We start from the raw sequence: 57033 nt of genomic DNA on the forward strand, positions 1-57033 counted from the left end.
GTGAGCCGCAGCCTTCGACGCGGCGTCCTCGCCGCCACCGTCCTTTCGCTCTCGATCGCCACGCTGTCCGCGTGCGGGGCCGGGAACGACGCCCAGACGCTGGAGGTCAAGCCGGACAACGCCGCGACCTCCGTCGGCGACATCAAGATCCAGAACGCGACCGTCATCACGCAGCCGGACGTGAACGCCAAGGGTCCGGCCGCGATTTCCGCGACGGTGTTCAACACCGGTGCCAAGGACCAGAAGCTGACCGCGATCTCCGTCGACGGCACCGGCCAGTCGGCCAAGCTCACGCCGGGTTCCGGCAAGGGCCCGGTCACCGTGCCCGCCGGCGGCTCCATCGTGCTCGGCGGCAAGGGCGACGCCTCGGCCGTCCTGGCCAGCGGCCGGGAGGCCGTCAAGGACGGGAACGCCCAGCCGCTGACGTTCACCCTGAGCACCACCGGCAAGGTCAAGATCAACGCCTATGTGGTCCCGGCGAAGAGCTACTTCGCGGGCTACGGGCCCTCCCAGCTGCCGCAGCCGTCCGGTTCGCCGTCCCCGTCGGGCTCCGGCAAGCCCTCGGCGTCGGGCAAGCCGTCGGGTGCGCCCGGCGCGTCCGGCAAGCCCTCGCAGTCCGCGGGCAGCGGTCACTGACACCGGCTCGCACGAACCACGCCAGGGGCGCCTCTCCGGTCCGGAGAGGCGCCCCTGGCGCGTACGGCGGCCCGCACGCCGGGCGGGCGGCGGTGCGGGCCTCTCAGGCCGTCTCTACGGCTCGAACTTGTAGCCCAGGCCGCGGACCGTGACGAGGTAGCGCGGTGCGCCCGGGTCGGGCTCGATCTTGGCGCGCAGCCGCTTGACGTGCACGTCCAGGGTCTTGGTGTCGCCCACGTAGTCGGCGCCCCAGACCCGGTCGATGAGCTGCATGCGGGTCAGCACCCGGCCGGCGTTGCGCAGCAGCATCTCCAGGAGGTCGAACTCCTTGAGGGGCAGGTCAACCTTGCCGCCGGAGACCGTGACGACATGGCGGTCCACGTCCATCCGGACCGGACCGGCCTCCAGCGCCTGCGGGGTGACCTCCTCCGGCTCCCCGCGGCGGCGCAGCACGGCGCGGATGCGGGCGACGAGTTCGCGGGAGGAGAAGGGCTTGGTGACGTAGTCGTCGGCCCCTATCTCCAGACCGACGACCTTGTCGATCTCGCTGTCCTTGGCGGTCACCATGATGACCGGGACGTTGGAGCGGCCGCGCAGCTGGCGGCACACCTCGGTGCCGGGCAGGCCGGGCAGCATCAGGTCGAGGAGGACGAGGTCGGCGCCGTTGCGCTCGAATTCGTCCAGTCCGTCGGGGCCCGTGGCCGCGATGGCGACCTCGAAGCCCTCCTTGCGGAGCATGTAGGACAGTGCGTCGCTGAACGATTCCTCGTCCTCGACGACAAGCACTCGGGTCACGGAAGGACCTCCGGGGCTGGGTGAGCAGGGAGTGGATCGTTGAAGGTCTCGTACGGGCGGTCCTCGTCGTCGAGGCCCTCCGCGGAGAGGTCGGCGGGGCGTTCGCGGTCGCGTCCGGCCCCGGCTTCCGGGAGACGGAGGGTGAAGGTCGAGCCTTGTCCCTCAGCGCTCCACACCGTGACCTCCCCGCCGTGCGAGGCGGCCACATGCTTGACGATGGCGAGACCGAGGCCGGTGCCGCCGGTGGCGCGCGAGCGCGCCGGGTCCACACGGTAGAACCGCTCGAAGATGCGGTCCCGGTCCCTCTCGGATATCCCGATGCCCTGGTCGGTCACCGCGATCTCGATCAGGTCGCCGCCGGGGGCGGAGACCCGCCGGCCGGCGATCCCGACGCGGGTGCGCGCCGGGGAGTAGTTGACGGCGTTCTCGACGAGGTTGCCGAGGGCCGCCGCGAGCTGGCCGCGGTTGCCCCAGATGCTCAGGTCGGCGGGGCCGCCCCCGGGCCGTGCGCCGCCGGTGCGGGCGGCGGATCCGTCGGGGCCGCCGATCGACGTGGCCATGGTGATCTGCTTCGCGCCGGCCTGCTGGCGGCAGCGGTCGATCGCCTCGGCGACCAGTTCGTCGACCCGGACCGGCTCGGCGTCCTCCAGCGGGTCGTCGTTCTGCACCCGGGAGAGGTCGATGAGCTCCTGGACGAGGTTGGTCAGGCGGGTGGCCTCGTTCTGCATCCGGCCGGCGAAGCGCTCGACGGCCTCGGGGTCGTCGCTGGCGTCCATCACGGCCTCGGAGAGCAGCGAGAGCGCGCCGACGGGCGTCTTGAGCTCATGGCTGACGTTGGCGACGAAGTCGCGGCGGACCGCTTCTATCCGGCGGGCCTCCGTGAGGTCCTCGACCAGCAGCAGGACCAGCCGGGAGCCGAGCGGGGCGACTCTGGCGGAGACCGCGAGCGCCTCGCCGCGGCCGGTGCCGCGGCGCGGCAGATCCAGCTCGACCTGGCGTATCTCGCCGTCCCTGCGGGTGTCACGGGCCATCTGCATCATCGGCTCGACGGCGAGCTTGCCGCCGCGGACCAGCCCGAGGGCGTAGGCGGCGGAGCTGGCCTTGACGACGGCGTCGGCCTCGTCGAGCACCACCGCGGAGGAGCGGAGCACCGACAGCACGGTGTCGACCCCGGGCGGCAGCACGGCGTCCGTGTGCAGCGAGGTGCGGGTGGGTTTGGCCTGGTCGCGTTCGCTCCAGCGGAACGCCAGCATGGCGAAGACGCCGGTACACAGGCCGGCGATCGCTGCCACTGCGGCAACGGCCGCGTCCACGTTCATGACTCCAGGTTATGCGCCGGGTCGGACACTTCCCCAGGGGTGCGGGACGGTGCCCGGACACACGTCGCCCAGAGTTCACCGTGGCGTCCGCGCTGGTTCACTCCGGGGGCCGGGGGCGGGCGGGCGGCTGCCGGCCGGGTGTCCCTTGGGGATACGGCACGCGAGCCCCGCCCCGACGGAGTGTGGCCAGGTGAACCGGGCGGCCGGCCCGGTGGCGGGGGATGCGTCGCCCAGAATTCACCTTCACGTCGGTGCCGGTTCACTCCCGGTGGGACCGCAGGTCGCGCGGTGCCCGCAGGGTGAGGGTGCGGGTGCCGGATCCCTTCCGCACCGCCGCGCGCCCGGACACCCGGAGTGACCGCCCTGCGACGGCCTCCCGGCCGCACGGGTTCCGCGGAGTGGTTGCTCCGTGGACCATCGCCTTTCTGGGGATGCGGCTCGCGCGGGCACAGACCGTGAGAGCGTGGGCAGAGGTTCAGCTGTACCCGTCCACCTCCCACACCACCACTCGATCCGAGAGAAGGTCACAGATGCGGGACGCGTACCACGAGGAGCTTGATTCGATCGGCGAGGGCCTGGTCGAGATGGCCCGGCTCGTCGGCTCCGCGATCGGGCGCGCCACCACGGCGATTCTCGACGCGGACCTCAAGCTGGCCGAGAACGTCATCGCCGCCGATGAGAAGGTCGACGACCTCCAGCGGGATCTGGAGGCGCGGGCGATCGCCCTGCTGGCGCGGCAGCAGCCGGTCGCCACCGACCTGCGGATCGTCGTCACCTCGCTGCGGATGAGCGCCGACCTGGAGCGCTCGGGCGACCTGGCCCAGCACGTGGCCAAGCTGGCCCGGCTGCGCTTCCCGGAGACGGCCGTTCCGCAGGATCTGCACGCCACCATCCTGGAGATGGGGCAGCTGGCGCAGCGCCTGATGGCCAAGGCCGCCGAGGTCATCATCACCAAGGACGTCGACCTCGCGCTGCAGCTGGAGCAGGACGACGACGCGATGGACATGCTGCACCGCACCCTCTTCCAGCACCTGATGGACGACCGCTGGAAGCACGGCATCGAGACGGCCGTGGACGTGACCCTGCTGGGCCGCTACTACGAGCGCTTCGCCGACCACGCGGTCTCGGTCGCCAAGCGGGTCGTCTACCTGGTGACCGGCGAGCACGCCGACGAGATCGCCTCGTCTGCGGCGGCGGTGGAGGGCGCCTGACCGCGGCGGCGGGCGAGGGGGACGAGCCGCCGGGCGAAGTGAGCGGGTCCGCTTCCCGCGCCCGGCGTGCGCGGTGGACGTGTGCCTCCACGCGCCGTTGACGCGCCTGGTCACCCGGGCATGCAATGGGCACCAGGTGACCCCTAGGAGGCAATGCATGGCACCCATGGCGGACTCCCGAAACCCCGTGCCCCACGGCGCCCCGGCGGCCGTCGAGCGCCCGCGGCTCCCGCTGCTCGGCGCCTGCGGCTGCGGCCCCGGCTGCAGCTGCGGCTGCCAGTCGGGCGGGCCGTGCCAGTGCGGCGGCAGCTGCTAGCGACCCGACGGCACAGCGCGACGGCGGCCCCGACCGGTTGATCCTCCGGTCGGGGCCGCCGCTTTTGCCGCCGTGGTGACGCCGCCCGGGGGGGTCGGCTCACCGGTCGCGGCGGTAGGTCCGCGTCACAGGCTGAGCGGCACCTGATGGATCTCGTCGGCCTTGTGGCCGGCGCGCTCGTGGACGCGCTGGACGGCGTCCGCCGAGGGCCCCTCCGACAGGCAGAAGACGTCGCCGGAGTCGGGGTCGGCCCAGGCGTGCTCGAAGTGCACGCCCTCCTGGGACTCGATGGCGAGGTCGGCCTGGTGCGCCGCGTTCAGCTGCTCGGCCGTGAGGCCCTCCATACCGCGGTGGATGTCCATGAACTTGGGCATCTGTCTCATCCTCCAGATTGCGGACATGTGCCCCTCTTCCATGCTGCCCCCACCCGCCGGGTCGCGCTGTCGCGAGGGTGGATCAGCACCCGGCGGCCACCCGAGCCCGACCGGCAGCGAGCCTTCCACCTGCGGGGGTGCCGCCGGCGGGGCAAAGTGCCCCATGTTTGGTGCTGACTTCGTCCTCCGCTCTTGGCAGTCTGAGACTCAAGGCGCCAAGTCGCAGCAGGAGATCGGGAAATGTACCCCGCGTGGTACGGACTTCCCGTCTGCCGGCGGGCAGCCTGGTACCGGGCACCCGCCCGGATAGGGGCCTCTGCTCCCAGGGAAGCCCTGGTGGCCGACTCGAGGAGGCAGCTCTATGAGGTGGCTGGCCGTAGGGTCTGGATCTGTCGTTGTCGCACTGTTCGTGCTGCGCATGGTCCTCCACCAGGTGCAGGCCTTTTGTGAGGATGCAGCTGTGGCTGTCCGTGCGTGGCGTGAGCTTGTACGTGTGGTGAGCGAACGTCGCCCCTGACCTCAGCCGATGACGGCCCGCTACGTCCACGCCCGCATGTGCGGCGGATGCTTGAGCCATTCATGGCCCAGAAGCGGCCCAGCTACAGCAAAAGGCCCCCGTCCCGCAAAGAAGTTGCAGGTCGGGGGCCTTCTGGGGCGTGCTACTTCTTCTTTCCCTGGTTCTTCACTGCCTCGATGGCGGCCTTGGCGGCCTCCGGGTCGAGGTAGGTGCCGCCGGGGGTGACCGGACGGAAGTCGGCGTCCAGCTCGTAGGCGAGCGGGATGCCGGTGGGGATGTTCAGGCCGGCGATGTCCTCGTCGGAGATGCCGTCGAGGTGCTTGACCAGGGCGCGCAGGCTGTTGCCGTGGGCGGCGACCAGGACCGTCTTGCCGGCGCGGAGGTCCGGGACGATGCCGTCGAACCAGTACGGGAGCATCCGGACGACGACGTCCTTGAGGCACTCCGTCCGCGGGCGCAGCTCGGGCGGGAGGCCGGCGTAGCGCGGGTCGGAGAACTGGGAGTACTCGGCGTCGCGGTCGAGCGCCGGCGGCGGGGTGTCGTACGAGCGGCGCCAGAGCATGAACTGCTCCTCGCCGAACTCGGCCAGGGTCTGCGCCTTGTCCTTGCCCTGGAGCGCGCCGTAGTGGCGCTCGTTCAGGCGCCAGCTGCGGTGGACCGGGATCCAGTGGCGGTCGGCCGCCTCCAGGGACAGCTGCGCGGTGCGGATGGCGCGCTTCTGGAGCGAGGTGTGCACCACGTCGGGGAGCAGGCCGGCGTCCTTGAGCAGCTCTCCGCCGCGGACTGCCTCCTTCTCGCCCTTCTCGTTGAGATTGACGTCCACCCAGCCGGTGAACAGGTTCTTCGCATTCCACTCGCTCTCGCCGTGGCGGAGGAGGATCAGCTTGTACGGTGCGTCGGCCATGGCGTCGAGCGTAATCGAATCCCCGTCGGGGCCATGCGGGGGTCCAGGACCTGGGCTTTTGCGGCGACAGAACGCCGCCGGGACCCTGTCACGGGCCCCGGCGGCGTACCGCGCGGCTCAGCGCCTCAGTCGGTCACGAGGCGGCGGGAGTCGGTTCAGCGGAAGGAGTGCGCCATCGCTCCGCCGCCGGTGTGGATGCCACCGATCGGACGGTAGTGACGGTGGTGGTGACGACGGTGGTGGTGGTGCCTGCACTTGTGGTGGTGGCGACCCCAGCGGTGGTCGTCATCGCCTCTCCGGTGCTCGTCGTGACGGTAGCTCGACGCCGAGTACCCACCGTCCGTCTCACGGCCCTCGGCCGCGGACGAGGCGAGTGCGGTGGGAGCGGTGACCGCGAACACCGCGGTGATCACGGCTGAGGCGAACAAGGTACGGGCAGTGCGCATAGGAGAGTTCCTTTCTGCCTACTGCGAAGGGAGACACAGCGTGGGCCATCTGCATCACAGTAGTGATATGACCCACAGTCAGCCTTTATGTCACGTTTCCTCCGGCGGATGCTTACCCCACGAGCGAAGGGCTGGGCTTTCCGGGTGGACTGGGGGCGTATTTGACCCATCAGGCCCAACGGCGCGCCGGGTTGGGGTTTGAGGCGGGTGTGGGGCATGCGTGGTGGCGGGGCGGTAGACCGGCCGGGCCGAGGGTGGCCGGGCGGTGGGCGGACGGGCGGTGGGCGGTGGGCGGCCGGGCAGCGAGCGTCGGACTGTGGGCGTCCTGATGTGGCGTCGGCCCGTGGCCTCCCTGACGGCCCCTCATATGCGGTCGGCGCCCACTCGCTCCCTTGCACCCCCTTCAGAATTCCTTCAGGAATTCAGGACCTCTTCAGGAATTCAGAAATCCTTCAGATAAAGGGCCTTGGGGGTGCCGGATCCGGCTAGGAGGGGGGCGATAAATAACCCGCCGCATTCAGCGTGTTACCGAAAGAAACACTTGCGAGTAATTGACGGATCTTGCTTCAAATGGGCGATATTCCGGTGTTACGGTTCTGGCGAACTCCTGGCCGAGGTGCACATCGGCCGTTCAGACGTGGCGTACCCCGGAGGCGCCCCGGTGCGTATGGCGGTGCCTGGACGGAGGACAGGGGTTTTTCCGGGGATGGGGCACACGGCTCGATCCCTGCACAGAAAGGAACGCGGACATGGACTGGGTCAACTCCCTCGTCTCCACCATCGGCCCGATCATTTCCAGCCTGGTGACGCACTTCCTGGGCTAGGAATTTAAAGGCCGGGAGCCTGGAGGGTTTCCCGGTAGCAGGAGTGTGGGGCGGGATATCCCGCCCCACACTTCTCGTTTTCAGCCCTCCGGCTGTGTGCGGCCCCGGGTCAGGTGCGTGAAGGCGTCCAGATTGCGGGTGGATTCGCCGCGGGAGACGCGCCAGTCGTATTCCTTGCGGATGGCGGTGGCGAAGCCCATTTCGAGCAGGGTGTTGAAGCTGCCGTCGGCGTTCTCCAGGACCGTGCCCAGGAGGCGGTCGAGTTCGTCGGGGGTGACCGCGGCGAGCGGGAGTTTGCCGACGAGGTAGATGTCGCCGAGCTTGTCGATGGCGTAACTGACGCCGTACAGGCGGGTGTTGCGCTCCAGCAGCCAGCGGTGCACGGCCGCGTGGTTCTCGTCGGGGTGGCGTACGACGAAGGCGTTGAGGGAGAGGGAGTGCTTGCCGACGATGAGCGAGCAGGTCGTGGACAGCTTGCGGGTGCCGGGGAGTTTGACGACATAGGTGCCGCCGGTGGGGCTCTCCCATTCCAGGCCGGCGTCGTCCAGGGCCGCCTCGATCACCACGCGCGCGTCATCAGCCATGCGGTGATCGTAGGTGACGGCGCTGCTCCTGCATCGCGGCGGTGTACACCTCGGCGGTCGCCGCGGCGGCGGTGTCCCAGCCGAAGGACTGGGCGTGCCGGGCGGCGTCGGTGCCCATGCGGGCGGGCAGCGCCGGGTCCGCGAGGAAGCGGCGCAGGGCGCGGGCGTAGTCGGCGGGGTCGTGGCCGGCGACGAGGAAGCCGCTGACGCCGTCGCGCACGGCCACCGGCAGGCCGCCGACCGCAGCCGCGACCACCGGGGTGCCGCACGCCTGGGCCTCGATGGCCACCAGCCCGAAGGACTCGCTGTACGAGGGCATGACCAGCACGGATGCGGCGCGGTACCAGTCGGCGAGCTGTTCCTGGCCGACCGGCGGGCGGAACTGCACGAGATCGGCGACGCCGAGCCGGGCGGCCAGCTTCTGCAGGCCCTCGGGCTTGGCCAGCCCGCTGCCGCTGGGGCCGCCGACGACGGGCACCACCAGCCGGGAGCGCAGCGAGGGGTCCTCGTCGACCAGGGCGGCGACCGCGCGCAGCAGGATGTCGGGGGCCTTCAGCGGCTGTATGCGGCCGGCGAAGAGCGGGATGACCGCGTCCTGCGGCAGGCCGAGGCGGGCGCGGGCGGCGGCCCGGCTCTCGGCGACCTCGCCGCCGGTGGGCCGGAAGCGGTCGAGATTGACGCCGGGGTGCACCACCGCGACCTTGCCGGGCTCGGCCTCGTAGTGCCGCACCAGCTCGTCGGACTCCTCGGCGGTGTTGGCTATCAGCCGGTCCGCGGCGCGCACGATCTGCGTCTCGCCGATGACCCGGGCGGCCGGTTCGGGGGTGTCGCCGGCGGCGAGCGCGGCGTTCTTGACCTTGGCCATGGTGTGCATGGCGTGCACCAGCGGGGCGCCCCAGCGCTCCGCGGCCAGCCAGCCGACATGGCCGGACAGCCAGTAGTGGGAGTGGACCAGGTCGTAGTGGCCGGGGCGGTGGCCGGCCCAGGCCTGCATCACGCCGTGGGTGAAGGCACAGAGCTGCGCGGGCAGCTCCTCCTTGGCCAGGCCCTCGTACGGACCGGCGTCCACGTGCCGTACGAGGACGCCGGGGGCGAGTTCGACGGTGGGCGGGAGGGTGCCGGTGGTGGCGCGGGTGAAGATCTCCACCTCGATGTTGATCGAGGCGAGCTTTTTGGCCAGCTCGACGATGTAGACGTTCATGCCGCCGGCGTCGCCGGTCCCGGGCTGGTGCAGCGGGGAGGTGTGGACGCTGAGCATCGCCACCCGGCGCGGGCGGCGGGGCGCTCCCGGCAGGCGCAGCCGCGGCTGGCCCGCGAACTGGCCATGGGGACGGCCACGGAGCCGGGACACATATGGGCTCACGTCGAGCTACCTCCTAGGCGGGGCGGGCGGCGCGCCTCCGACCCCGTCCAACAACAGACCCGGGCCATCCATTTCCGTCCCGGGCGCTCCGGCCGCACTTTGCCAAAGCGTGACCAAGTGTGCAGCGGGAGGACGCCGGGGAGCCGCCGGGCGGAGGGGCCGGGAGGCTTGGGCGGAGGGGCCGGGGGCCTCGGCAGAGAGGTCTGGGGACCTCACCGCAGGGGCGCCGGGAGGCCTCCGCGGGCGGGGCGCGCCCCGCCACCCCATACTCTCGACGGCATGGCCCGCCGCCCCTCCGTCTCCGCCGCCCCGGCGCCCGCACCGTCCCGACCCGTCGGAAACGCCACCCGCGGGACCACCAACCCCAACCGACTGCGCCGCATGGACCGCTGGATAGCGGCCGAACACGGCGCCGTGCTGCGCCGCGCCGCCGACCCCGTGGCGGTCGACCTGGGCTACGGCGCGGCGCCCTGGACCGCGGTCGAGCTGCTCGGCCGGCTGCGGACGGTCCGGCCGGACGCCCGGGTCGTCGGCGTCGAGATCGACCCGGCCCGGGTCGAGGCCGCCCGGTCCTACGAGCGGCCCGGGCTGGACTTCGTCCACGGCGGCTTCGAGGTACCGCTGCCCGGGCAGCGCGGCGGGGCGCCGGTCCTCATCCGGGCGGCGAACGTGCTGCGGCAGTACGACGAGGACGCGGTGGCCGCCGTGTGGCGGCGGCTGTGCGCGCGGCTGGCACCGGGCGGGCTGCTGGTCGAGGGAACGTGCGACGAGGTCGGGCGGCGGCACGTGTGGGTGGCGCTGGGTCCCGAGGGGCCGCGCACGGTCACCTTCGCGGCCCGGCTCGGCTCCCTGCGGGCCCCCTCCGACCTGGCCGAACGCCTGCCGAAGGCGCTGATCCACCGCAATGTCCCGGGCGAGGCGGTGCATGCCTTCCTGCGGGACTTCGACCGCGCCTGGGCCGCGGCGGCCCCGCTCGGCACGCTGGGCGCCCGCCAGCGGTGGCGCGCCGCCGTCCAGGCGCTGGCCGCGGACTGGCCGCTGGCCGGCGACCCCCGGCGCCGCCGCCAGGGGGAGGTCACGGTGCGGTGGGAGGCCCTGGCCCCCAGGGGCTGAGCCTGCTGCTTCCCCCGGGGCGTGCCCCAGGGGCGTGCCCTACGGGGTGCCGTCCGCCCCCGCGGTGGCCACGGTCCGCCGCTCCCCCGCCACCCGCTCCCCCAGCTCCCGCAGCCGCTGCTCCGTCTGCGAGCCGCGCGGGGCGGTGTACGTCACCAGGGCCTGGTCGGGGTCGGTGCTCAGCCGGAAGCTTTCGAAGGTGATCAGCAGCTCGCCGACGTGCGGATGCAGGATGCGCTTGGTGCCGCGCAGGCACTCGTACACCGTCTGGGTCTCCCACAGCCGGCGGAAGTCCGCGCTGTGGTCGAGGAGTTCGCCGACCACGGCGCAGATCCGCGGGTCGTCGGGGTGCCGGCCGCTGTCGGCCCGCAGATTGCCGACCACCTCCAGGGCCTTCGCCTCCCAGTCCGGGTGCAGGGCGCGCGCCACCGGGTCGAGGAAGACCAGCAGCGCGGTGTTCCGCCGGTCCGGGGCGAGCGCCGCCAGGTCGAAGGCGAAGCGGCCGCCCAGCGCGTTCCAGGCCAGGATGTCCAGGCCGCGGCCGACGACCATGGCCGGGACGGTGGTGTCCATCGCGTCCAGCAGCTGCTGGATCTCCGGGCGCACGGTCTGCCCGGGGCCGACGGTTCCGGCCCCGTCGGACGCGCCGGGACGCCGCGGCACGGCGATGTTGCGCAGATACGTCACCTCGCCGCCGGTCAGCCGCAGCGCCCGGGCGATGGCGTCCAGCACCGCGTCCGAGATGGCGTGCGCGCGGCCCTGCTCGATCCGGGTGTAGTAGTCGACGCTGATGCCGGCGACCTGGGCGACCTCCTCGCGCCGCAGCCCGCGCACCCGGCGCCGGTTCACCCCGCCGGGCAGGCCCAGCTCGGCCGGGTCGAGCGCCGCGCGGCGCGCCTTGAGGAACGAGCCGATCTCGATTTCCGCGTACAGCATCGGTCCAGTATGCGTCGCGCAGCCGGTTGGGTGGTTCCGCCGGACCCGGGCTGTAGCGGGCCTGGTGCGCTCCGTGTACGCAGCGCAAGGTGGTGGGTACACGGCTCGGGGGCGCCCCGGAGACGGCCCGGACCGCACCCGCGGCGGACGGGCCGCCCCGGCGCACGCCCCCGAGCGACCCCTGACACCTCGCACAAGGAGCGGCTCATGCGGCGCAGGATCCTCGGCGGCACCGGCATCTCGGTCAGCGAGTACGCGCTCGGCGCGATGATGCTCGGCGCCTGGGGCAACACCGACCACGACGAGTGCGTGCGGCTGGTGCACCGCGCGCTGGACGCCGGGATCAACTTCGTCGACACCGCGGACGTGTACGCCGCGGGCGAGTCCGAGGAGATCGTCGGCAAGGCGCTCCAGGGCCGCCGCGACGATGTCGTACTGGCCACCAAGTTCTTCAACTCGATGGGCCCGGACGCCAACCACGGCGGCAACTCCCGGCGCTGGATCGTCCGCGCGGTGGAGGACAGCCTGCGCCGCCTGGGCACCGACCACATCGACCTCTACCAGGTGCACCGGCCCGACCCGGCCACCGACATCGACGAGACCCTGTCCGCCCTCTCCGACCTCGTACGGTCCGGCAAGGTGCGGGCGATCGGCACCTCGACGTTCCCCGCCGAGCAGATCGTCGAGGCCCAGTGGACCGCCGAGCGCCGCGGCCACGAGCGCTTCCGCACCGAGCAGCCGCCCTACTCGATGCTGGCGCGCGGCGTGGAGAACGCGGTGCTGCCGACCGCGCAGCGCTACGGCATGGGCGTGCTGACCTGGGGGCCGCTCAGCGCCGGCTGGCTGTCCGGCCGTGACCTGTCGGCGAGTTCACGGGCCGGGCTGGAGACCCAGAAGTTCGACCTCGCCGTCCCGGAGAACGCCCGGAAGGCGGAGGCGGTACGGGCGCTGTCGGCGGTCGCGGACGAGGCGGGGCTGCCGCTGCCGCACCTGGCGACCGCGTTCGTCCGCAGCCACCCCGCGGTGACGTCCGTGATCATCGGCCCACGCACCCTCGACCAGCTCGACAGCATGCTGGCGGGCGCGGACACCACCCTCGACGCGGACGTCCTGGACCGGATCGACGCCATCGTCCCCCCGGGCACGGACCTCAACCGCGCCGACAACTACTACACGCCGCCGGCCGTCGGGGACGCGTCGCTGCGGAGGCGGTGAGGGCGGCGGGAGCCGGGCCGGTCCCGGCGGCCGAGCCGGCCGCCGGGACCTCGCTCACCTCGGCGACGGCTCCGTTTCGGGGGCCGCCGGGGCGTCCGACGTGAAGGTCTCCAGGGCCTCTGCCCCGTCCGACCCGTTCTGCTCCTCGTGCTCGGCGATCTCGGCCGCTGTGGCCAGCGCCAGGTTGGGGCCGCCGCCGAGCGGGGTCCAGTACACGGCGAAGTAGCCGTCCGCTACACCACCGGGGAGCTGGGTGTTGTCGAGGGACACCTTGACGGTGCCGCCCTTGGCGACGGGGACGGACATCTGGCTGTTCGCCTGCCGCGAGCCGTGGAAATGCGCCTGCGGCACGGAGATCCCGCGTGTCACGCCGGCCGTGGTCGCATACGCGGTGAAGTACGCGTTGAGCTCTCGCCACGTGTTGTTGGTCGTGGACTGCAGGCACGTCAGAGCGAGGGTGAGGAACCCGTCGCCGTTCGCCCGGTAGGTGGTCTCTCGAAAACCGTGCCTGATGTAGTTGGAATGGAGCGCCTGCGCGCCGTTCTTGATGATGCCGACGGTGCCGTAGGCGTTGAGGTTGGTTCCCGCGGCGGTGTCCAGGCGGCCCGTCTTGAGCCACAGGTACCCGTCGGCCCCGGGATCGACGGTGACGTTCTTGGTCGTCGTGGCCCCGTTGAGCGCGGTGGTGCCGGCGACCGTGAACTTGCTCAGGACATTGACCTCGCGTCCCTCGGTGGAGAGGGTCAGCCGCCCCCCGATCGCGAGCGACCCGTAGGAGCCGCTGCCCTCAATGGTTCGGACGTGCAGGGTGTTTGCGGTGTTGACCGTGAGGTCCTTGGTGGTAGTGGCACCGGTGAGGTTGGCGGTGCCGGCGACCGTGAGGTTCTTGGTGCTGGTGGCGCCGTTGAGCTGGGCGGCACCGTGGAGCTGCGTGGTGCCGTGCACGATGAGGTTGCCGATCTCCAGGTCCGGTTTGAGGACGGACACCTGGGCGGACAGGATCCGCACCACGGGGTTCGAGGCGTCGCCGGTGGTGCCCCGGAGGTAGAACGTGGTGTCCGACTTGACGTTGGTGATCCGCTTGGTGGTGTCCTTGGTGACATCGAGATTGGTGTCGCCGTACAGCAGCTCATAGGTGGCGTTGGCGGAGCGCTCCCAGGTCAGCGTGACATCGCCGCCGTTGTTGATGACCAGCGGCGTACAGATGAGGTTGCGCAGGTAGAAGTCCGCCGGGAATTTGCCCACGTTGAACGCGACGGTCCTGGACTGGAAGGCGCTGGAGCCGGTACGGGAGCTCTCGGTGATGGTGATCGGCGAGGTGCCGACCTTCCGGTTCACCGGGATCTCGGAGAGCTGGATGGTGAATCCGGTGTCCGGGCCGATCGGCGCATGGCCGGCCGACGGGGAGAAGACGAACTCCTTCGCGGCGGCGTCCAGTCGGGCCGTCCAGCCGGACAGGCTGATCCGCGGGGTGACCTTGGCCAGGTCCGTGGCGAGGTCCGGCGACATCGGGCCGGCCGGGACCTTGACCCGGATCCACTGCACATCCGCCGGCGTCCCGCTGTGCCGTGACCCGACGATGTGCAGCTCCCCCCGCTCCTCGGGCGCCTGGGGGTTCTCCGGTGACGCCTTCAGCGGGTCGGGGCTGGTGGTGAGGGTGTACGCGAGCAGGGGTTCGTTGGCGGTGGGGTCTGCGGTGCGGGTCGGGGAAACCAGGGCCATGGAGTGCTCCTTCAACCGTCGGGGGCCGCGCCGCCCTCCGCCGAGGAGGGGAGCGGCGCGGCCGGGGTGCTGAGGCGGCTCAGCGGTCGGTGCGGCTGTGCGCGGCGGCGTCGTCGAGGGTGAGGAAGCCGGAGCGGAGTTCGGGCGGGGCCAGCGGCAGGTCGTACGGGTCCTGGCTGAGGACCGGGAGTTCCTCCCAGGCGCGACCCCGCTTCTCGGTCCAGGTCCAGATGCCGACGACGCCCGCCGGGGTGGGCATCAGCACGGTCTCCTCGACCTCGTCCCGGGCGCCGCGCAGTCCGGTGGTGGCGGCCAGCAGGGGCCCGGTGCGGAAGTTCACCGTCATCCGCGCAATGGCCCGGTCGGTGAAGTCCTGGGGGACGAAGACGCGCTTGGTGGCGAGGATGTCGGTGGTGGCGTGCACGGCGGCGCGCGGATCGAGCAGCACGGTGGCGACGGCGGTGCGGTGGTCGCCGAAGGTGAGGCGCAGGCTGGGGGCGTCGCCGACCGGCCGCAGATAGCTGCCGCCGCCCTCGGCCGGGTCGATCACCGTCTCGAAGTGGTCGTAGTCGTCGTCGAGGACGTATCCGACGAGGCCGTCGTCGGTCTGCCCGGCCTCGCCGAGGCGGATCGCCCAGGCGTAGTCCGGCAGGTCCTGCGGCGGCGGGTCGAACAGCGCCTGCCAGCTGACGTCGGTGCGCAGCGGGCCGTGCAGGTCCATGGTCAGCCGGGTGCGCACCAGGGCGAGCGGCCGGCCCAGGAAGAAGCCGAGGCCGGGGTCGGCGGGGCCGTCCGGGTCGATGGTCTCCAGGGTCCGGTCGACCGTGGCCCGGAACGCGTCGAAGGTCTGCGGGCCGCGGCTGCGGACCGCGTTCAGCAGGTCGTAGGCGTGCCGGGAGCGGGCCCGCAGCTGCTCGAAGTCGGTGACCTCCGAGCCGGGCAGCACCGACCAGGAGACCTCCTTCCGCCCGGCGGTGTTCAGCGTCACCCGCAGTTCGCCGAGCGCCGCGCCGTCGGCCGCGTACACGACCAGGGAGCTGTCGAGGCGGTTGTGCAGCAGCCATGCGCAGACGGGGTTGGCGCCGGGGGTCAGGTCGATGTCGTCGTCGCCGGTGGCGGACAGGAAGTCGAAGCGCAGGCGGGCGGGCTGGAGCAGGCGCGGGCCGAGTTCGACGAGGCGGCCGCTGTCGTAGCCGCTGACCGGGTGGGCCGGCCGCATGGTGCGGGCCCTCTCGGGGCGGAAGTGGCCGGGGTTGTCGATCAGGTTGACGGCGCGTCCGAACCGGTCGACGACGGCCAGATCGAGGAAGGCCAGCTGCCCGGCGCGCAGTTCCTGGAACGTCGAGGGGGGCCATTCGTCCCAGTCGCTGGCGGGCAGGCCGCCGGGGTCCGGTGGCGGGTAGTCGCCGTTGCCGATGAGCGCGGCGGTCTCCCCGGTGGGCTGGAGGCCGGAGAGCGGCCGGCGTTGGGCGAGGGCCGCGCCGAATCCGTCCAGGGTCTGGGAGAGCAGGTCGCGTTCCCGTGCGCCGGAACGTACCCGGTGGACGGTGTCGGCGGGGAGGTCCGCGCGGAGGCGGGCGTAGCTCTCCAGGGCGCCGTCGAAGGCGTGGCCGGCGGCGGGGGCGAGCATCTGCCGTCCGGAGACGACCAGGGGGGTGCCGGGTTCGCCGGTGCCCTGCCACTGGTAGCGGGAGCGTTCGATGAACGCCCAGTGGTCGGTGTCGCCCTCGCGGAACGGCAGCGGGAAGTACTCGGCCTTCCACAGCAGGTACAGCGGTTGCCAGGGCATGCGCCACGCGGCGGTGCCGTGGGCCGGCAGGGTGCCGGTGACCTCGCTGATCGCGCCGGTCTTTCGGGCCCGGTCGAGGATGAGGAACTCGCTGAGCAGGGCCGGGAAGCAGGCGGGCAGGTGGCTGAGGTCGACCTGCCGGGCGACCCCGGCGACCTCGGCGGTGGTGATGCCCGAGGCGCGGGTGACCAGCCGGTCGGGGGTGCGGCACGGCAGGGGCGTGTCCCGGGTGAGCGGGGCGTGCAGATGGGCGCCGTCGAGGGCGAGGACCGGGTCGGCGCTGTAGTCGTAGTCCTGGGCGGGGACGCGGATCAGCCGGCGGGCGGCGCGCGGCCCGTGGTCGGGGTAGAGGGCGGCGGTGCGCGCGGCCAGCTCGTCCTCGGTCCTGCCCCAGGGCACCGTGCGGCGCTGTTCGGCGAGCCGGCGGGCGAGGGCGGTGACCTGGCCGGCGGCGCCCTCGGGGTCCGCGAGGTCGAGTTCGGCACCGATCCGGTCGCGGAACTCGTCGGACTGGCGAGGCAGTTGGCTCAGCCACCACAGGTGGTAGAGGCGCTCCCGGGCGGCGTCGAGCGCGGCTTCGGTGGCGTCGTGCTCTTCCTGGCGGCGGTTGAGGGCGGCGACGGTGTCGGCCTCGGCCGCCCGGGCCGCGGGTGAGGCGGGTGCGGGGTCGTCGCCGCGTTCGCCGATGAACCAGCGGTAGCCGCCCGGGACCGGGCCGAAGGCGGCGTCGTGGGCGCGGCGGTCGGTGAGGAGGTCGGCCTCGGGGCGGTCGCGTTCGTCGAGGGCGTCGATGCCGCCGAGCAGGAAGGCGCGGAAGAGCTCCGCCTCCTGTGCGTCGAAGGCGCCGTCGCCGTCGGCCTGGGTGCCGATCTCGGCCGCCGCCTCGGCCACGCTGTTGGCGACGATGGCGGTGACGTCCTCCCGGCGGGGGCAGTCGGATTCCGGGACCGGGCCGGTGAGGTCCCAGTCCAGACCGAGCACGGTTCCGGTGTGGACGGAGATGCGGATGCCGCTGCCGGAACCGGGGGGCCTGGTCCACCCCAGGCGGTCCAGGAGGGCGGTGAGGTCGTCGGTGCCGGCGAGGATGTCGCTGTCCGGGTCGGCGTACCAGCCGGCGACGAAGTAGCTCAGCCGCTCCTTCTCCGGCACCCCCTCCAGCGTGTCGTGCAGGGAGAACACATTGGTGTTGTACGGCTGGAAGACGGCGAAGGTGGGCAGGCCGGGGCCGATGGCGGTGAGGAAGGGCGGGTGCGGGGCGGCCGGTTCGCGCCAGGGGCCGGTGAGTTCGTGGCACTTGCCGATCAGGGTGGCGGACGGCTCGTCGCTGTCCGGGTCCTGGAAGGAGACGGTGCCGTCCATCGGGTCGAGGTAGTCGCTCTCGACGACCCAGGCTGTCAGCGCGCGGGTGCCGTCGGTGTGGCGGACGACGAGCCAGCGGTTGGGGACGAGCGGGAAGTCGCCGACGCCCTCCTCCTCGTCGTGCCGGCCGCGGGTCAGCGCGGCCGGCAGTTCCCACTGGAGGTAGACGCCGAGCCGGTCCTCGCGGCCGGTCCATTCCTCGGCGCCGGCGAACGGCTCCGGCTCGGGCGCGACGCCGTCGCCGATGTCCTTGAAGTTGGCGATCCAGCGGTTGATCACGTGCTCACGGCCGGTGTCGCGGGTCTGGCGGTTGACGGCCAGCGCGGCGACCTCGACCGGTACGACCAGGGTGGTGTCCACGGACATGGTCCGGTGGTCCTTTCGTTCGTCGCTCAGCGGGTGCGGGTCACGGCCGGGAGAAGGTCTGCACCTGCGGGGCGTTGATCAGCTGGAGGGCGAACTGCGCGGACGAGATCCGCGGCACGCCGTGTGCCGCGGACAGGGCGGGGACCAGGGCGTCGCCGCTGCCGTGGACGTTGAGGACGTCCCGGCCGCCGGGGCGCAGGAAGCGGCCGAAGCCGGCCGGTCGCGGGAACTCGCCCTTGGGGTAGCCGATGCGGTCCCCGCTGATCTCGCGGAGTTCGACGGTGCCGACGTCGCCGATGCCGAAGCAGATGCCGCGCGGCGGTTCGGCCAGCTCGAAGCGGTCGATCAGCCGCGGGTAGAGCAGCAGTTGGGTGTCGGTGCCGTGGACGGCGGTGCGCAGCGGTGCGACGGGGGTGCCGTCGGCGTAGGCGGTGACGATGGTCCCGGGCCAGTCGGGGACCAGCCGGGAGCGCAGGAGCACCGCGCAGGCCGGGACCGGGCCACCGGTGGTGGCCAGGGCGTTGAGGTCGGCGTCCAGCGCGTGGCCGACGCCGATGCTGAGTGCGCCGTCGACGGCGGCCCGGATCCAGCAGGGGTCGGCGTAGGCGAAGCGGATGCTCTCCGGCGGCAGGGCCCGTTCGTCGGGGAGCAGGTGCTCCAGGCCGAGCATCTCCAGCCGTCGCAGCCGGTCGAGCCAGTCGGTCACGGTGGTGAACTCGTCCGGGGCGGCCCGGGTCAGCACGTCGGCGACGCCCGGGGCGGCGAGCAGGGCCCGCGGATCGGCGGGGGTGCGGCGGGCGCCGGTGCCGGCGGACCGGCGGTGGCCGGCCCGCAGCTCCTGCCCGGCCCGGTCCACCGCCCGGGTGAAGCGGGTGCCCTCGCCGTCCCGCAGCATCCGGTCGAACGCCTCGCACGCCAGGGGTGCGGTGAGCTGACGCGGGTTCACGGCCCGCCCGGCCAGGTCGGGGTGGGAGGCCAGGCGGCGCACGGCGGCGCGGGCGGCGGAGCGGAACTCCATCAGCGCGCTGCGGAAGCGGTCATCGGCCAGCGCGAGGAGCCGCCCGGCGGTGAAGGCGGCGGCGTAGGCGGTGTCGAAGACCCCGTACTTCTCCAGGTAGATCAGTGCCTCGCCGGGGGATTCCAGCCGGGTCGCCGCCGGGCCGGGCAGTTCGGCGGCGGGCCGGGCGGTGAGCGGGCCGCGGTGGAAGGCGACGGTGCGCTCGCCGGTCTCCAGGCGTTGCGGCAGCGCGACGGCGCCGGACGCCATCCGGTCGAGGGCCTCTTGCTGCGGGGCCGTCGGCCGGTCCGGTGCGGCGACCGGCACGCGCAGCCGCAGCTCCGCCTCGGGGCGCGGGGTGACGCCGTCGGTGGTGGCCAGGTGCTGGCAGACGTCGCCGAAGCCGGTCCCGGAGTCCGACTCGCTGGTGAAGCTCCAGCAGGCCAGGGAGGTCAGCCGGACGCCCGCGGACGGGGCCGGGGCGGTCAGGTAGCGGTCGAAGCCCTCCAGGGAGACGAGGTGGACGACGTGCCGGCCGCCGGTGGCGGCGGGGAACCGGTTCGCGACGACGATCGCGTTCAGCTCCTTCTCGTCCGGCTCCGGGTCGTCCCCGGCCCGGGTGGCGTCGGGCGGGCCGCCCTCCCGGACGTGGGCGAGGTAGCCCATCTCCACGGGCAGCGGCGCGACCGCGTCGAAGAGCGCCGCCGGGACCAGGACCGTCGCGCAGTGCTCGTCGTACTCGTCGGGCCGCATGCTCTCCGGCGGCAGGGCGGGGGTCGCGCCGGGGCCCAGCCCGCCGTCGAGGTACTCGCGCACGGTGCCGGCGGTGACGGTGCCGACGGCGTCGCGGTCCTCGGGGAGTTCGTCCTCCCGGAACAACAGCAGGGCGAGCCAGGGGACTTCGCCCGGGTGGCCCGGTCCGAGCGGGCGGCTCCACGGCAGGCCGGGGGCGTCGAGGTTGAGGTGCGGCAGGGTCTGGCCGTATGTGCCGACGGCGTCCGGCACGGGGAAGCGGGCGTTGATGCCGCCCGGGCCGAGGCCGAAGCGCGGCTGGACGACGTCGAACGGCTGCGGCGTGGCGTCGATGACGCGGTCGCTGCCGTCGACGGCGCGGAGGATCTGCTGGTTGTCGATCCGGTACCGGCCGGCGTAGAGGGAGGGGATGCGGTGGTCGAAGAACCGGGTGCGGTGCCGGGCGGCGGGGGCGCTGGTGCGCGGCCGGGGCCCGGAATCGGGTGTGGTGGTCACGGACGTGCCTTTCGACAGGACGCGGTGGGGCGCGGCGGGACGCGGTGGGGTGCGGCAGAGCGCGGTGGTGGAGGGCGCCGTGGCGGACGCGGGCTGGGCGCCGCGGCGCCGGGCCGGTGTGCACGGTGGGCGCCCGGCGGGTCCGTGCGTGCGGACCGGGCGGGTCAGCCGGCGGGCACCAGCATCGGTTCGGCGGTGAAGGCGGTGCCCGCGGCGTGGGCGTATCCGCTCAGGTCGTTGTCCAGGGCGCCTGCTCCGGCGCCGAGCCGGGTGAGCGCCTCGGCCAGCGCGGCGCGGTTGCCGCGGGTGCCGGCGGTGTCGATGCCGCCCGTGATCTTTCCGATGACCCCGCCGGGCCGCCGCGGCACGGGCCCGGACGCCTCCTCGCCCGCGGACAGCGGCTGGTCGCCGTCGGGGGCGATGGGGTCGAAGGAGATGCCCTTCTCGTCGATGAAGCCGGTGGAGGTGCCGTGGTCCACCGGCGGCGACACCAGCCGGACCCCGAGGATCCGCCCGGGGATCAGGCCCTCCCCGGGGGCGTCCGGCTGCTCGCCCCACAGGCCGTTGGGCACACTGCCGCGCAGGACCGTACGGCCCCAGTCCGCCAGGCTCTCCGCGCCCGGGCCGCCGTCGGAGCCGTTGTAGGCGAGCCACACCCGCAGCTCGCTCTGCCGGTCCTTGAGCCGCATGGGGAGGATGTCCAGCGTGTCGTCGGTCTCGACCGGGGTGGTGCTGTCGCGGTCCAGGTACAGCCTGCTGACCGGCGCCTGGGTGTCGGCGGTGAAGGTGAAGCCGCCGCTGTCGACGAGCCACGGGGCGGTCCCGCCGCGGGTGGCCGGGGCGCCCTCACCGGTGTAGCCGCTGACCGGGGTGGTGCGGACCATGTTCTCGGGCGGCGGCAGCATGCCCTGGAAGCCGCCCCAGCCCAGGGCGGGTTCGCCGCTGCGGCGGGCCGCGCCGAAACCGATGGTGAAGGAGATGAACCAGAGGTGGACGGTGGCCTCGCCGCCGACCGCGGGCCCCCACACCCGCAGGCTGACCCCGACCTCGATGGAGATCCTGATCTTGACGAACCACACCTTGATGGTGGCGGAGACGCCGACCCTGATCCCGAGCCCCACATCGAAGTAGAACGGATTCCACTCCAGCAGGGCGTCGAACCGAGCGCTGAGCCAGGCGCGCAGCATCCCCGACTGGAAGGTCACGTCCAGCCCGCCGCCGGCCATCAGCGACTTCGGGGTGAACGCGGCGTACGCGCTGCCGGTGATGTTGACCGTGGAGCCGACGCCCCAGGTGATGCCGGCGGGCTGCTGCTTGGGGTAGCGGGCGGGCAGCTCCCGCCCGCGCGGCAGCGCGCCGAGGAGCAGCGCGAAGTCACCGGCGTGGGCGTGCTCCCCGAACCAGAACTTCATCCCGACGCCGCCGCGCAGCTTGCAGTTCGGGTCGATGAGGAAGGTCTTCTCGGTGAAGCCCGCGCTGATGCTCAGCTCCCCGGCGGTGGGCCTCAGCGTGGCCTCGATGCCGATCTCCACCCGGGCGATCTTCTTGTCGCTCTTGGTGGGCAGTTGGGCGCCGGCCACCCCGAGCAGACTGATCGTCAGGTCCGAGCCGGTCTGCACCAGCGCCATGGCGTGGCCGCGCAGGGTCTCGAAGCAGTCGAAGGCCAGACCGGCGGCGAACCACAGATCGCCCTCCTGCGGCCGCACCCAGGGGTTGGAGCCGCCGATCAGCTCGCTCAGCACCTTGAGCGGATCGACCTCCTCGTCGTCGGCGCCGATCTCGCCCGGGTTGTCGAGGGCGATCAGGAACGGGAAGCCGCCCAGCGCGTCGGCCGACGGCACCCGCACCCGGCTGTTCCAGCCGAACCCGGCGGAGATGCCGCGCACCTGGAACAGCGGCGGCCCGAACCCGGTCTCGCTGCCCAGCGATCCGTACGCGAACAGGGACGGCTCGGCCCCGCTGCCGTCGGGCACCACGTACGCGCCCATGGCGGAGCCGTTGAACGCCCCGGTGTCCACCAGCAGCACCCCGCCGACCACGGTCTTGTACGGCGGGGCGGCGGGCAGCGCGGTCAGCGCCCCGGCGATGCGCAGCGGCGGATTCACATAGTCGATGCTCAGCCCGTTCTCGCCGCCGGGCGTACCGATCGGCGACCAGCCGCGCACCGCCGGGGAGTCGAGCAGCCGCACGCCCTGGCGGCGGCGCGCCGGGGGGCGGGGGGCGAGGATGCCGTGCTCGGTGAGCAACGCCCTTGGCCCGCGCGCCCGTTCGCGCTCGGCGGCGGTCCGCAGACGAACCGTGGGAAGCGCCCGGCCCAGCCCGTCCAGCCGCTCCGGGTCGGCCCCCGGCACCGGGCGCCGGACGGTCAGCGGGAGGCAGCGGCCGTCGCTCACCACCCAGGCACCGGGCAGCAGTTCGGCGCCGGCCGGGGCACCGTCGACGAGCAGCAGCGCACGGCCCGCCCCCAGATCGACGGCGGCCAGCGCGCCGGTCACCAGCTCGTCCTCGCCGGTGAACTCCATGCGCACCGGCATCGGCGCCGACGACGCGGTGGTGGCGGCATGTCCGGTGACCCACAGCTCCTTGGGGTCGCACCTCGCGCCGTCGACGCGCAGCATCGTGCCGCGGAACACCAGCTCCACGGCGCCGTCACCGAGAAAGGATGCCGGGATCTCCGGGGCGCCGCCCGGCGCCGCCCGCTCAAGGATGTCCCGGATGTCTCCCACACGTACTGTCACAGCTTCCAGCCCCCGAACCACGCAGAAGGGATAGACAGACCAGACGAGGCCCAGCGGCAGGAAACTCGCATACCCGGCGCGGAACCTCGCCCACTGTGTCCGGTATGCGGCAGGCGGCACAACCACGCCCGCCCGACTTGGCCGGAAGCCCCCACCCGCGGCGCGAAATCACCGAACGTGACCGAACGACGACGGAACGTTTCTGGCGCCGGCCGGGGCGCGGGCGCGGATGCGAGTGCGGGTACGGCGAGGACGACACCCCTCCCACTCGCCACTACAGCAACAGCTTCCCGCTTGTCCCATTTAACTCCCGGCCGCCGCCGAGCCATGCACCGGCGGAATTCCGTGCGCTTTCCGGACCCGAATCCGGGCCCCCGAAGAACGACGGAACCCGCCTCGCGAAGCCGCCGAACCACCCCCCATATCCCATATCCCAGGAAGCGGCCACCCCCTCACACAGACACCCGCCGGGACCCCCGTCCACAGGGGCCCCGGCGGATTTCCGCGCCTTCCGGCTCTTCCTTCTCTCCCGGATTTACCGGCTATTTCTTGTCCTGCGCGTAGGCCTCACGAATGGAGGCGGGCACCCGGCCGCGCTCGCTGACCTCGTACCCCTTCGACTTCGCCCAGGCCCTGATGGCGGCGGTGTCCTCCCCGCTCGCCGCCTGCTGCCGCGACTTCCTCGACTTACGCGTCCGGCGGCCCACCCGCGTGAACGGCGCGACGGCCTCCAGCAGCTTGTCGTAGCTGTCCGGGCCCAGGTCGACCTCGTAAGTGACGCCGTCAAGAGACAAGGTGTGCGTGCTGACCTCGGCGGTCTCTTCACCCGTGAGATCATCCGCGTAGATGGTGATTACTTTCTGTGCCATACCGCGATTTTACGTGCCCCCGGCGAAATCACCGCATCGCGGATCCGACGGGTCAGTTTCGGATTCGTGAGGGGGATATTGCGGGCCGCGCATTGGCGTCCGTCGCTCACACGAGAGGCTGTTGCCAGATGAGCAGCGGGTGGTCCTCGACCCAGTAGGTGTGGGCCCGGTCCGTGATGTGGAGGCGCACGGCGGAGATGTCGGGGCTTCCCGCGTCCTGCCACGCGGCCAGTGCCCGTTCGATGTCGTCCCACAGCGCCACGGGACCGCCCTGGCGGACCGTCCAGGCGTCGCCGGCCGCGGTGAACTCGGCGAAGGACTCGCGGGCCGGATCGAAGACGTACCGGAGCGGGGCGCCTTCGCGCGTCGCGGCGCGGACGAACTGCGCCCCTGGGGCGATGAGTTGGGCGAGGAAAGCAGGCATCCAGTCTTCCAGCAGGGTGGGCGGGAACTCCGTCCGCCGCTCGCTGTCGGCGTAGGCCGTGCGGGCCGACAGGTCCCCGGTGACCGGTGGTGCGGCCTGGGACCGTGCCTGCATGAAGGAGGAGGGGCCGGTGATCCTGCCCTCGGCGGTGCCGTCCGCGCCCACGACGACCCTGGCCAGGCCCGTGCCGTAGCCCCAGGAGCCGCCGACGGTGGCCAGGACGATGCCGCCCGGCTCGGTCTGCCTGAGCCAGGTGTAGGGGATGCGGCGGACGGCGCAGGTCGCGATGACACGGTCGTACGGCGCACGGCGGGGATGGCCGAGGAGCCCGTCCCCGGTCACGGTCCAGGTCTCGAATCCGGCCGTCCCCAACGCGGCGTCCGCACGGGCCGACACGGCGGGGTCGACCTCCACCGTCGTCACGTTGTCCTCGCCGAGCCGGTGGCACATCAGGGCCGAGGAATACCCGGTGCCGGTGCCGATCTCCAGCACGCGGTGGCCGTCTTCGACCTCCAGGCGCTCGATCATGTCCAGCACGGTGACCGGGGTGGTGGAGGACGACGTGGGCGAGCCCGTCACGAGGTCGCCGGCCTGGTCGGCGGTCAGGTGTCCGTCGAGCTGCGTGGTCAGGGACCGGTCGCTGTAGGCGATCTCCACCCACTCGGCGGGATCGGACCCGAGCGCGGTGACCGGCCGCCAGCGGCCGCCCTCCTCGGGCAGGAACACTCCGGGATGCAGGAACAGCTCACGGGGAACGGCCTCCACCGCCGCTCGCCATGCGGGAGTGGTGAGGACTCCGGCCTTCTCCAGCCGGTCGGCGAGCGCACGCCGCTCGGGCGCGGTGTCAGTCATGGGTACTCCCTTGCGTCAGCAGTTCGGCGAATGCGGCGGACATGTCGAGCCCGGTCGGCCCTTCCAGCCACCCCCATTGGCCGTTCGGGTTCAGCTCCAGCCACCAGTGGTCCCCCGCCCGGTCCACGGCGAGGTCGAAGCTCCCGGACACCAGCCCGAAGTGATCCAGGAAGGAGAGAAGTGCCGCGCTCAGGCGGGCGGGCAGGTCTGTCACGGCGTAGGAGAGCGCGGAGTAGTCCTTGCGCCAGTCCAGCAGGCCGGAGTCGATGCGTACGGCGAAGATCTGCCGGCCGACCACCAGAACCCGCACGTCGGCGGCCTTGTGCACGCGGGCCTGGAACAGGTGCGGTGTCACGCGCACGCGGTCGTCGATCTCATCCGCCGTGACCGGATCCGCCCATCCCGTCACCGGGACTCCGTCCCGCTCGTACGGGGTCCACCGCAGTGTCTTGTAGATCACCTGGTCATGGTCATCAATGAACGCCCTTGCTTCGGCTGGGTCGTTGGTGACCAACGTGGGTGGCACGGTGAGGCCGAGCCGCTGGGCGACGGCGAGTTGTGCGGGTTTGTAGTCGGCGGCGGCGTTGCGGAGCGGGTGGTTGACCCACAGCGGGCCGTCGAGCGCGTAGAGGGTGCCGCCGAGCCCGTGGCGCACCTGCGCGGCCGCGAACCGCGCGTCGTCCTCGCTCAGGTAGGGGAAAGCGGGCCAGACGGGGCGGCGCCAGTACACCGCCCGCACACGGGTCAGATCGGCGGTTCTCGACCGGGTACGCACCTGCCCGGCCACGGGAGCCGGGCAGGCACCGAACCGAGCCGAGACCGTCAGGCCCGCACCGATGTCGGAGGGATCGACCCTGGCCACCGGTACGCCGCGCCGGTTGAGTTCAGTGATCACCATGTCGGCGGTGACATCGTCCGCCTCGGTGACCACGAGAACCGGCCTCTCCTCGGTCACGGCCATCAGTCCTGCGTGCTGTCCTGGTCGTGGCCCTGGTCGTTCTGCGAGTCCGCATTCGTGGTCGTCGAGGTCTCGGTACCGGAGCTGGTGCCGTGCTTGCCCATCTCGACGATGTCGCCGGCACGGTCACGGAAGACGCCGAGCTGCGTGGCGGGGTCGATGGCGACGGTGGCGTGCGGGCGGCGAACGGTGTTCGGATACGGCGCGAGCCGGTCGGCGCCCCAGGGACGGGTCGCGTTCGCGGTCGTCTCGGTCGCCTGAGTCGTCTTGGCGGTTTCGGTGGTCGCGATCATTGCTCGATCTCCTTCTTTTGTCGGGCCCGGCCCGGTGTGGGCTCGGGGAGGGCCTGTCCGTGGCGACGGACAGGCCCACGAGCGGAGTGACCGCCCCGTCCGCGCCGGTGGCGGAGGGGCCTGTCGTCCGGATCGAGGGCGCCGGAACGGGGGATGTGGACCACGCCGGATGTCACGTCCAGCGCGCCCCCGTATGGCGTCCACGGCCCCTGGGGGCTGTTCTCGTACGGCGTTCCGGCAAAGGGGGCAGCGGCGGTCTCGCGCACGGCCGGGAGACCCACTACGCCTCCTCCCCCTCGACCGGCACTCCGTCGTGCTGGGGATGCCGCCTCAGCAGCACGCGGCAGTCGACGGCCTTCGACTTGTCGCCGCGCCGCACCGCGTCCGCCAGTTCGGCTCGCAGCGTCCGGCACTCGTCGCAGTTCACAACGACCGCCCCAGCGGCCCGTACTGCTGCCACCGCGCGTAGTCCCGATGCATACGCGCCCGAAGGCTCGTCAACGCCTCGCTGTCCGAGTCGGTGTCGGCGTCAGCGTCTCTGCCCCGCTCGTGTTCCGGGTGGTCGTCGGGGCCGGTTGTTTCGTCTGCCGGCTCGTCCGTGCCGCTGCGGTGCCGAGCCGCCGCAGGGCGGTCGGGGGGAGTCTGCCTCTGCGACAACGACCGCTCCTCTCTGTAGTCATTCCACTACCGGGACGACTCAGGCTGGCCTACAGTCGGAAGCCGTTCAACTTGTCAGAGATGGAGGAAGCGTTGGTGAAAGCTCCTTGAATCGCAAGGAATTGACGCCGGACCACAGCCCTCGGGAAGCCTTCGGGGCGCGTCTACGCAGCTCGCGGGAGGCACGCGGCTGGACGCAGGAGGAGCTTGCAGAGCGTCTGGGGTATTCCAGTACACACGTGTCAGCGGTCGAAACTGGTCGCAAGCCCCCGACCTTGCGCTTTTCGCGCAGTGCCGACCGCGTATTCGGCATCGCAGGCACCGTGGACACCTTCGAGCGGCAGTTCCGCGAGATCCAGCACGGCAGCCTGCTGGAGGGCTTCCCGGAGTACGTCGGCTACGAGGGCCGCGCGGCGGAGATCCGGCTGTACGAAGTGGGCGTCATTCCGGGTCTGTTGCAGACACCGGAGTATGCGTCCGTAATCGTCGAAAGCGCCGTCAAACGCGGAGCGATCGCGCCCGAGCAGGCGGACGAGCGGTTGTCGCTCGTGACGGAACGGCAAGCGGCGCTGGTACGTACGCCTCCGCCCCTGGTCTTCGTGGTGCTGGACGAGAGCTGCCTACGTCGGCCCGTCGGCGGACCGGCTGTCATGGAAGCGCAGTTGGAGAGCTTGATCGAGTTCGCCGAGCTGCCGAACACGGTGCTCCACATCGCCCCGTTCGACATGGGGGAACGCCGCCCGCTCAGCCTCCCGATCACGGTGCTGACACTGTCGGATCGCTCGCTCATGTCGTACGCGGAGTCGTCGCAACGAGGCCATCTCGAGCGGGAAAGTACCTCGGTGCTGCCCATACTGACGGCCTACCATCAGCTACAGGCCGGCGCCCTCTCCCAGGCGGCGACCGTAGCCATGATCAATGAGTTGCGAAAGGGCACCCCGTGACCGAATCCCTCCGCTGGATCAAATCCTCGTACAGCGAAAACGGCGGACAGTGCATCGAGTGGGCACCGGAGCACGCGGCGGCCACCGGTGAGTTCCTGGTCCGTGACAGCAAGGACCCGCACGGCCCCGCTCTCGCCTTCCCCGCTCAGCAGTGGTCGCACTTCGTCGAGTACGCGAAGGCACAGGCCGTCTGAACCCCCATCCACGACACCCCAGGGCCCTCCCGGGCATCCCCGGGAGGGCCCTCACGCCAGGTGCAGGGCGGCGAGCAGGGCGTCCACCAGGGGGCGGTCGCGTTCCTGGGTGAGGCGGTGGCGGGCGGCGGACGGGGTGAGCCATTCCAGGCGGTCGACCTCGTTGTTGGGGGTGAAGGCGCCGGCGACGGCCTCGGCGGCCCAGTAACGGACCTGTTTGGGGCGGCCGTTGGCCACGTAGGTGGAGGTGGGCAGGGGGGCGCCGGGGCGGCAGGACATGCCGGTCTCCTCGGCGACCTCGCGGACCGCTCCGGCCAGGGCGCTCTCGCCGCGCTTCAACTTGCCTTTGGGATGCGACCAGTCGTCGTACTTGGGGCGGTGGACGAGGGCGATCTCCAGGCCGTCCTCGCCGGCCGCGCGGCGCCACAGGACGCAGCCCGCCGCCCGTACCGGCCGCTGCACCACCGTCACGTCCTCATCCCCTTCCGGTCGGTCATGGCATGCGTCGGGTCTGCCGGGTGTTCCTCAGCCGGTCCGCTCGGGCGGGCGCGGCAGCCATACCCGGCCGAAGGCGAAGCGGGCCGCTTCCACTTCGTGCCGCTGGTCGGCGTGGAGCACGCCGAGGGCGTAGGCGGTGGCCGGGGCGATGCGGGGGGTGCGGGCCGCGGCGGTGGCCGCGGCGGCCGCCTCCGCGGCGTCGCGGTGCCACTCCAGGGCGCGGCCGGCCTCCGCCAGCCGCTGCTCGGCGTCCTCGGGAGCGATGACCTCCCGGGCGTAGCGGCTCAGCCGCACCAGCATCCGGACCTGGTGCCAGGGCGCGTCCTGGCGCTGGTCGGCGGCGAGCGCGGCGGCGTTGTACGGGTAGCCGGCGCGGGAGAGCGGCAGCGCGGCCACCGCCTCCACCAGCCGCCGGTAGGCCTGGTCGGCGAGGGGTGGCAGCGCCTCGGCGGCGGGCAGTTCGCCGTTCTTGCCGGCCGGCGGGGCCTCGGAGGCGAGCACCGCCACGGAGTCGGCGACGGCGTGGAAGCGGGAGGAGCCCAGGGCCTGGAGCGCGGCGGAGTGGGCGCGGGTGCGGGCCAGGGTGAGCTGGCGGTCGAGCAGCGCCCCGGCCCGCGCGGCACCGGCGGCCAGGGCGCCGTCGGGATCCGGCTCGGTGGCGGCCTCGGGGGCGGCCTCGGGGGCTGTGGACGCGGCGGCGGGGCGGCCGGTGCGGTCCCGTCCGTTGCGCTGGTCGCGTTTCGGCCGGGCTCCCCGGTCGTCGGGGCCGCCGGGGTCGGGCCGCTCGCCGCGGCCCGTGAGCCGTTGCAGGGCCGCCATCAGCCGGTCGCGGCGGGCCGCGCAGGCCTGTTCGCGGGCCAGGGTGCCGGACAGCCAGCCGAGTTCGGCGCGGAGCTGGTCGGCCCAGGCCTCCTCGGTCAGCGGCCGGTAGGTGTGCAGGGTGGCGCTGATCCGGCGGGCGGCGCGGCGCAGTTGGCGGGCCGCGTCGCCGGCGCCCTCCGCGTCCGCGCCGCTCTCGCGGTGCAGCCGCAGGCTGCGCAGGAACTCCGCGGCCTGCTGGTGCAGATAGCCGGCGAGGACCTCCTCGGCGGTACGGGTGCCGATGCCGGTGCCGGGGCGGGCGGCGTCGTCGTCCGCGGTGGGGTGGGTCATCAGCGGTCGGGGTGCGATGCCATGGGGGCTGCCGTCTTCCGCGCGGGGTGCGTCCACCACGGCGGAACGGGCTCCGCGCGCCCCGCCGAACTCGTATCCGATGCCGATAAGACCCGCCGGCCCTCCGGTCTGCTGGTCATGTCGCTGGGCCACGCCGGCGCCTCCGGGCGTCAATGAGCATTTCCTGTACGTTGCGCAGCGGCGCGCCGTCCGCGTCCACCGCGTGCCGCATCCAGTCGCCGTCCGGGCCCAGGTGCCAGGAGGACGTGGTGTCCGATGTCCCGGTCTCCAGCAGCCGGTTGAGGGCGATGCGGTGGGCCGGGTCGGCGACCCGCACCAGTGCCTCGATCCGCCGGTCCAGATTGCGGTGCATCATGTCGGCGCTGCCCAGCCACACCTCGGGCTCGCCGCCGTTGCCGAAGACGAAGACCCGGGAGTGCTCCAGGAAGCGGCCGAGGATGCTGCGGACGCGGATGTTCTCGCTCAGGCCGGGGACTCCGGGGCGCAGCGCGCAGATGCCGCGTACCAGGATGTCGACCGGCACACCGGCCTGCGAGGCGCGGTAGAGCGCGTCGATGACGGCCTCGTCGACCATCGAGTTGACCTTGATGCGGACGTAGGCCACCCGGCCCGCGCCCTGGTGGTCGATCTCCGTGGTGATGCGCTGTATCAGGCCGTCCCGCAGGGACTTGGGCGCGACCAGCAGGCGGCGGTAGGTCTCCCGGCGGGAGTAGCCGGAGAGCCGGTTGAACAGGTCGGAGAGGTCGGCGCCGACCTGCGGGTCGGCGGTCAGCAGCCCCAGGTCCTCGTAGAGCCGGGCCGTCTTGGGGTGGTAATTGCCGGTCCCCACATGGGAGTAGCGGCGCAGCATCTCGCCTTCCTGGCGGACGACCAGCGAGAGCTTGCAGTGCGTCTTGAGGCCGACCAGGCCGTAGACGACATGGCAGCCGGACTCCTCCAGCTTCCGGGCCCACTTGATGTTGGCCTGCTCGTCGAAGCGGGCCTTGATCTCGACCAGGACGAGGACCTGCTTGCCGGACTCCGCGGCGTCTATCAGGGCGTCGACTATCGGGGAGTCGCCGGAGGTGCGGTAGAGCGTCTGCTTGATCGCGAGGACGTCCGGGTCGGCCGCGGCCTGCTCCAGGAACGCCTGCACGGAGGTGGAGAAGGAGTCGTAGGGGTGGTGCAGGAGGACGTCGCGGGCGCGCAGGGCGGCGAAGATGTCCGGGGCGGAGGCGGACTCCACCTCGGCGAGGTCGCGGTGGGTGCCGGCGACGAACTTGGGGTACTTCAGCTCGGGCCGGTCCAGGGCCCCGATCCCGAAGAGGCCGGTGAGGTCCAGCGGGCCGGGCAGCGGGTAGACCTCGGCATCGGAGATCTTCAGCTCCTGGACGAGCAGATCGAGCACGGCCGGGTCGATGGACTCCTCGACCTCCAGGCGCACCGGCGGGCCGAACCGCCGCCGCATCAGCTCCTTCTCCAGGGCCTGGAGGAGGTTCTCCGCGTCGTCCTCCTCGACCTCCAGGTCCTCGTTGCGGGTGACCCGGAACATGTGGTGGGCGCGCACCTCCATCCCCGGGAACAGCTCCTCCAGATGCGCGGCGATGACGTCCTCGATGGGGACGTAGCGCTGCGGGGAGGCCTCCAGGAAGCGGGAGAGCAGCGGCGGCACCTTGACCCGTGCGAAGTGGTCGTGGCCGCTGACCGGGTTGCGCACGACGACGGCCAGATTCAGCGAGAGGCCGGAGATATACGGGAAGGGGTGCGCGGGGTCCACGGCCAGCGGCGTGAGCACCGGGAAGATCTGCTGGCGGAAGAGGGTGAACAGGCGGGCCTGCTCTTTTTCGGTCAGCTCGGGCCAGCGGATCAGATGGATGCCCTGGTCGGCCAGCTCGGGGGCGACGTCCTGCTGGTAGCAGGCGGCGTGCCGGGCCATGAGCTCGCGCGAGCGGGTCCAGATCAGGTCCAGCACCTCGCGGGGCTGGAGTCCGGAGGCGGAGCGGGTGGCGACGCCGGTGGCGATCCGCCGCTTGAGTCCGGCGACCCGGACCATGAAGAACTCGTCCAGGTTGCTGGCGAAAATCGCAAGGAAGTTCGCCCGTTCGAGGAGCGGGGTGGCCGGGTCCTCGGCCAGCTCCAGCACCCGCTCGTTGAACGCCAGCCAGCTGCGCTCGCGGTCCAGGAACCGGTCGCCGGGCAGCTCCTCGCCGTCCACGCCCACCACGCCGCGGTCCTCGTACGCATCGGGATCGGCGTCGAGGTCGGGTTCCAGCCCGGGCACCGTCCCACGGACCGCTTGCGGGCGGTGCGCGGCGATGGAGCCCACCGACGGCTGCGCCGAGGGCGGCGCGGCCTTGGGGGGCTTCGGGGTCGACGTCTCGGGCTGGACCTGTGCCTGAGCGCTGGGCTGCTGGTTCATGTCCTTATTCTTCCGCGTACCCGGGGTTCCAGGCGCGTCGGGAAGAAGCGGCGGCGCGACATGGAGCCTGTAGGTCGGGACGTTCGGCACAGCGGGCTGCATTCAGCGATGCTCGCAAGCGACGTTGAATCGCCGGTAACGCGGATATGGCCGCCAGGCAAGCGGGGTGCTACTCCCCGGGGCATTCCGGGGGTGGCGGGCCCGGGGACGCCGGGTCCGGTGCCGTCGGGCGACGCGGCGCGCCGGGGGCGGCGCCTCCCGGAGTCCGGCCCTGCGCCGGGCCCCGCGGTGCGACGCGCCCCTGGTGCCTGCCCCGACGCGGCCGTGGTCACACGCCCGATTATAGACGGGAGCCGGGAAATTCCCGGGGCCCTTTTGGATCACTTGCGATCAAGCGGGGGGTGTGGAGAGAGGGCTACGGAATTCGCCGTGACCTGCGTTTCTCCCTTTCCTCGATTCCCCACTCCCCCTTTCCTTGCCCTCGCTCCCCCGATTCCGTTTATCGCGCATGGGGTTTTCCGCCTTTTGCCGCTCGGATTCTCGCGGCGAGGGAGGCGGGGAGGGGCGGGAGCCGGCCGCCGGGTCGGGGGCGCGTGATGCGGTTACGGGTGGGGCGTCGCGCCACCGCCCCGTCCCATCACGACATATGGCGAACGCGGCCCACCCTCAAGGCATTTGACCACCGGAACACCCCGAAAAGCCCCTCTCCCCCCGGAAGGAAATCCTGCCGAGGAGAGCGGGCGCGGACCGGAAGGCCCCGGAGAAGGAAACGGGTAAGAGGAAATGGGGAATGCAGCCCCTCTCACCCGTGGCGGCGCCGCATCACCCGGAAGGCGAGCACGGTCAGTACCGCCGCCAGCGCCAGCACGAGACCGGCCTCGAAGAACGCGAGAGGCCAGTGGTCCGAGGCCGGGTGGTGGTCCATGTACTGGCCGGCCACGTGGTGCTGCCGCAGACAACCGTCGAAGTCCTGGTCGGGCCGGCACGGCACCTCGGGCAGCCGCTCGCCCGAGGTCGTGTAGTACCCCTGGTCGACCAGCCACGAGCTGTCCGCCACCTGGGTCGGCTCGCTGTTCCCGAACTTGGCCGTGGCGAGCGGCAGCAGATGGGGCCTGAGCACCGCGAACGCGTACTGCACCAGCGCCATGAGGGCCAGCGTGACGCCCATCGCCGACACCGTGCGGCGCAGCAGCAGACCGGTCAGCGTGCCGATCGCCAGGCCCAGCAGGGCGTAGGCGACGGGCACCGGGCCGAGGGAGTTGAAGCCGAGGGTGGAGTACCAGTACGCGCCGGACACCTCGTCGCCGCCGACCTGCCAGAGCCAGGTGTAGGCCGCCGACATCAGCGCGCCGGCGGCGACCACGACGACGGCCGGCAGCGCCGTCTTCGCCGCCAGCCAGCGCAGCGGGCCGACCGACTGGGACAGCACGAGCTTGTGGGTGCCGGCCTCCAGCTCCCGGGCGATCAGCGGGGCGCCCAGGAACACGCCGACCAGTACGGGCAGCAGCACCAGACCCGCCTCGGCCAGCTTCATCGACGGGTTGTAGGCGTCGCGGAAGGCGGTGACCGGGCCCTGGGTGTCCGAACAGCGCGCGACGAGGGAGATCTGCGAACAGCCGGCGATGTGGTGCGCGTCGATGAACGCGGCCATCCGCCCGCGCAGCACCGCGCACCAGACCGCGCCGCCGGCCGCCGCGGCGAGCAGCACACCGAAGACCAGCCGGTGCTGGCGCCAGACCAGCCAGACGAGGCCGCCCAGCGGTCCGCGGCCGCCCGTGGGGCGGGGGCGCTCCGGTGTGTCCGCGGTGCGCTCGTGCCCGCTCGCCCCGAGGTGTGCCGTGCTGGTCATGCCGCCGCTCCCTTGCCGCTGTGATGGTCGTGCCGTGTGCGTTCCGTGCCGCGCGGCGGGCTCTCCCGGCCGCCCGGCAGCCACGCCGGGCGGGGCGGTCCGTTGCGCGGCATGCCGGGGATGCCGGGGTTGTGGCCGGGCCGGCGGCGCGGCGGTGCGGAGACCGGCTCCGCGCTCGGCGCGATCAGTTCGGGCGCGCCGGGCGCGCGGAGATAGCCGAGCAGGAGTTCCTCCAGGGACGGTTCCGCGGTCTCCCAGGGCCCGGCGGCGACCCGGCCGTCGCGCCGTACGAGCGCGGTGAAGCGCGGCCCGGACAGCTGGGCCTCGACGACCGGGTGCGCGGCGACCTCCGGCGGCAGCCCCGGCCCCCGGTGCCGGCCCATCACCAGGGCGTGCGCCCCGATGACGTCGTCGACCTCGCCCGCGAGCCGTACCCGGCCGTCGCGCAGCACCAGCAGGTAGTCGCAGACCCCGTCCAGCTCGGCGAGCAGGTCCGACGAGAGCACCACGGTGGTGCCGTGCTCGGCCGCCTCGGCCAGCAGCAGCGCCGCGATCCGGTGCCGTACGAGCGGGCCGAGGTCGGCCAACGGCTCGTCGAGCAGCAGGAGTTCGGGGCGCTTGGCGAAGGCGAGGGCGAGCGCCAGGCGGGTGCGCTGCCCGCCGGAGAGGGTGGCGACGCGGGCGCCGAGGGGGATCTCGCCGTCGTCGACGAGCCGCTCGGCGTACCGCCCGTTCCAGCGGCCGGGGTTGAGCGCGCGGCCCAGCTCCAGCGTCTCGGCGACGGTCAGCCGGCGGTAGAGCGGCTTGTCCTGGGCGAGGTGGGCCACGACGGGGCGGGCCTGGGCGGTGGCGGGGGCCTCGCCGCGGACCCGGATCGATCCCTCGGTGGGGCGGGTCAGCCCGGCGGCCAGCGAGAGCAGGGTGCTCTTGCCGGCGCCGCTCGGTCCGACCAGTGCGCAGATGCGGCCGGCCGGCAGCCGGAAGGTGCAGTCGCGCAGGACCCAGCGGCGGCGGTGGCGCCGGCCGAGGCCGATCGCCTCGATGGCGGTGCGCCCCGAGGCCCTGACGGCCGCCTCGCCCCTGGTCATCGGCCGCATCGCCGTCCCCCTCTGATGCATTCCACTAATTAAGTAGTGAAAGGGTGAGGGAAGTGGGCTGCACCTGTCAACCTCCGCTGCGTACGCTGCCCGCGTGCCCAAGCCATCCGTGCCCGTGAGGCCACCGCTGCCGTACACCCCCGACTACCCGATACGCACCGCACGCCTGGATCTGCGCCCCGTCACCCACGACGACCTGGCGGCGATCCACGCCTACCAGCGCCTCCCCGAGGTCTGCCGCTACCTCTACTGGGGACCGTTCGACGAGGCCGGGTCCCGGGCCTCCGTCGCCGCCAAGGCCGCCCGCACCACGCTGCGCGCGTCCGGCGACGTCCTCCAGTTCGCCGTCGTCGTGCGCGCGAGCGGCATCCTGGTCGGCGATGTCACCTTCGTCTGGAAGAGCCGCGAGCACCGCCAGGGCGGCATCGGCTACGTCTTCCACCCCGACCACGCCGGCCACGGCTACGCGACCGAGGCGAGCCGGGCGCTGCTGCGGCTCGGCTTCGAGGAGCTGGGGCTGCACCGCGTCCAGGCGGAGCTGGACGGGCGCAACACCGCCTCGGCGCGGGTCCTCGAACGGCTGGGGATGCGCCGCGAGGGGCATCTGCGGGAGAACGAGTTCCTCGACGGGGAGTGGGCCGACGAGGTCGTCTACGCGATGCTGGCGCGCGAGTGGCGGGCACGGCAGCAGGCCGCGCCCGGGCAGTGAGAAGCGGGGCGGGCCGCCGTGGGCCCGCCCCGCAGGGTCGTTCATCCGGGCCGCTCTCAGGGCGGCCCGGCGCTCACGTCTCCGAGCGGTACATCAGATCCGTCTCATGGGTAGCGAACCCCATCCGCTCGTACACGCTGACCGCCGCGGCGTTGTCCGCGTCCACGTAGAGCATCGCCGTCGGCAGCCCCTGGGCGGCCAGATGGCGCAGGCCGACCGAGGTCAGCGCCTTGCCCAGGCCGCCGCCCTGCGCGCCCGGACGGACCCCGAGGACATAGACCTCGCCGAGGCCCTCGTCGGCGTGCACCTTGGTCCAGTGGAAGCCGATCAGCCGCCCGTCCTTCTCCGCCAGGAAGAACCCCTTGGGGTCGAACCACGACGCGGCCTTGCGGTCGTCCAGGTCGCGCTGGATCAATGAGCCTTGCTCCGGGTGGTGCGCGAACGCCTCCGCGTTCACCTCCAGCCAGGCCTCGTCATCGGTGCCCGGCTGGAAGGTCCGTACGGACACCCCCTCGGGGAACACCGGCTCCGGCAGCTCCAGATCCGTCAGCGGGCGCCGCATCTGCCGCAGCTCCCGGAACATCGTCAGCCCCAGGGTCTGGGCGAGGTGCCGGGCGGCCGGATGCCCGCCGTGCGCCCAGATCCGCAGTCGGCGCCCGGACTGCTCCAGCAGCTCGCTGCCCAGCGCCCGGCCGTGCCCGCGGCCGCGGTGACCGGGGTGCACCACCAGTTCGGCGGCCGGCGCCTCCACCGGGTCGGTGTCCTCCAGCTGCCCGTAGGCGACCAGTTCCTCGCCCTCGGTCTCGTCGCCGGGCACGTACACCAGCACATGGCGCACGCCGGGGCGCCGGCCCCCGCGCAGCTGCAGCCGCCCCTGCTCGGACACGGCGGGCTGCCCGTCCGTCCGTGCGGCCCGCTCGATCAGATCGACGACGGCCGCGGCCGTCTTTGGCGCGACCTCGTCGACCACCTGGATCCTGCGGCCGACCCGGCCCATCTCCTGTGCAGCGTCAGTCATGCGTGAAGGGTACGACCCTGCCGGGTTCCGCGAGGGGCACCACCCGCGCACCCCGCCCCCCGACCCGCAACCAGGTCGTCACCTGTTCCCCCTGTTGCGCTACGCGCGTCGACAATAAGCTGCCGTCCGCTCAGGACCATCCAGGAGGGGAACACATGCCACCGAGACCGCAACGGCGCCGCACCATCAGCAGATTGACGATCGGCGCCGCCGTACTGGCCGCGGCCGCCACCGTCACCGCCGCCGCCCTGCCGGCCGGCGCCGACACCGGCCACGGCTCCCGCACCGGCCGCACCGTCGATGTGCAGCTGCTCTCCTTCAACGACTTCCACGGCAACCTCGAACCGCCGCAGGGCTCCTCCGGCACCGTCGAGGAGCGGCAGCCGGACGGCAGCAAGAAGAACGTCACGGCGGGCGGCGTCGAGTACCTCGCCCAGTCCCTGCGCACGGCCCGTAAGGGCCACCCCTACTCGGTCACCGCGGCGGCCGGCGACCTGGTCGGCGCCAGCCCGCTGCTGTCGGGGCTGTTCCACGACGAGCCGACCATCGAGGCGATGAACAAGCTGGGCCTCGACGTCACCTCCGTCGGCAACCACGAATTCGACGAGGGCCGGGCGGAACTGACGCGCCTGCAGAACGGCGGCTGCCACCCGAAGGACGGCTGCTACGAGAAGGGCAAGAAGTTCCGGGGCGCCGGCTTCCCGTACCTCGCCGCCAACGTCACGGACGAGAAGACCGGAAAGCCGCTGCTCAAGCCGTACACCGTCTGGAAGCACAAGGGCGTGAAGATCGGCTTCATCGGCGTGACCCTGAAGGGCACCCCGGACGTCGTCAGCGCCGGCGGCGTCAAGGGCCTGAAGTTCCACGACGAGGTCGAGACGATCGACAAGTACGCCAAGGTCCTCAACCACCAGGGCGTGAAGGCGATCGTCGCCCTCATCCACGAGGGCGGCCAGCCCGCCTCCACCTCCTACAACTACAACTGCGACAGCCCTGGCCCCGGCGACGGCATCTCCGGGCCGATCACCGAGATCGCCAAGCACGTCACCCCGAAGGTCGACGCGCTGGTCACCGGCCACACCCACCAGGCCTACGCCTGCACCATCCCGGACCCCTCCGGCCGGCCCCGCACCGTCACCTCGGCCGCGTCCTACGGCAAGCTCTACACCGACACCACGCTGACCTACGACCGCCGCACCCGTGACATCGTGCGCACCCGCGTCACGGCGCCCGGCGCGGTCAACCACGTCGTCGACCGCACCCAGCCCAAGGCCGCGGACCTGACGTCGCTGATCGCCCGCTGGAACAAGCTGGCCGCCCCGGTCGCGAACCGCCCCGTCGGCCACATCTCCGCCGACATCTCGGGCCGCGGCACCGAGGCCCCCGAGTCCCCGCTCGGCGACGTCATCTCCGACGCCCAGCTGGAGGCCACCAAGGCCGCCGACAAGGGCGGCGCGCAGCTCGCCCTGATGAACCCCGGCGGCATCCGCTCCGACCTCGCCTTCAAGGCCTCCGGCCCGGAGGGCGACGGCGTGGTCACCTACGGCGAGGCCTTCACCGTCCAGCCCTTCACCAACATGATGAACGTCGTCGACCTCACCGGCGCCCAGCTGCTGACCGCACTCCAGCAGCAGGTCAGCGGCCCCAACGAGGCCTCCCCTAAGATCCTCCAGGTCTCCAAGGGCCTGACCTACACCCTCGACATGACCAAGTCGGGCGCGGACCGCCTCGTCAAGGACTCGGTGAAGCTCGACGGCACCGCCCTCGACCCCGCCAAGACCTACCGCGTCGCGATGAACGAGTTCCTGGCCGGCGGCGGCGACGGCTTCCCCGCCTTCAAGGACGCCAAGAACAAGTACGTCGGCCCCTCCGACCTCGACGCCCTCACCACCTACCTCACCGCCCACTCCTCGGCGACCACTCCCCTGACCCCGCCGAAGGCAGACCGCATCACGGTGCTGAAGTAGCCCCCGACTCCACACCTTCCCCGCGCCCCCGCTCCGGCCATCCGCCGGGGCGGGGCGCGGCGATTCCACCTCGTGTCCCCGTCAGGAGAAGTCCGCCGCATGGTCGCGGGCCCACTCGGCGTAGGTGCGGCCCGGGTGGCCGGTGACGCGGGGTACGGCGTCCGAGACGGGGAAGGTCGGTGCGTCGACCATCGTGCCGAAGAGGGCGACCAGTTGCCGGGCGGCCTCCAGCGGGAAGTGCGGGCCGGCCATCGCCTCGGCCGCGGCTTCCTCGGAGATCTGCTCGACCCGTGTCTCGCGTCCGGTGGCCCGGCCGATCTCGGCGACCTGCTGGGCGATGGTCAGTACTTCCGGGCCGGTGACGAGGTACGCCTGGCCCTGGTGCGCGCCGCCGCGGTCCAGCAGGGCGACCGCGGCGACGTCGGCGAGGTCGGCCTCGTGCACGGGCGAGCCCTGGGCGCCGGGGTGGGCGTCCCGCACCACGCCGGACGCCCGGATCGACGGGGCCCAGGCGAGGGTGTTGGCGGAGTAGTTGCTGCCGCGGACGAAGGTCCACTCCAGCCCGGACGCGCGCACCGTGCGCTCCGCTGCGGCGTGCATGCGGGCGATGTGGTTCGTGTCGTCGGCGGGGGTGCCGGTCACCGCCATCGAGGAGTTGAGGACGATCCGGCGGACGCCGGCCGCCACGGCGGCGTCGACCAGGGCGGTCACCGCCTGCTCCCCGCCGGCCGCCAGGTTGAGATACAGCGCGTCGGCGCCGGCCAGCAGCGGTGCGAGGTCCTGGGCGCCGGTGAGGTCGGCGCGGACCGTCTCGGCGCCGGCGGGCAGCGCGGCGCGCGCCGGATCGCGGGTCAGCGCGCGTACGGCGGCACCGTCCGCGAGAAGGTGGTCGACGAGGCGGCGGCCGATGTTTCCGGTGGCGCCGGTGACCACGATCACGGGGGCGCTTTCGGGAGAGTGGGCGGGGTGGGTGGGGTTGGCGGCGTTCATGGGGGTGGTGTCTGCCTTTCCGTTGTCGGGGCGTGGTGCGGCGGACGAGGAAGAGGGAGAGGAAGAAAGAGGGGAGTGGCGGGCCGGGCGCGGGCGCGGGTGGCTGTGGGCCGGGTCACCCGGAGGTGTGACGGTAGTTCAGCGCGGGCCACGGGCGGGGCAATTTTTTATCAAGGGCGGCGCGACAAGGCGGGCATACACGACTTACGTCCGATGCAACTTGCGTTCGAGGGACCCGCTCATGGTGGGATGTACGGATGCGCACCCCCACACGCATACCCTCGCCCGCGCCCGCCGCGCCGCACGGTAGCGATTCCCCTGCCGCGGGCGACCCGGACGACCCCGCGGGCGAGACCAGAAGGCTCACCCCGGTGGGACCGGCCAACCCGTACGCGGATCTGGCGGCCCTCGCCGACCCCGAGCCGGAGCCCGAGGCGGACCCCGCCGCGTACGACGCCGACGGGACGCCCCGGCGGCGCACCTACCTCAACGAGCGCGACGACAGCGACGACCCGCTGGGCCTGGGGCTGCGCTCGGACGACGAGGCGGACGAGGGCTGGAAGCCGCCGAACCACCGCCGCAAGAAGCGCGGCATCAGCCGCTTCGCGGCCATCCCGATCGCGCTGAAGCTGCTGGTCGCGGTGCTGGTCGGCACCTCGTTCCTGGCGCTCGGCGACCGCTTCGCGGTGCTGTACGCGCAGAACGCGGCCGCCAAGAAGCTGAAGGAGTCGCTGCATCTCAACGCGACCCCGGAAGTCGACATCAAGGGCTTCCCGTTCCTCACCCAGCTCGCGGACAAGCGCGTCGACCAGGTCAAGGTGACCATTCCCGACCTGGCCGCCGACCGGGTCTCGCTGGCCAAGTTCGAGGCCACCGCGGACGACGTACGTCTCGACGGCGACCTGCCCAGCTCCATCAAGGGCGCCACGATCGGGCAGATGCACGGCAGCGTGCTGCTCGCCTTCGACGACATGAACCGCGAACTGGGCGCCTCGCAGGTCAAGTTCAGCGAGATGGGCCCCGACGCGGTGCGCGCGGTGGGCCAACTGCCCATCGCCGGGCACGACCTGCGGGTCCGGGCGCAGGCGAACATCCACCGGACCGGCGAGCGCGGCATCTCCACCGACATCAGCCGGATGCGCCTGGACATCGGCGACATCGCCGTCTACCGCCCCGGCACCGGCAAGGAGGAGGGGCTGCGGCTGACCCGCAAGACCGCGGCGCAGCTCAGCCGGGAGGCCGCCAAGGTCAAGGCGATGCTGAGCATCCCGGCGATCGCCGACCGGATCGGCATCCCCAAGGCCTACCTCCAGGACGCCCTGAACAGCGAGGAGAAGCTGCACGAGCTGACCGGCTCGCCGCGCTTCGTCCGGCAGCTGATGAAGGTCAACCTCGTCGACGTGGTCACCGACCACCCCTGGCTGCTCCAGAAGGTCGGCATCGACCCGAAGATCTTCGGCACGCTGTCCGGCCTGACCAAGCCGCAGATCGCCGACCAGCTGTCGCTGTCCTTCCAGCTCCCCAAGACGCCCGGCAACGTCCGGCTGCGGCACATCTCCGTCGAGCGGGACGGCATCCGCGCCGACCTCTCGGGGGTGGAGCTGCCGTTCGGGGACGCGGCGAAGAAGCACGGCGGGAAGTAGCCGGGAAACGTCCGGAACGGGCCCCGGGGGAAACCCCGGGGCCCGTCGTCGTCACCGCGGTGCGGCGGGCGGCTCCTGGGGCCGCTGCGGATCGGGCGTACCCGGCGGCGGGGTCGCGGCGCCCGGCAGCGTCAGCACCGCCTCGGTGCCGCCCAGGTCCGCGGACTTCAGCCGGACCGCGCCGCCCGCCTGCTGCGCCGTCCGCGCCACGATCGACAGTCCCAGCCCGCTGCCCGGCAGGCTGCGCGCCGACGGGGAGCGCCAGAACCGCTCGAAGACATGCGGCAGTTCGTCCTGCGGGATGCCCGGGCCGTGATCGCGTACGGTCAGCTCGCCGCCGGTCAGCCGGACCTCGACGGTGCCGCCGGGCGGGCTGAACTTCACCGCGTTGTCGAGCAGGTTGACCACCGCCCGCTCCAGCGCGGCCGGCTCGGCCCGGACGTACCAGGGGTGCAGATCCGCCGCGAAGTGCAGCGACGGGCCGCGCAGCCGGGCCCGCTCCAGCGCCGCCCCGGCGACCTCGTGCAGCGCGATGACCGCGATGGCGCTCTGCCCCGGCTCCGGGGGCCGCGACAGCTCCTGGAGATCGCCGATCAGCGCCGCCAGCTCCCCCATCTGGGCCTTCACCGAGGCCAGCAGGGCCTCCTTGTCGGCGGGCGGGATCGGCCGGCCGGACTGCTCGCTGCGCACCAGCAGATCGATGTTGGTGCGCAGGGAGGTCAGCGGCGTGCGCAGCTCGTGGCCGGCGTCCGCGATCAGCTGCTGCTGGAGGTCGCGGGAGGCGGCCAGCGCCGCGGTCATGGAGTTGAAGGAGCGCGACAGCCGGGCGATCTCGTCGTCGCCGTCGGCCGGGATCCGGATGGCCAGGTCCTCGGTGCGGGCGACGTGCTCGACGGCGTCGGTCAGCCGGTCCACGGGTTTGAGGCCGGAGCGGGCGATGACCAGTCCGGCCGTGCCCGCGCCGACGACACCCAGCCCCGCGACGGCGGCCAGCAGCAGCGCGAGGCGGTTCAGCGCGCTGTCGACCTCGGTCAGCGGGCGCGAGATGGACACCGCGGACGGCAGGCCCTGGACGCGCTTGGTCAGCACCCGCACGTCCGTCCCGTTCGTGGTGACCGCGTCGTGCAGGGTGTCCCCCTGCACGCCCTGTGCCACCCCGACGTCCGCGGCCTGCACCTTCACCGGCTGGGAGTTGGGCCCGATGCAGCGCGAGCCGTCGCCCCGCACGATCTGGACGTTGTAGAACCCCGGTGGGACGTTCTTGTTCTCGGCCGGGTCGCTGGCGCGGCAGTTGACGTAGGTCGCCTGGAGGTACTCCGGGCCGATGGTGACGTTCTGGAGCGTGTTGTCCACCTCGTCGCGCAGCTGGGTGCGGGTGAGCAGCCAGCAGGCCAGCGCGGAGACCGCCACCGCCACCGCCACCGCGGCCGCGGTGAGCAGGGTCAGCCGCTCGCGCAGCGGCAGCCGGGCGAAGCGCGCGCCGAGGCTGCTGCGCGCCGGGCCGGTGCCGCCCGCCGCGGGTGTCCCGGTGCCCTGGCTCATTCCGCACCGCCGTCCGCCCGCAGGACGTAGCCGACCCCCCGCACGGTGTGCACCAGCCGCGGCTCGCCGCCCGCTTCCGTCTTGCGGCGCAGATACATCACGTAGACGTCCAGGGAGTTGGAGGTGGGCTCGAAGTCGAAGCCCCAGACGGCCTTGAGGATCTGCTCCCGGGTGAGCACCTGCCGCGGGTGGGCGAGGAACATCTCCAGCAGGGTGAACTCGGTGCGGGTCAGCTCCACCGGCCGGCCGGCCCGGGTCACCTCGCGGGTCGCCAGGTCCATCCGCAGATCGGCGAAGGTCAGCGACTCGCCCTCCTCGGGGCCGCCCCCGCCGGCCGCGTACGAGCTGCGGCGCAGCAGGGCCCGGATCCGGGCCAGCAGCTCGTCCAGCTCGAAGGGCTTGACGAGGTAGTCGTCGGCGCCGGCGTCCAGCCCGGTGACCCGGTCGCCGACCGTGTCGCGGGCGGTCAGCATCAGGATCGGCAGCGTCACCCCGCTCGCCCGCAGCCGGCGGGCGGCGGTCAGCCCGTCCATCCGGGGCATCAGGACGTCCAGCACGATCAGTTCGGGGTCCCAGGCCGCGACCTTCTCGACCGCGTCCAGGCCGTCGACCGCCTGCTCGGTCACATAGCCCTCGAAGACCAGGGAGCGCTGCAGGGCCTCGCGGACCGCGGGCTCGTCGTCGACGATCAGGATGCGGGCGGGATGATCACCGTGCTCGGCGGGGCTCATGTGCGTGGCTACCTCGGGTCGATGGGGAACGGCCGGTCCTCAGCCTTGCACGACCGGGTGCCTCCCGCCGGGCGGCGCGTGGCGTCTCGTACCGGGGCAGGGCGGGACGGGGACCTCCCGGGGAGGGAGGGGCGGGGGTCAGACGCCGTTGCTTCCGCCGCTCCCGCCGCCGCGCAGGGAGTCGAGGTCGGCCTTGACGGTGTTGATCGGGATGGCGAAGCCCAGGCCGATGCTGCCCGCCGAGTCACTCTGGCCCGAACTCGGCGCGTACATGGCCGAGTTGATGCCGATGATCTGGCCCTGCATATTGATCAGGGCGCCGCCGGAGTTGCCCGGGTTGAGCGAGGCGTCGGTCTGTATCGCCTTGTAGGAGGTCTTCGAGGAGCCGGTGTCGCCGTTGAACTGCCGCCCGCCGAACTCGAACGGCCAGCCGCCGTCGCCGCCGTTACCGCCGCCCCCGTTGCCCTGCCGGCCCTGGCTCTCCTCCTTGGGAACGGTGACGTCCCGGTTGAGCGCGGAGACGATGCCGCTGGTCACCGAGCCGGTCAGCCCCTCGGGCGAGCCGATCGCCACGACCCCGTCGCCCACCGCGACCTTGTCGGAGTCGCCGAGCTGGGCCGCGGTCAGGTTCTTGGCACCGCTGACCTTGACCATCGCCAGGTCCTTGTCGGGGTCGGTGCCGACGACCTCGGCCTTCTTCTTGCTGCCGTCGCTGAAGGTGACGGTCACCGTGCTCGCGCCGGACACCACGTGGTTGTTGGTGACGATCTCGCCGTTGCTGGTGACCACCACGCCGGAGCCGGTGGACTCCCCGCCCGCGGTCCGGGCCTTGATCTCCACGATCGCCGGGCTGACGGCCTTGGCCACCCCGGAGACCCCGCTGCCGCTGGGCTTGTCGCCCGCGTTGACCAGCGGGGTGGAGGCGGTGTTCTGCGTCGCCCGGCCGGTGGCGTCGGCGATCAGCGCCGCGCTGCCGCCGCCGATGAGGCCGGAGATGAGGGCCACCGCCGCGATCAGCGCGACCGGGCGGCGGGGCCGCCTCCGTGTGGGAGGCGCGTACGGGGGCGGCGGTGGCACCGCCTGCCCCGTGTCGCCCGGGACGCCGTAGGCACCCTGAGCGTGCCGGTCGTGCTCGCCGCCGTACCCGAAGGTGGCGTGACCGGAGTTGTCGGACTCGCCGTACGGGGACGGACGGTCCTGGGGCATCTCATCGCCGCTTCGGCGGTAGTTCTCGCTCATGTCGAAAACTCTGCGCCCGGTGCATGAGAACCGGCTGAGAGCGTGCTGAGAGACCCGACAGAAGTGGGTATGCCCGATATAAAGCCACCGGGCCCGGGGAGGGTTCGGCGCCGTGCACCGGGCACCCGGCCCGTACCTGGCGCCCGGCCCGTACCGGGCTCTCAGCTCGTACCGGGCGCTCAGCCGCCGCAGCCGCAGGAGCGCCGGACCACCAGCCGCGACGGGAACTGCCGCAGCCGCTCGCGGCGGGAGCCGACCACCCGCAGCCCGTCGTCCAGCACCAGATCGACCGCCGCGCGCGCCATCGCCTCGCGGTCCGAGGCGACGGTGGTCAGCGGCGGGTCGGTCAGCGCCGCCTCCTTGACGTCGTCGAAGCCCGCGACCGCCAGCTCGCCGGGCACATCGATGCGCAGCTCGCGGGCGGCCCGCAGCACCCCGATCGCCTGGTCGTCGGTGGCGCACATGATGGCCGGCGGCCGCTGCGGCCCGGCCAGCAGCTTCAGCGCGACCTGGTAGGCGTCGTAGCGGTTGTACAGCGCCTGGAAGTAGCGCCCCTCGGTGGACTTCTGGGACTCGTGCATGGCCCGCCGCCAGCCCTCGACATGGTCGGTGACCGGGTCGCCGGACTTCGGGGTCTCCTCCGTGCCGCCGAGGAAGGCGACGTAGGGGTGGCCGTGCTCCAGCAGATGCCGGGTCGCCAGCTGCGCGCCCCAGATGTCGTCGGTCATCACCGCGACGTCGTCGATGGCGTCCGGCCGGCGGTGCAGCAGCACCACCCGGGCGTCCCAGGCGTCGATCTCGGCGGCCGCGTGCTCGCTGGGGCCCTGGCTGATGAGGATCAGCCCGGACACCCGCATCCCGAGGAAGGCGCGCAGATAGTGCACCTCGCGCTCGTCGAGGTAGTTGGCGTTGCCGACCAGGACCATCTTCCCGCGCTCGGCGGCGGCCTGTTCGACGGCGTGCGCCATCTCCGCGAAGAACGGCTGCCGGGTGTCCGGCACGATCAGACCTATGAGGTCGGTACGGCGGGACGCCATCGCCTGCGCCACCCGGTCCGGCCGGTAGCCGAGCTCCTGGATGGCGGCGAGTACCCGCTCGCGCGTGGCCGGGGCGACCGGCCGTGGTCCGTTGTTGATGACGTAACTGACAACGGCGGTGGACGTACCCGCCAGTCTTGCCACATCATCCCGCGTCACCTTGGCCACGCGCGGCAGTCTACGCGGGTGGTGCTACCGGCGGGCAGGCTGCGGGGCGGGGGATTCCGCGCCGGCGCCGGCCGCCTTCGCCGCGCCGTCACCACCCGGTGCGCCCCGGTCGTCGCGCCGCGCCGCGGCCGGGGTCCCCGAGGACTCGGCCGTCTTCACCGCCTCGCTCCTGCCCTTGCCCTCGCCCGACCGCTCCGGCTTCTCCGGCACCACGAAGCGGTAGCCGACGTTGCGGACCGTGCCGATCAGCGACTCGTGCTCGGGGCCGAGCTTGGCGCGCAGCCGCCGGACGTGGACGTCGACCGTCCGCGTGCCGCCGAAGTAGTCGTAGCCCCAGACCTCCTGGAGGAGCTGGGCGCGGGTGAAGACCCGGCCCGGGTGCTGCGCCAGGTACTTCAGCAGCTCGAACTCCTTGAAGGTCAGGTCCAGGACCCGGCCCTTGAGCTTCGCGCTGTAGGTCGCCTCGTCCACCGAGAGATCGCCGTTGCGGATCTCCATCGGGCCGTCGTCGGTGGTGATCTGCTGGCGGCCCATGGCCAGCCGCAGCCGGGCCTCGACCTCGGCGGGGCCCGCGGTGTCCAGCAGGACGTCGTCCACGCCCCAGTCGGCGGTGACGGCGGCCAGCCCGCCCTCGGTGACGACCAGCACCAGCGGGCAGCCGGGTCCGGTGGACCGCAGCAGCTGGCACAGGGACCGTACGTGGGGCAGGTCGCGGCGGCCGTCGATCAGTATGACGTCGGCCCCGGGGGTGTCGATGAGTGCTGGTCCCTCGGCAGGGGCCACCCGCACGCTGTGCAGCAGCAGACCGAGCGCGGGGAGCACCTCCGTCGACGGCTGGAGTGCATTGGTCAGCAGCAGGAGTGAACTCACGTGCGACCACCTGCCCGGTTCTCGGGTCGAATCACCCTGTGCGGTGTGCGGTCCTGCCTGCTTCGCTCGCCCATGACGTCTGGTTCCTCCTCGGTCCCTGCGACGGGGGCATCCCCGGCCTCGGCCGGGGTGTCTGCGGCACTGCTTCGTACGGGGTCCTTTCAGCCGCGCTGGCACGTGGCTGAAAGCACAAAAGGATCCGGGGGCAACGCTGCCCGGATCCTTCCTGCCCAGCAGAATAGCTCACATGACTCCCGGACCCGAGGCCGATTTTGCGCGATCTTGTGTTCCCTCGATCACTTCGAGTGGTCAGCGGGTGTGCCTGTTGACCTCCGACGGGGTCCGGATCGAGGCCGCCCACACCCCCCGCCGGGCCCGGAACGAAGCGGCTTCCGGCGCCTGCGCCGACGCCCCGGCGATCGTCCTCGCGCACGGCTTCACGGGGGCACTGGACCGCCCCGCACTCCGTCGGGCGGCCGCCGCGTTTTCCCAGCATGCGGACGTGATCACGTTCTCTTTCCGTGGACATGGCGGGTCCGGCGGACGCTCCACGGTCGGCGACCGCGAGGTGGAGGACCTGGCCGCCGCGGTCCGCTGGGCCCGCGCCCTGGGCCACCGCCGGGTCGCCACCGTCGGCTTCTCCATGGGCGGCTCGGTCGTCCTGCGGCACGCGGCCCTGCACGGCCCGGGGGCGCACGACGAGCGCACCGGTGCGCACCCCGACACGGCCGTCTCGGTCAGCGCCCCGGCCCGCTGGTACTACCGCGGCACCGCGTCCATGCGCCGCGTCCACTGGGCCATCACCCGCCCCGGCGGACGGCTCGTCGCCCGGTTCGGGCTGGGCACCCGGATCCACCCCGAGGACTGGGACCCGGTCCCGCTCTCCCCCACCGAGGCCGTGCCGCTGATCGCGCCCACGCCGCTGCTGCTGGTCCACGGCGACCGCGACCCGTATTTCCCGCTCGATCATCCGCGGATGCTGAGCGCGGCCGCCGACCCCGCGACGGCGGAACTGTGGATCGAGCCGGGCTTCGGGCACGCGGAGAACGCGGCGGGGCCGGAGCTGCTGGGGCGGATCGGGGAGTGGATCGCAGCCCGCATTCCGGCCTAGCGGTGCCGTCCGGCCCGCCACCGTGGCGGGCCGGCCGCCGCGCTCACTCCGTCTCGGCCACCGGCTCGGCGAACTGCGCCGCGTACAGGCGGGCGTAGGCGCCGCCCGCGGCCAGCAGGGCGTCGTGGGGGCCCTGCTCGACGATCGCGCCGTTCTCCATCACCAGGATCACGTCGGCGTCGCGGATGGTGGAGAGCCGGTGGGCGATGACGAAGCTGGTGCGGCCGCTGCGGAGCCGGGCCATCGCGTGCTGGATGAGCACCTCGGTGCGGGTGTCGACCGAGCTGGTGGCCTCGTCCAGGACCAGGATGGCCGGTTCGGCGAGGAAGGCCCGGGCGATGGTGATCAGCTGCTTCTCACCGACCGAGACATTGCCGCCCTCGTCGTCGAGCACCGTGTCGTAACCGTCCGGCAGGGTGCGCACGAAGCGGTCGACGTGGGTGGCCCGGGCGGCCGCCACGATCTTGTCCAGGGGGGTGCCTGCGGGGGCTCCGTAGGCGATGTTCTCCGCGATCGTGCCGCCGAAGAGCCAGGTGTCCTGGAGGACCATGCCGATGTGGGAGCGCAGCTCCTCGCGCGCCATGCCGGCGATGTCCGTGCCGTCGAGGGTGATCCGGCCGCCGCGCACCTCGTAGAAGCGCATCAGCAGATTGACGAGCGTGGTCTTGCCGGCGCCCGTGGGGCCGACGATGGCCACCGTCTGCCCGGGGTGGACAGCTAGCGACAGGCCCTCGATCAGCGGCTTGTCGGCGGCGTAGTGGAAGGTGACGTCCTCGAACTCGACGCGGCCCTCGACCCGCTCGGGCCGGGCCGGGCGGGCGGCGTCGGGCTCCTGCTCTGCGGCGTCGAGGAGTTCGAAGACCCGCTCGGCGGAGGCCACGCCGGACTGGACGAGGTTGGCCATCGAGGCGACCTGGGTGAGCGGCTGGCTGAACTGCCGGGAGTACTGGACGAAGGCCTGGACGTCACCGATGGACAGCGCCCCGGAGGCGACCCGCAGACCGCCGACGACCGCCACCAGGACGTAGTTCAGATTGCCGATGAACATCATCGCGGGCTGGATGATGCCGGAGATGAACTGGGCCCGGAAGCCGGCGTCGTACAGCGCGTCGTTCTGCTCGCGGAACAGCTCGGCGGACTCCCGCTGGCGGCCGAAGACCTTCACCAGGCTGTGGCCGGTGTACATCTCCTCGATGTGCGCGTTGAGCTTGCCGGTGGTCTTCCACTGCTGGACGAACTGCGGCTGGGCCCGCTTGCCGACCTTGGTGGCGACGAGGATCGAGACCGGGACCGTGACCAGGGCGACCAGCGCCAGCAGCCACGAGATCCAGAACATCATCAGCAGCACGCCGACGATGGTCAGCAGCGAGGCCACGATCTGGCTGAGGGTCTGCTGCAGCGTCTGCTGGATGTTGTCGATGTCGTTGGTGGCGCGGGAGAGCACCTCGCCGCGCTGCTGCCGGTCGAAGTAGCTCAGCGGCAGCCGTGCCAGCTTCTCCTCGACCTGCTCGCGCAGCCGGAAGACCGTGCGCTGGACGACGCGGGTGGCGATCCGGGCCTGGACGAAGCCGAACACCGTGGCGCCCAGGTAGATCACGGCGGCCCAGAGCAGGACCCCGCCGACGGCACCGAAGTCGATGCCCTGGCCGGGGACGACCGGCATCGCGCCGAGCATGTCGGCGAGCCCGCCCTGGCCATGGGCGCGCAGCTGCGCCATCGCCTGGGCCTTGGTGAGGCCCTCGGGCAGCCGGCGGCCGATGACGCCGGACATGATCAGGTCGGTGGCCCGGCCGAGGACCTTGGGGCCCACCACCGTCAGCGCCACGCTGGCGACGGCCAGCACCAGCCCGAAGCCGATGACGCCGCGCTCGGGCCGCATCTGGGACAGCAGCCGCTTGCCGGAGCCCTTGAAGTCCATGGACTTCTCGGTGGGCTGGCCGCCCATCATCCGGCCCGGCCCGACCGCCGGGGCCGGGCCTCTCCGGGGCGCCGGGGCGCTCTGCTCGTCGGCTGCCGGGGCCTTGGCGGCCGGCGCCCTGTCCGCGGTGGTCACGCCGCCTCCTGCTCGGTGAGCTGGGAGAGCACGATCTCCCGGTAGGTCTCGTTGCCGGCCATCAGCTCGGTGTGGGTACCGGTGCCGACGACCCGGCCCTCGTCCAGGACGACGATCCGGTCGGCCCCGCGGATCGTGGCGACCCGCTGGGCGACGATCACCACCGTCGCGCGGTCGGTCTCCCGGGACAGCGCGGCCCGCAGCGCCGCGTCCGTCGCGTAGTCCAGCGCGGAGAAGGAGTCGTCGAAGAGGTAGATCTCGGGCCGGCGCACCAGCGCCCGCGCGATGGCCAGCCGCTGCCGCTGGCCGCCGGAGACATTGCCGCCGCCCTGCGCGACGGGGGCCGCCAGCCCGCCCTCCATCCGCTCGACGAACTCCCGGGCCTGGGCGGTCTCCAGCGCCTGCCACAGCTCCTCGTCGGTGGCGTCCGGATTGCCGTAGCGCAGGTTGCTGGCGACGGTGCCGGAGAAGAGGTACGGCTTCTGCGGGACCAGGCCTATGGTCCGGGCCAGCGTCTCCGGGTCGAGGGTGCGGACGTCCTCGCCGTCCACCAGGACCGCGCCGCCGGTCGCGTCGAACAGCCGCGGGACGAGCCCCAGCAGGGTCGACTTGCCCGAGCCCGTCGAGCCGATGACGGCGGTGGTCTCGCCGGGGCGGGCGATCAGCGAGATGTCCTTGAGGACCGGCTGCTCGGCACCGGGGAAGCGGAACTCGACGTTGCGCAGTTCCAGTTCGCCGTGCCGGCGCAGCGTGGTGACCGGGTTCTCGGGCGGGATGACGCTGGAGTCGGTCGACAGCACCTCCTGGATGCGCTCGGCGCAGACCTCCGCGCGGGGCAGCATCATCACCATGAATGTCGCCATCATGATCGACATCAGGATGTACATGAGGTAGCTGAGGAAGGCCGTCAGCGCGCCGATCTCCATCTTGTCGGCGTCGATCCGCAGCCCGCCGAACCAGACGACGGCCACGCCGGAGAGGTTCACGATCAGCATGACCAGCGGGAACATCATCGACATCAGCCGGCCGGAGCGCAGCGACATGTCGAACAGATCGGTGTTGGCCCCGGCGAACCGTTCGCGCTCGTAGCCGTCGCGGACGAAGGCGCGGATGACGCGGATGCCGGTGATCTGCTCGCGCAGTACGCGGTTGACGGTGTCGATGCGCTGCTGCACCCCGCGGAAGAGCGGACGCAGCCGGCGCACGATCAGGGAGATCAGCACCGCCAGGACCGGGACGATGACCAGCAGCAGCCCGGACAGCGGCACGTCCTGGTTGAGCGCCATCAGCACGCCGCCGATGCACATGATCGGCGCCGTCACCATCATCGTGAACGTCATCAGCACCAGCATCTGGACCTGCTGGACGTCATTGGTGGTGCGGGTGATCAGCGACGGCGCCCCGAAGGCGCCGATCTCCCGGGCGGAGAAGGACTGCACCCGGTCGAAGACCGCGGCGCGCAGGTCCCGGCCGAGCGCCATGGCCGTCCGGGCGCCGAAGTAGACGGCACCGATCGCGCAGACGATCTGCAGCAGAGTGACGACGATCATGAAGCCGCCGGTGCCCAGGATGTAGCCCGTGTCCCCCTTCACGACACCGTTGTCGATGATGTCGGCGTTGAGGGTCGGCAGATAGAGGGTGGCCAGCGTCTGGATCAGCTGGAGCAGCACGATCAGGGAGAGCGCGCGTCTGTGGGGCCGCAAATGTCCCCGTACAAGTCGGACCAACACACAGTGAGCCTAAGCGAACATGTGCCCAAGGCCACCGAATTTCCCCGGTCCGTCCGTTCGGACCGCAGTCTTTGCCCGATGTTGCCGGAACCGGAGCGGCCGCCGCGTACGCCATCATGGAGGCGGCAACGACGGGGCGCCGGCCACACCGGACGCCCCCGACCGACACGACGCACACGACGCACCGACGTACACGACGAACACGACGAAGAGGCCGCCGTGACAACAACTGGCACCGTGCGCTACTGGGCGGCGGCCAAGGCCGCCGCCGGCACGGCAGAGGAGCCGTACGCGGCGGCGACGCTCGCCGAGGCACTCGACGCGGCGCGGGCGGTGCACGCCGCGAACCCCGAGTTCGCCCGCGTGCTGCTGCGCTGCTCGTTCCTGGTGGACGGCGAGCCGGTCGGCACCCGCGACCACGGGACGGTGCCGCTGGCCGAGGGCGGGACCGTCGAGGTACTGCCGCCGTTCGCGGGAGGGTGAGCACACGATCATGAGCGACAACCAGCCGCAGCACCGCAATCCGTACCCGCCGCAGGACCCCGCCGGCCGGCCGGACCCGTACGGCCGTCCGGACCCTTACGCACCGCAGGACCCGCACGCACCACAGGCCCCGTACGCACCACAGGACCTGTACGCCGCACCGGACCCGTACGCCGCGCAGCCGCAGCAGCCCGCGCCGGGCCCGTACGGCCGGCCGGCGCACGACCCGTCCGCGCAGCAGCCGGGCCACGACCCCTACGGGCAGCAGGCTTACGGGCAGCAGGCGGGGCACGACCCCTACGGGCAGCAGCAGTACGGGCAGCAGGCGTACGGGCGCGATCAGTACGGGCGGGAGGCGTACGGGCAGCAGCAGTACGGACGCCGGCCCCAGCACGCCCGGCCGCAGCCCCAGCAGTCGCAGCACCCGCAGCAGCAACCGCAGCAGCCCCCTCAGCAACAACCGCAGCAGTCCCAGCAGCCCCAGCACCATCAACCGCAGCAGCAGCCGCCCCACGGCCACGACGGCTACCGCATCCCGTCCGCGGAGACCTCGCAGCTGCCCACCCAGCACCAGAGCGCACGGCCGGCCGAGGACCCCTACGGCCGGGCGCACCCCCAGCAGGGCAGGCCGGCGCCCGCCGCCCCCGCGGCCAAGCCGCCGCTGCCCACCCCGCCGGTCTCCAGCGCCCCGCTCGCGGCCAACCAGCGGGCCCGCGCCGAGGGCCGCTCGCCGATCATCCCGCCCGGCATCCAGCCGGCCGCGCTGACCGCCGGGCTCGCTCTGCTGCTGGCGCTGACCGCGCCGCTGGGCCGCCCGGTGCTCGCCGTCCCGGTGGCGCTGCTGCAGGCCGTCACCGCCGCCGGCTGGTTCCGGCTGAACGGCATGTGGCCGGCCCGCCAGGGCATCGCGCTGGCCTTCCTCGCCGGTCTGACCACCGATGTGGCGCTGCTGGCCACCGACCGCGCGAGCGCGCCGCTGGTGGGCATCGGCACGCTCGGCGTGTGGTGCCTGCTCGTTCTCGTCCTCCAGCTGCGCAACCGCAGCAGCGCCGACGAGCGGATGTACGCGCTGACCGCGGGCCTGACCTCGACCGCGCTCGCGGTGCTCGCCGGCGGCCAGCTCGCCGCGAGCGGGCATGCGGTGGTGGTCGGCGCCGCCGGTGCCGCGGTGGCCACCCTCGCCCGTGCGCTGCCGCTGCCCGGCCCCGCCTCGATCGGGGTCTCCCTGGTGGCCGCCGCGGGCGCCGGTATCGCGGCCGGCCAGCTCACCGGCCTCGGGGTGTCCGGGGCGCTGCTGGGCCTGGCGGCCGGCGGCTGCGCCCTGATCGGGCTGCGGGTGGCCAGTTACGACTACCCCTCCCGCTTCGTCCACCTGACGGCCGGGGTGGCCCTGCCGCTGGCCCTGGCCGCCCCCGCGGTCTACGTCCTGGGACGCACCCTGGGGTAACCGCCACAGGAGGCGCACGCGCCGCGGCGTCCCCAGGACTCCCGGCGAAACGGAGCGGCGGCCACCGGAAAGCGCACCCTGCGCCCTCCGGCGGCCGCCGCTCCCGCTTCCCGTTCGGCGTCGTCTAGGCTCCCCCGGAACGCAGGCAGGGGGCCTGCCCGGACGGGTCGGCCGGTATCCGGCCCCGGTGTGGGGGAAGTGGTTCGATGCGTGCACTTCGTGTGCTGCTGTTGGTCGTGGTCATACTCGGCGGGCTCTTCGTGGCGGCCGACCGGGTCGCGGTGAATCTCGCCGAGGACAAGGCCGCGGACAAGATCCGCAGCAGCCAGGGGCTCGACAAGGCCCCGAACGTCGCCATCAAGGGATTCCCGTTCCTGACCCAGATCGCCGGCCGCGACCTCCAGGAGGTCGACGCCGACCTCGGGGGCATCGAGGCCCGCGCCCAGGGCCGTACGCTGCGCATCGACCAGCTGTCGGCGCAGTTCCACGACGTCGCGCTGAGCAGCGACTACACCTCCATCGAGAGCGCCGCCTGGGCGACCGGCAACGCCCGGATCACCTACGCCGACCTGACCCGGGCGGCGGGCGCCGACGTGAAGGTCACCTACGGCGGCCAGAAGAACGGCCGCAGCCAGGTCAAGATCTCGCCGAACATCCCGGTGCTCAGCCAGCTGGACGTGACCGGCTCCATCTCCGTCGTGCACGGCGACACCGTCCGGCTGCGGGCCGACGGACTCCCCTCGGTGTGCAAGGCCCTCCCGGGCTGCGAGGCCAAGGTCCGCGCCCGGACGGACCACGACTGGAAGCTGGACCAGCTGCCCGGCAACCTGAAGCTGGAGAAGGTCGTGACGATGCCCGACGGCATCTCGATCTCGGCCTCCGGCAAGAACGTCAAGCTTCCCGGCTGACCGGCCGCCGCCGGCGGGCCGCCCCACCGGCCCGCCGGGGCCGCGCGCGCCACCGCGCCACCGGACAGCCGCCCGGATCAGCCCCGTCCAATCCCTGAGACACCCCGGTCCGTACGCCAGACCCCCCACCGGCGAACGGGCCCCGCGTGCCGCCGGACACCCGCCCGGCGGGCCTCGCCATCCCGCATTGCGGACAATCGCGTCTCGCCATTCGACACGCCGGTGACACGCCCCGCTCTGCCTCCCTACGATCGGAGGCATGCAGAGCTCTTTGAGCGGTCTCCGTCCACGGGGACGTGCGGTACTGACGAAGCGGCGGGCAGTAGACCTGTGCCGCGTCGCCGCCATGCTCTGTCGCCCTGTCTGACGGGCTCTTCCCCGCCCGTCCGCAGCCGGCCGGCCCCTCGGGCCGCCGTCCGCTCATCCCCCGCACCGCGCCCGCCCGGACCACCCGCCCGGAGATCGTCCGCGCGCCCCCGGCGGATCCGCGTGCCACTCTGCAACCGCCCCCGCAACTGCCCCGGAGGAGAACACCATGAGCCGTAGCGACGTCCTCGTAGACGCCGACTGGGTCGAGGCCCACCTGGAGGACCCGAAGGTCGTCCTGGTCGAGGTCGACGAGGACACCTCGGCCTACGACAAGAACCACATCAAGAACGCCGTCCGCATCGACTGGAAGCAGGATCTCCAGGACCCGGTGCGCCGTGACTTCGTCGACCAGGAGGGCTTCGAGAAGCTGCTCTCCGCCAAGGGCATCGGCAACGACGACACGGTCGTCCTCTACGGCGGCAACAACAACTGGTTCGCCTCCTACGCCTACTGGTACTTCAAGCTCTACGGCCACGGCAGCGTCAAGCTGCTCGACGGCGGCCGCAAGAAGTGGGAGCTGGACTCGCGCGACCTGGTCGACGGCTCCGAGGTCCCCCAGCGCCCGGCCACCGACTACAAGGCCAAGGCGCAGAACACCGCCATCCGCGCCTTCCGGGACGACGTCGTCGCCGCGATCGACAACCTCAACCTGGTCGACGTGCGCTCCCCCGACGAGTTCAGCGGCAAGCTGCTCGCCCCGGCGCACCTCCCGCAGGAGCAGTCGCAGCGCCCCGGCCACGTGCCCAGCGCCCGCAACATCCCGTGGTCGAAGAACGCCAACGACGACGGCACCTTCAAGTCGGACGAGGAGCTCAAGGCCCTCTACGAGACGGAGTCCGTGGACCTGGCCAAGGACACCATCGCCTACTGCCGCATCGGTGAGCGCTCCGCGCTCACCTGGTTCGTCCTGCACGAGCTGCTGGACCAGGCGAACGTCAAGAACTACGACGGCTCCTGGACCGAGTACGGCTCGCTGGTCGGCGTGCCGATCGAGCTCGGCGCCGCCAAGTAAGCCCGCAAGCTTCTCCCCGACCCCTCAAGGAAGTACCCCTATGTGTGGAGCACAGGCAGGCGGCCCGGACGCCTCGACCCTCAAGCCCGGCGAGACCACGATCCAGGGCAGCGTGACCCGCGACGGCGAGCCCGTCACCGGTTACGTCCGACTCCTGGACAGCACCGGCGAGTTCACCGCCGAGGTCCCCACCTCCGCGACCGGACAGTTCCGCTTCTACGCGGCCGAGGGCACCTGGACGCTGCGTGCGCTCGTCCCGGGCGGCACCGCGGACCGCACGGTCGTCGCCGAGAAGGGCGGCCTGGCGGAGGTCGCCATCGCCGTCTGACGGCATCGACGGGCCGAAAGGGCCGCACCCCGGAGGTTTGGACGCCTTGATACGGGGGTGCGGCCCTTTTGCCGTGCCCGGCCCCGCACGGCGAGGGCCCGCCCCGGAGCGGGGTCCGCGCCCGACTTCTGTCCGGCCCCGTGCGGACTTACCGTGGAGGCATGGACGCGCACCGCCGGTCGCCCGTACAGCGCCGCCATCTGAGGTACTTCGTCCTGATGGGCGCGTGCCTGGTGCTGTTCGTCCTGGCCTGGGCCGTGGTGCGCCTGTGGTCGGTGCCGGCGGCGGTGGGGATGTGCGTCGTCGCCATGGTGATCCCGCCGGTCGCGGCGATCATCGGAAACCGCCGGGAGCCCGGTGAGCGCTGGTGGGACGAGTCCGGGGACCCGGAGTCCGACCGCTGGTGGCGCGAGCTGGACGACCGGGGGGACGACAAGCACCCCCAGTAGGCCCGCCCGCGCCCGCGGGGCCCAGTAGACCAGCGTCAGTAGACCAGCGCCTGCACGTCGTCCGGCATGATCTCGCTGACGAACACCTGGGCGCCGGCGATCCCGGCCCCCTCGATGAGGTCCTTCTGCTCGATGTCACGCCGGGCCGCGCACTGGGTGCAGACCGTGATGGCCCCGCCGCCGGCCCGGATTCCGTCGATCAGCTCCGGCAGCGGCGCCGCGTGCGGCAGCTCGAACTCCGCCGCCCGCCC

Annotated in this window: 49 protein-coding genes (1 of these 49 cut by a window edge); 17 read left to right on the forward strand and 32 right to left on the reverse strand. The window is 72.5% G+C overall.

The window, feature by feature from the left end:
- Complete coding sequence (locus IEY78_RS23160; RefSeq protein WP_189101246.1) at window positions 1–636, forward strand: copper chaperone PCu(A)C domain-containing protein; 636 nt, start codon at window positions 1–3, stop codon at window positions 634–636.
- Window positions 637–750: 114 nt separating this feature from the next.
- Here the strand turns inward: IEY78_RS23160 and phoP are convergent, their stop codons facing one another.
- On the reverse strand, window positions 751–1422 hold the full coding sequence (gene phoP / locus IEY78_RS23165) for a two-component system response regulator PhoP (protein WP_465270440.1): 672 nt from the start codon (window positions 1420–1422) through the stop codon (window positions 751–753).
- A gap of 5 nt (window positions 1423–1427) precedes the next feature.
- A complete protein-coding gene (phoR, locus tag IEY78_RS23170; protein WP_189101247.1) occupies window positions 1428–2750 on the reverse strand; it encodes a two-component system sensor histidine kinase PhoR in 1323 nt (440 codons plus the stop codon).
- Between the two features lie 530 nt (window positions 2751–3280).
- Between phoR and phoU the strand changes: the two genes are divergently transcribed.
- Entirely contained in the window at window positions 3281–3961 is a 681-nt protein-coding gene (phoU, locus tag IEY78_RS23175; RefSeq protein ID WP_189101249.1) for a phosphate signaling complex protein PhoU, read from the forward strand.
- Between the two features lie 441 nt (window positions 3962–4402).
- Here the strand turns inward: phoU and IEY78_RS23180 are convergent, their stop codons facing one another.
- The 5 genes from IEY78_RS23180 to mshA all read right to left on the reverse strand — a co-directional run bounded on the left by IEY78_RS23180 (window position 4403) and on the right by mshA (window position 9289).
- Entirely contained in the window at window positions 4403–4651 is a 249-nt protein-coding gene (locus IEY78_RS23180; RefSeq protein ID WP_189101251.1) for an SCO4226 family nickel-binding protein, read from the reverse strand.
- 659 nt (window positions 4652–5310) lie between these two features.
- Window positions 5311–6072 (reverse strand): phosphoglyceromutase, encoded by a 762-nt coding sequence (locus IEY78_RS23185; RefSeq protein WP_189101253.1) that lies wholly within the window; start codon window positions 6070–6072, stop codon window positions 5311–5313.
- A 155-nt stretch (window positions 6073–6227) separates the two neighbouring features.
- On the reverse strand, window positions 6228–6518 hold the full coding sequence (locus IEY78_RS23190; RefSeq protein ID WP_189101255.1) for a hypothetical protein: 291 nt from the start codon (window positions 6516–6518) through the stop codon (window positions 6228–6230).
- A gap of 904 nt (window positions 6519–7422) precedes the next feature.
- On the reverse strand, window positions 7423–7926 hold the full coding sequence (locus IEY78_RS23195; protein WP_189101257.1) for a type III secretion system chaperone family protein: 504 nt from the start codon (window positions 7924–7926) through the stop codon (window positions 7423–7425).
- Window positions 7919–9289, reverse strand: a complete 1371-nt coding sequence (gene mshA, locus IEY78_RS23200; protein ID WP_189101259.1) for a D-inositol-3-phosphate glycosyltransferase — start codon at window positions 9287–9289, stop codon at window positions 7919–7921. The genes IEY78_RS23195 and mshA overlap by 8 nt, the downstream gene beginning before the upstream one ends.
- Window positions 9290–9568: 279 nt before the next feature.
- Here mshA and IEY78_RS23205 point away from each other — a divergent pair, with 279 nt between their 5' ends.
- Complete coding sequence (locus IEY78_RS23205) at window positions 9569–10402, forward strand: class I SAM-dependent methyltransferase (RefSeq protein ID WP_189101261.1); 834 nt, start codon at window positions 9569–9571, stop codon at window positions 10400–10402.
- A gap of 39 nt (window positions 10403–10441) precedes the next feature.
- Here the strand turns inward: IEY78_RS23205 and IEY78_RS23210 are convergent, their stop codons facing one another.
- A complete protein-coding gene (locus IEY78_RS23210; protein WP_189101263.1) occupies window positions 10442–11338 on the reverse strand; it encodes a helix-turn-helix domain-containing protein in 897 nt (298 codons plus the stop codon).
- Between the two features lie 207 nt (window positions 11339–11545).
- On the opposite strand from IEY78_RS23210, the gene IEY78_RS23215 reads away from it, so the two are divergent.
- Entirely contained in the window at window positions 11546–12553 is a 1008-nt protein-coding gene (locus IEY78_RS23215; RefSeq protein WP_189101265.1) for an aldo/keto reductase, read from the forward strand.
- Between the two features lie 54 nt (window positions 12554–12607).
- On the opposite strand, the gene IEY78_RS23220 is transcribed toward IEY78_RS23215, so the two are convergent.
- The 9 genes from IEY78_RS23220 to IEY78_RS23265 all read right to left on the reverse strand — a co-directional run bounded on the left by IEY78_RS23220 (window position 12608) and on the right by IEY78_RS23265 (window position 26595).
- Window positions 12608–14275 carry a hypothetical protein gene (locus tag IEY78_RS23220; RefSeq protein ID WP_189101266.1) on the reverse strand — a complete coding sequence of 556 codons (1668 nt, stop codon included), beginning with the start codon at window positions 14273–14275 and terminating at the stop codon, window positions 12608–12610.
- A gap of 79 nt (window positions 14276–14354) precedes the next feature.
- Window positions 14355–17789 carry a hypothetical protein gene (locus IEY78_RS23225; protein WP_229700130.1) on the reverse strand — a complete coding sequence of 1145 codons (3435 nt, stop codon included), beginning with the start codon at window positions 17787–17789 and terminating at the stop codon, window positions 14355–14357.
- A 40-nt stretch (window positions 17790–17829) separates the two neighbouring features.
- Window positions 17830–20034, reverse strand: coding sequence for a hypothetical protein (locus tag IEY78_RS23235; protein WP_189101270.1), 2205 nt, complete (start codon window positions 20032–20034; stop codon window positions 17830–17832).
- Window positions 20035–20198: 164 nt separating this feature from the next.
- On the reverse strand, window positions 20199–22760 hold the full coding sequence (locus IEY78_RS23240; protein ID WP_189101272.1) for a DUF6603 domain-containing protein: 2562 nt from the start codon (window positions 22758–22760) through the stop codon (window positions 20199–20201).
- 554 nt (window positions 22761–23314) lie between these two features.
- Window positions 23315–23641, reverse strand: coding sequence for a histone-like nucleoid-structuring protein Lsr2 (locus IEY78_RS23245; protein WP_189101274.1), 327 nt, complete (start codon window positions 23639–23641; stop codon window positions 23315–23317).
- A 106-nt stretch (window positions 23642–23747) separates the two neighbouring features.
- Window positions 23748–24917 (reverse strand): ATP-grasp peptide maturase system methyltransferase, encoded by a 1170-nt coding sequence (gene tgmC, locus IEY78_RS23250; RefSeq protein WP_189101276.1) that lies wholly within the window; start codon window positions 24915–24917, stop codon window positions 23748–23750.
- Complete coding sequence (tgmB, locus tag IEY78_RS23255; RefSeq protein WP_189101278.1) at window positions 24910–25872, reverse strand: ATP-grasp ribosomal peptide maturase; 963 nt, start codon at window positions 25870–25872, stop codon at window positions 24910–24912. The genes tgmC and tgmB overlap by 8 nt, the downstream gene beginning before the upstream one ends.
- A gap of 5 nt (window positions 25873–25877) precedes the next feature.
- Window positions 25878–26168 carry a putative ATP-grasp-modified RiPP gene (gene tgmA / locus IEY78_RS23260; RefSeq protein WP_189101280.1) on the reverse strand — a complete coding sequence of 97 codons (291 nt, stop codon included), beginning with the start codon at window positions 26166–26168 and terminating at the stop codon, window positions 25878–25880.
- Window positions 26169–26448: 280 nt separating this feature from the next.
- Entirely contained in the window at window positions 26449–26595 is a 147-nt protein-coding gene (locus IEY78_RS23265) for a hypothetical protein (RefSeq protein ID WP_189101282.1), read from the reverse strand.
- A gap of 337 nt (window positions 26596–26932) precedes the next feature.
- Here IEY78_RS23265 and IEY78_RS23270 point away from each other — a divergent pair, with 337 nt between their 5' ends.
- On the forward strand, window positions 26933–27769 hold the full coding sequence (locus IEY78_RS23270; RefSeq protein WP_189101284.1) for a helix-turn-helix domain-containing protein: 837 nt from the start codon (window positions 26933–26935) through the stop codon (window positions 27767–27769).
- Window positions 27766–27963: a DUF397 domain-containing protein gene (locus tag IEY78_RS23275; protein ID WP_189101286.1), complete on the forward strand. Its 198-nt coding sequence runs from the start codon at window positions 27766–27768 to the stop codon at window positions 27961–27963. Before IEY78_RS23270 ends, IEY78_RS23275 begins: the two co-directional genes overlap by 4 nt.
- A gap of 51 nt (window positions 27964–28014) precedes the next feature.
- Here IEY78_RS23275 and IEY78_RS23280 read toward each other — a convergent pair whose 3' ends face one another.
- The 5 genes from IEY78_RS23280 to IEY78_RS23300 all read right to left on the reverse strand — a co-directional run bounded on the left by IEY78_RS23280 (window position 28015) and on the right by IEY78_RS23300 (window position 34999).
- A complete protein-coding gene (locus tag IEY78_RS23280) occupies window positions 28015–28434 on the reverse strand; it encodes an NUDIX hydrolase (protein WP_189101288.1) in 420 nt (139 codons plus the stop codon).
- A 54-nt stretch (window positions 28435–28488) separates the two neighbouring features.
- Window positions 28489–29787: a CHAD domain-containing protein gene (locus IEY78_RS23285; RefSeq protein ID WP_189101290.1), complete on the reverse strand. Its 1299-nt coding sequence runs from the start codon at window positions 29785–29787 to the stop codon at window positions 28489–28491.
- Entirely contained in the window at window positions 29750–32032 is a 2283-nt protein-coding gene (locus IEY78_RS23290; RefSeq protein WP_189101292.1) for an RNA degradosome polyphosphate kinase, read from the reverse strand. The genes IEY78_RS23285 and IEY78_RS23290 overlap by 38 nt, the downstream gene beginning before the upstream one ends.
- Before the next feature lie 802 nt (window positions 32033–32834).
- Window positions 32835–33881 carry an ABC-2 membrane transporter-related protein gene (locus IEY78_RS23295; protein ID WP_189101294.1) on the reverse strand — a complete coding sequence of 349 codons (1047 nt, stop codon included), beginning with the start codon at window positions 33879–33881 and terminating at the stop codon, window positions 32835–32837.
- On the reverse strand, window positions 33878–34999 hold the full coding sequence (locus IEY78_RS23300; protein ID WP_444544922.1) for an ATP-binding cassette domain-containing protein: 1122 nt from the start codon (window positions 34997–34999) through the stop codon (window positions 33878–33880). Before IEY78_RS23300 ends, IEY78_RS23295 begins: the two co-directional genes overlap by 4 nt.
- A gap of 73 nt (window positions 35000–35072) precedes the next feature.
- Between IEY78_RS23300 and IEY78_RS23305 the strand changes: the two genes are divergently transcribed.
- Complete coding sequence (locus IEY78_RS23305; RefSeq protein ID WP_189101295.1) at window positions 35073–35687, forward strand: GNAT family N-acetyltransferase; 615 nt, start codon at window positions 35073–35075, stop codon at window positions 35685–35687.
- A 73-nt stretch (window positions 35688–35760) separates the two neighbouring features.
- Here the strand turns inward: IEY78_RS23305 and mshD are convergent, their stop codons facing one another.
- Entirely contained in the window at window positions 35761–36684 is a 924-nt protein-coding gene (mshD, locus tag IEY78_RS23310) for a mycothiol synthase (protein ID WP_189101351.1), read from the reverse strand.
- A gap of 176 nt (window positions 36685–36860) precedes the next feature.
- On the opposite strand from mshD, the gene IEY78_RS23315 reads away from it, so the two are divergent.
- Window positions 36861–38672 (forward strand): bifunctional metallophosphatase/5'-nucleotidase, encoded by a 1812-nt coding sequence (locus tag IEY78_RS23315; RefSeq protein WP_189101297.1) that lies wholly within the window; start codon window positions 36861–36863, stop codon window positions 38670–38672.
- A gap of 81 nt (window positions 38673–38753) precedes the next feature.
- Here the strand turns inward: IEY78_RS23315 and IEY78_RS23320 are convergent, their stop codons facing one another.
- Entirely contained in the window at window positions 38754–39662 is a 909-nt protein-coding gene (locus IEY78_RS23320) for an SDR family oxidoreductase (protein WP_229700131.1), read from the reverse strand.
- Window positions 39663–39919: 257 nt separating this feature from the next.
- Here IEY78_RS23320 and IEY78_RS23325 point away from each other — a divergent pair, with 257 nt between their 5' ends.
- Window positions 39920–41305, forward strand: coding sequence for an LmeA family phospholipid-binding protein (locus IEY78_RS23325; RefSeq protein WP_189101299.1), 1386 nt, complete (start codon window positions 39920–39922; stop codon window positions 41303–41305).
- Window positions 41306–41356: 51 nt separating this feature from the next.
- Here the strand turns inward: IEY78_RS23325 and IEY78_RS23330 are convergent, their stop codons facing one another.
- The 5 genes from IEY78_RS23330 to IEY78_RS23350 all read right to left on the reverse strand — a co-directional run bounded on the left by IEY78_RS23330 (window position 41357) and on the right by IEY78_RS23350 (window position 46892).
- Entirely contained in the window at window positions 41357–42847 is a 1491-nt protein-coding gene (locus tag IEY78_RS23330) for a sensor histidine kinase (RefSeq protein ID WP_189101301.1), read from the reverse strand.
- On the reverse strand, window positions 42844–43578 hold the full coding sequence (locus tag IEY78_RS23335) for a response regulator transcription factor (RefSeq protein WP_189101303.1): 735 nt from the start codon (window positions 43576–43578) through the stop codon (window positions 42844–42846). Before IEY78_RS23335 ends, IEY78_RS23330 begins: the two co-directional genes overlap by 4 nt.
- A 138-nt stretch (window positions 43579–43716) precedes the next feature.
- On the reverse strand, window positions 43717–44817 hold the full coding sequence (locus IEY78_RS23340) for a S1C family serine protease (protein WP_189101305.1): 1101 nt from the start codon (window positions 44815–44817) through the stop codon (window positions 43717–43719).
- A 179-nt stretch (window positions 44818–44996) separates the two neighbouring features.
- Complete coding sequence (locus tag IEY78_RS23345; protein WP_189101307.1) at window positions 44997–46022, reverse strand: LacI family DNA-binding transcriptional regulator; 1026 nt, start codon at window positions 46020–46022, stop codon at window positions 44997–44999.
- A 24-nt stretch (window positions 46023–46046) separates the two neighbouring features.
- Window positions 46047–46892 carry a response regulator transcription factor gene (locus tag IEY78_RS23350; protein ID WP_189101309.1) on the reverse strand — a complete coding sequence of 282 codons (846 nt, stop codon included), beginning with the start codon at window positions 46890–46892 and terminating at the stop codon, window positions 46047–46049.
- A 247-nt stretch (window positions 46893–47139) separates the two neighbouring features.
- Here IEY78_RS23350 and IEY78_RS23355 point away from each other — a divergent pair, with 247 nt between their 5' ends.
- The gene (locus tag IEY78_RS23355) at window positions 47140–48003 is read left to right on the forward strand and encodes an alpha/beta hydrolase family protein (RefSeq protein ID WP_189101311.1); all 864 of its coding nucleotides are present in this window, start codon (window positions 47140–47142) and stop codon (window positions 48001–48003) included.
- 43 nt (window positions 48004–48046) lie between these two features.
- Here IEY78_RS23355 and IEY78_RS23360 read toward each other — a convergent pair whose 3' ends face one another.
- A complete protein-coding gene (locus tag IEY78_RS23360) occupies window positions 48047–49948 on the reverse strand; it encodes an ABC transporter ATP-binding protein (RefSeq protein WP_189101355.1) in 1902 nt (633 codons plus the stop codon).
- Between the two features lie 104 nt (window positions 49949–50052).
- Window positions 50053–51786 (reverse strand): ABC transporter ATP-binding protein, encoded by a 1734-nt coding sequence (locus IEY78_RS23365; RefSeq protein ID WP_189101313.1) that lies wholly within the window; start codon window positions 51784–51786, stop codon window positions 50053–50055.
- A gap of 237 nt (window positions 51787–52023) precedes the next feature.
- On the opposite strand from IEY78_RS23365, the gene IEY78_RS23370 reads away from it, so the two are divergent.
- The 7 genes from IEY78_RS23370 (at window position 52024) to IEY78_RS23395 (ending at window position 56782) form a co-directional block, all read left to right on the forward strand.
- Window positions 52024–52269: a MoaD/ThiS family protein gene (locus tag IEY78_RS23370; RefSeq protein ID WP_285504595.1), complete on the forward strand. Its 246-nt coding sequence runs from the start codon at window positions 52024–52026 to the stop codon at window positions 52267–52269.
- 10 nt (window positions 52270–52279) lie between these two features.
- Window positions 52280–53716, forward strand: coding sequence for a hypothetical protein (locus IEY78_RS23375; protein ID WP_189101317.1), 1437 nt, complete (start codon window positions 52280–52282; stop codon window positions 53714–53716).
- 206 nt (window positions 53717–53922) lie between these two features.
- Entirely contained in the window at window positions 53923–54624 is a 702-nt protein-coding gene (locus tag IEY78_RS23380) for an LmeA family phospholipid-binding protein (protein WP_189101319.1), read from the forward strand.
- Between the two features lie 259 nt (window positions 54625–54883).
- Complete coding sequence (locus IEY78_RS35185; RefSeq protein WP_350252853.1) at window positions 54884–54991, forward strand: putative leader peptide; 108 nt, start codon at window positions 54884–54886, stop codon at window positions 54989–54991.
- Window positions 54992–55159: 168 nt separating this feature from the next.
- Window positions 55160–56005, forward strand: a complete 846-nt coding sequence (locus IEY78_RS23385) for a sulfurtransferase (protein WP_189101321.1) — start codon at window positions 55160–55162, stop codon at window positions 56003–56005.
- A gap of 40 nt (window positions 56006–56045) precedes the next feature.
- On the forward strand, window positions 56046–56333 hold the full coding sequence (locus IEY78_RS23390; protein ID WP_189101324.1) for a DUF1416 domain-containing protein: 288 nt from the start codon (window positions 56046–56048) through the stop codon (window positions 56331–56333).
- 161 nt (window positions 56334–56494) lie between these two features.
- A complete protein-coding gene (locus IEY78_RS23395) occupies window positions 56495–56782 on the forward strand; it encodes a DUF3099 domain-containing protein (protein WP_189101326.1) in 288 nt (95 codons plus the stop codon).
- A gap of 35 nt (window positions 56783–56817) precedes the next feature.
- Here IEY78_RS23395 and IEY78_RS23400 read toward each other — a convergent pair whose 3' ends face one another.
- Window positions 56818–57033, reverse strand: the 3' portion of a protein-coding gene (locus IEY78_RS23400; RefSeq protein WP_033266312.1) for a DsrE family protein. It continues 150 nt past the right edge of the window; only the last 216 of its 366 coding nucleotides appear in the window; the start codon falls outside the window, past its right edge — the gene reads right to left on this strand; it ends in the stop codon at window positions 56818–56820.

Source organism: Streptomyces kronopolitis (genome assembly GCF_014646275.1).
GTDB classification, from domain to species: domain Bacteria; phylum Actinomycetota; class Actinomycetes; order Streptomycetales; family Streptomycetaceae; genus Streptomyces; species Streptomyces kronopolitis.

Excerpts from the sequence above, each read along its gene's own strand:
- phoR (WP_189101247.1), bottom strand. The coding sequence starts at position 2,750 with ATGAACGTGGACGCGGCCGTTGCCGCAGTGGCAGCGATCGCCGGCCTG.
- phoU (WP_189101249.1), top strand. The coding sequence starts at position 3,281 with ATGCGGGACGCGTACCACGAGGAGCTTGATTCGATCGGCGAGGGCCTG.
- IEY78_RS23180 (WP_189101251.1), bottom strand. The coding sequence starts at position 4,651 with ATGCCCAAGTTCATGGACATCCACCGCGGTATGGAGGGCCTCACGGCC.
- IEY78_RS23185 (WP_189101253.1), bottom strand. The coding sequence starts at position 6,072 with ATGGCCGACGCACCGTACAAGCTGATCCTCCTCCGCCACGGCGAGAGC.
- IEY78_RS23190 (WP_189101255.1), bottom strand. The coding sequence starts at position 6,518 with ATGCGCACTGCCCGTACCTTGTTCGCCTCAGCCGTGATCACCGCGGTG.
- IEY78_RS23195 (WP_189101257.1), bottom strand. The coding sequence starts at position 7,926 with ATGGCTGATGACGCGCGCGTGGTGATCGAGGCGGCCCTGGACGACGCC.
- IEY78_RS23205 (WP_189101261.1), top strand. The coding sequence starts at position 9,569 with ATGGCCCGCCGCCCCTCCGTCTCCGCCGCCCCGGCGCCCGCACCGTCC.
- IEY78_RS23210 (WP_189101263.1), bottom strand. The coding sequence starts at position 11,338 with ATGCTGTACGCGGAAATCGAGATCGGCTCGTTCCTCAAGGCGCGCCGC.
- IEY78_RS23215 (WP_189101265.1), top strand. The coding sequence starts at position 11,546 with ATGCGGCGCAGGATCCTCGGCGGCACCGGCATCTCGGTCAGCGAGTAC.
- IEY78_RS23220 (WP_189101266.1), bottom strand. The coding sequence starts at position 14,275 with ATGGCCCTGGTTTCCCCGACCCGCACCGCAGACCCCACCGCCAACGAA.
- IEY78_RS23225 (WP_229700130.1), bottom strand. The coding sequence starts at position 17,789 with ATGTCCGTGGACACCACCCTGGTCGTACCGGTCGAGGTCGCCGCGCTG.
- IEY78_RS23245 (WP_189101274.1), bottom strand. The coding sequence starts at position 23,641 with ATGGCACAGAAAGTAATCACCATCTACGCGGATGATCTCACGGGTGAA.
- tgmC (WP_189101276.1), bottom strand. The coding sequence starts at position 24,917 with ATGACTGACACCGCGCCCGAGCGGCGTGCGCTCGCCGACCGGCTGGAG.
- tgmA (WP_189101280.1), bottom strand. The coding sequence starts at position 26,168 with ATGATCGCGACCACCGAAACCGCCAAGACGACTCAGGCGACCGAGACG.
- IEY78_RS23290 (WP_189101292.1), bottom strand. The coding sequence starts at position 32,032 with ATGAACCAGCAGCCCAGCGCTCAGGCACAGGTCCAGCCCGAGACGTCG.
- IEY78_RS23295 (WP_189101294.1), bottom strand. The coding sequence starts at position 33,881 with ATGACCAGCACGGCACACCTCGGGGCGAGCGGGCACGAGCGCACCGCG.
- IEY78_RS23300 (WP_444544922.1), bottom strand. The coding sequence starts at position 34,999 with ATGCATCAGAGGGGGACGGCGATGCGGCCGATGACCAGGGGCGAGGCG.
- mshD (WP_189101351.1), bottom strand. The coding sequence starts at position 36,684 with ATGGGCCGGGTCGGCCGCAGGATCCAGGTGGTCGACGAGGTCGCGCCA.
- IEY78_RS23315 (WP_189101297.1), top strand. The coding sequence starts at position 36,861 with ATGCCACCGAGACCGCAACGGCGCCGCACCATCAGCAGATTGACGATC.
- IEY78_RS23320 (WP_229700131.1), bottom strand. The coding sequence starts at position 39,662 with ATGAACGCCGCCAACCCCACCCACCCCGCCCACTCTCCCGAAAGCGCC.
- IEY78_RS23325 (WP_189101299.1), top strand. The coding sequence starts at position 39,920 with ATGCGCACCCCCACACGCATACCCTCGCCCGCGCCCGCCGCGCCGCAC.
- IEY78_RS23330 (WP_189101301.1), bottom strand. The coding sequence starts at position 42,847 with ATGAGCCAGGGCACCGGGACACCCGCGGCGGGCGGCACCGGCCCGGCG.
- IEY78_RS23335 (WP_189101303.1), bottom strand. The coding sequence starts at position 43,578 with ATGAGCCCCGCCGAGCACGGTGATCATCCCGCCCGCATCCTGATCGTC.
- IEY78_RS23340 (WP_189101305.1), bottom strand. The coding sequence starts at position 44,817 with ATGAGCGAGAACTACCGCCGAAGCGGCGATGAGATGCCCCAGGACCGT.
- IEY78_RS23355 (WP_189101311.1), top strand. The coding sequence starts at position 47,140 with ATGACTCCCGGACCCGAGGCCGATTTTGCGCGATCTTGTGTTCCCTCG.
- IEY78_RS23360 (WP_189101355.1), bottom strand. The coding sequence starts at position 49,948 with ATGGGCGGCCAGCCCACCGAGAAGTCCATGGACTTCAAGGGCTCCGGC.
- IEY78_RS23375 (WP_189101317.1), top strand. The coding sequence starts at position 52,280 with ATGAGCGACAACCAGCCGCAGCACCGCAATCCGTACCCGCCGCAGGAC.
- IEY78_RS23380 (WP_189101319.1), top strand. The coding sequence starts at position 53,923 with ATGCGTGCACTTCGTGTGCTGCTGTTGGTCGTGGTCATACTCGGCGGG.
- IEY78_RS35185 (WP_350252853.1), top strand. The coding sequence starts at position 54,884 with ATGCAGAGCTCTTTGAGCGGTCTCCGTCCACGGGGACGTGCGGTACTG.
- IEY78_RS23385 (WP_189101321.1), top strand. The coding sequence starts at position 55,160 with ATGAGCCGTAGCGACGTCCTCGTAGACGCCGACTGGGTCGAGGCCCAC.
- IEY78_RS23390 (WP_189101324.1), top strand. The coding sequence starts at position 56,046 with ATGTGTGGAGCACAGGCAGGCGGCCCGGACGCCTCGACCCTCAAGCCC.
- IEY78_RS23395 (WP_189101326.1), top strand. The coding sequence starts at position 56,495 with ATGGACGCGCACCGCCGGTCGCCCGTACAGCGCCGCCATCTGAGGTAC.